Source organism: Streptomyces sp. NPDC001315 (genome assembly GCF_042896175.1).
Lineage (GTDB): Bacteria > Actinomycetota > Actinomycetes > Streptomycetales > Streptomycetaceae > Streptomyces.
The window spans coordinates 1-56981 of sequence record NZ_JBIAWZ010000031.1 but is presented as its reverse complement, the minus strand read 5'-3'; the positions used below and the strand labels follow the sequence as shown (position 1 = coordinate 56981).

At 68.0% G+C, this 56981-nt stretch carries 56 protein-coding genes and 1 pseudogene (1 of these 57 running past the window's edge); 9 read left to right on the top strand and 48 right to left on the bottom strand.

Features of this window, described 5'->3' with window-relative positions; genetic code table 11:
• The 15 genes from recQ to ACFY16_RS40150 all read right to left on the bottom strand — a co-directional run.
• On the bottom strand, nucleotides 1-1305 hold the 5' portion of the coding sequence (gene recQ / locus ACFY16_RS40220; RefSeq protein ID WP_390652197.1) for a DNA helicase RecQ. It extends 678 nt beyond the left edge of the window; the window shows 1305 of its 1983 coding nt (coding positions 1-1305); the start codon lies at nucleotides 1303-1305; its stop codon lies off the left edge, out of view.
• Nucleotides 1306-1567: 262 nt separating this feature from the next.
• Nucleotides 1568-3217 carry an NADH-quinone oxidoreductase subunit NuoN gene (gene nuoN / locus ACFY16_RS40215; protein ID WP_390652196.1) on the bottom strand — a complete coding sequence of 550 codons (1650 nt, stop codon included), beginning with the start codon at nucleotides 3215-3217 and terminating at the stop codon, nucleotides 1568-1570.
• A complete protein-coding gene (locus ACFY16_RS40210) occupies nucleotides 3214-4785 on the bottom strand; it encodes an NADH-quinone oxidoreductase subunit M (protein ID WP_390652195.1) in 1572 nt (523 codons plus the stop codon). Before ACFY16_RS40210 ends, nuoN begins: the two co-directional genes overlap by 4 nt.
• Before the next feature lie 5 nt (nucleotides 4786-4790).
• Nucleotides 4791-6755 carry an NADH-quinone oxidoreductase subunit L gene (gene nuoL / locus ACFY16_RS40205; RefSeq protein ID WP_390652194.1) on the bottom strand — a complete coding sequence of 655 codons (1965 nt, stop codon included), beginning with the start codon at nucleotides 6753-6755 and terminating at the stop codon, nucleotides 4791-4793.
• Between the two features lie 15 nt (nucleotides 6756-6770).
• Nucleotides 6771-7070, bottom strand: a complete 300-nt coding sequence (gene nuoK / locus ACFY16_RS40200) for an NADH-quinone oxidoreductase subunit NuoK (RefSeq protein ID WP_003974374.1) — start codon at nucleotides 7068-7070, stop codon at nucleotides 6771-6773.
• Nucleotides 7067-7909 carry an NADH-quinone oxidoreductase subunit J gene (locus ACFY16_RS40195; protein ID WP_390652193.1) on the bottom strand — a complete coding sequence of 281 codons (843 nt, stop codon included), beginning with the start codon at nucleotides 7907-7909 and terminating at the stop codon, nucleotides 7067-7069. The genes nuoK and ACFY16_RS40195 overlap by 4 nt, the downstream gene beginning before the upstream one ends.
• On the bottom strand, nucleotides 7906-8508 hold the full coding sequence (gene nuoI, locus ACFY16_RS40190) for an NADH-quinone oxidoreductase subunit NuoI (RefSeq protein ID WP_390652192.1): 603 nt from the start codon (nucleotides 8506-8508) through the stop codon (nucleotides 7906-7908). The genes ACFY16_RS40195 and nuoI overlap by 4 nt, the downstream gene beginning before the upstream one ends.
• Complete coding sequence (gene nuoH, locus ACFY16_RS40185; protein ID WP_390652191.1) at nucleotides 8501-9877, bottom strand: NADH-quinone oxidoreductase subunit NuoH; 1377 nt, start codon at nucleotides 9875-9877, stop codon at nucleotides 8501-8503. The genes nuoI and nuoH overlap by 8 nt, the downstream gene beginning before the upstream one ends.
• Entirely contained in the window at nucleotides 9874-12378 is a 2505-nt protein-coding gene (locus ACFY16_RS40180) for an NADH-quinone oxidoreductase subunit G (protein ID WP_390652190.1), read from the bottom strand. The genes nuoH and ACFY16_RS40180 overlap by 4 nt, the downstream gene beginning before the upstream one ends.
• Nucleotides 12375-13721, bottom strand: a complete 1347-nt coding sequence (nuoF, locus tag ACFY16_RS40175) for an NADH-quinone oxidoreductase subunit NuoF (protein ID WP_390652189.1) — start codon at nucleotides 13719-13721, stop codon at nucleotides 12375-12377. The genes ACFY16_RS40180 and nuoF overlap by 4 nt, the downstream gene beginning before the upstream one ends.
• Nucleotides 13721-14593 carry an NADH-quinone oxidoreductase subunit NuoE gene (gene nuoE, locus ACFY16_RS40170; RefSeq protein WP_390652188.1) on the bottom strand — a complete coding sequence of 291 codons (873 nt, stop codon included), beginning with the start codon at nucleotides 14591-14593 and terminating at the stop codon, nucleotides 13721-13723. The genes nuoF and nuoE overlap by 1 nt, the downstream gene beginning before the upstream one ends.
• Nucleotides 14590-15930 (bottom strand): NADH-quinone oxidoreductase subunit D, encoded by a 1341-nt coding sequence (locus ACFY16_RS40165; protein ID WP_390652187.1) that lies wholly within the window; start codon nucleotides 15928-15930, stop codon nucleotides 14590-14592. Before ACFY16_RS40165 ends, nuoE begins: the two co-directional genes overlap by 4 nt.
• The gene (locus tag ACFY16_RS40160; RefSeq protein WP_390652186.1) at nucleotides 15927-16679 is read right to left on the bottom strand and encodes an NADH-quinone oxidoreductase subunit C; all 753 of its coding nucleotides are present in this window, start codon (nucleotides 16677-16679) and stop codon (nucleotides 15927-15929) included. The genes ACFY16_RS40165 and ACFY16_RS40160 overlap by 4 nt, the downstream gene beginning before the upstream one ends.
• Complete coding sequence (locus ACFY16_RS40155) at nucleotides 16676-17230, bottom strand: NADH-quinone oxidoreductase subunit B family protein (RefSeq protein ID WP_003998928.1); 555 nt, start codon at nucleotides 17228-17230, stop codon at nucleotides 16676-16678. Before ACFY16_RS40155 ends, ACFY16_RS40160 begins: the two co-directional genes overlap by 4 nt.
• Nucleotides 17231-17243: 13 nt before the next feature.
• Nucleotides 17244-17603 carry an NADH-quinone oxidoreductase subunit A gene (locus tag ACFY16_RS40150; protein ID WP_007383963.1) on the bottom strand — a complete coding sequence of 120 codons (360 nt, stop codon included), beginning with the start codon at nucleotides 17601-17603 and terminating at the stop codon, nucleotides 17244-17246.
• Between the two features lie 746 nt (nucleotides 17604-18349).
• Between ACFY16_RS40150 and ACFY16_RS40145 the strand changes: the two genes are divergently transcribed.
• Nucleotides 18350-19162, top strand: a complete 813-nt coding sequence (locus ACFY16_RS40145) for a C40 family peptidase (protein ID WP_390652185.1) — start codon at nucleotides 18350-18352, stop codon at nucleotides 19160-19162.
• Between the two features lie 91 nt (nucleotides 19163-19253).
• On the opposite strand, the gene ACFY16_RS40140 is transcribed toward ACFY16_RS40145, so the two are convergent.
• Nucleotides 19254-19490, bottom strand: coding sequence for a hypothetical protein (locus tag ACFY16_RS40140; protein WP_390652184.1), 237 nt, complete (start codon nucleotides 19488-19490; stop codon nucleotides 19254-19256).
• Nucleotides 19491-19514: 24 nt separating this feature from the next.
• Between ACFY16_RS40140 and ACFY16_RS40135 the strand changes: the two genes are divergently transcribed.
• Complete coding sequence (locus ACFY16_RS40135; RefSeq protein ID WP_390652183.1) at nucleotides 19515-19649, top strand: hypothetical protein; 135 nt, start codon at nucleotides 19515-19517, stop codon at nucleotides 19647-19649.
• Nucleotides 19650-19657: 8 nt separating this feature from the next.
• Here the strand turns inward: ACFY16_RS40135 and ACFY16_RS40130 are convergent, their stop codons facing one another.
• Nucleotides 19658-20995: a geranylgeranyl reductase family protein gene (locus tag ACFY16_RS40130; RefSeq protein WP_390652182.1), complete on the bottom strand. Its 1338-nt coding sequence runs from the start codon at nucleotides 20993-20995 to the stop codon at nucleotides 19658-19660.
• Between the two features lie 47 nt (nucleotides 20996-21042).
• On the opposite strand from ACFY16_RS40130, the gene ACFY16_RS40125 reads away from it, so the two are divergent.
• Both ACFY16_RS40125 and ACFY16_RS40120 read left to right on the top strand, forming a co-directional pair.
• Nucleotides 21043-21549, top strand: coding sequence for a GNAT family N-acetyltransferase (locus tag ACFY16_RS40125; protein WP_390652181.1), 507 nt, complete (start codon nucleotides 21043-21045; stop codon nucleotides 21547-21549).
• Nucleotides 21550-21676: 127 nt separating this feature from the next.
• The gene (locus tag ACFY16_RS40120) at nucleotides 21677-22009 is read left to right on the top strand and encodes a PASTA domain-containing protein (protein ID WP_390652180.1); all 333 of its coding nucleotides are present in this window, start codon (nucleotides 21677-21679) and stop codon (nucleotides 22007-22009) included.
• Between the two features lie 21 nt (nucleotides 22010-22030).
• Here ACFY16_RS40120 and ACFY16_RS40115 read toward each other — a convergent pair whose 3' ends face one another.
• From ACFY16_RS40115 to ACFY16_RS40100, 4 genes are all read right to left on the bottom strand, one after another.
• Nucleotides 22031-22726, bottom strand: a complete 696-nt coding sequence (locus ACFY16_RS40115) for a demethylmenaquinone methyltransferase (protein WP_390652179.1) — start codon at nucleotides 22724-22726, stop codon at nucleotides 22031-22033.
• Between the two features lie 127 nt (nucleotides 22727-22853).
• Nucleotides 22854-24230 (bottom strand): acyltransferase, encoded by a 1377-nt coding sequence (locus tag ACFY16_RS40110; RefSeq protein ID WP_390652178.1) that lies wholly within the window; start codon nucleotides 24228-24230, stop codon nucleotides 22854-22856.
• Nucleotides 24230-26569, bottom strand: a complete 2340-nt coding sequence (locus ACFY16_RS40105) for a bifunctional polysaccharide deacetylase/glycosyltransferase family 2 protein (protein WP_390652177.1) — start codon at nucleotides 26567-26569, stop codon at nucleotides 24230-24232. Before ACFY16_RS40105 ends, ACFY16_RS40110 begins: the two co-directional genes overlap by 1 nt.
• A gap of 19 nt (nucleotides 26570-26588) precedes the next feature.
• Nucleotides 26589-26894: a hypothetical protein gene (locus ACFY16_RS40100; RefSeq protein WP_390652176.1), complete on the bottom strand. Its 306-nt coding sequence runs from the start codon at nucleotides 26892-26894 to the stop codon at nucleotides 26589-26591.
• A 392-nt stretch (nucleotides 26895-27286) separates the two neighbouring features.
• Here ACFY16_RS40100 and ACFY16_RS40095 point away from each other — a divergent pair, with 392 nt between their 5' ends.
• On the top strand, nucleotides 27287-28327 hold the full coding sequence (locus ACFY16_RS40095) for a chitinase (RefSeq protein ID WP_390652175.1): 1041 nt from the start codon (nucleotides 27287-27289) through the stop codon (nucleotides 28325-28327).
• A 22-nt stretch (nucleotides 28328-28349) separates the two neighbouring features.
• On the opposite strand, the gene ACFY16_RS40090 is transcribed toward ACFY16_RS40095, so the two are convergent.
• The 23 genes from ACFY16_RS40090 to ACFY16_RS39980 form a co-directional block, all read right to left on the bottom strand.
• The gene (locus tag ACFY16_RS40090; RefSeq protein ID WP_390652174.1) at nucleotides 28350-28991 is read right to left on the bottom strand and encodes a hypothetical protein; all 642 of its coding nucleotides are present in this window, start codon (nucleotides 28989-28991) and stop codon (nucleotides 28350-28352) included.
• 14 nt (nucleotides 28992-29005) lie between these two features.
• Nucleotides 29006-30217 (bottom strand): cyclic dehypoxanthinyl futalosine synthase, encoded by a 1212-nt coding sequence (mqnC, locus tag ACFY16_RS40085; protein ID WP_390652173.1) that lies wholly within the window; start codon nucleotides 30215-30217, stop codon nucleotides 29006-29008.
• 73 nt (nucleotides 30218-30290) lie between these two features.
• Complete coding sequence (locus ACFY16_RS40080; protein WP_390652172.1) at nucleotides 30291-31025, bottom strand: prepilin peptidase; 735 nt, start codon at nucleotides 31023-31025, stop codon at nucleotides 30291-30293.
• Nucleotides 31026-31031: 6 nt separating this feature from the next.
• Nucleotides 31032-33980, bottom strand: coding sequence for a BTAD domain-containing putative transcriptional regulator (locus ACFY16_RS40075; RefSeq protein ID WP_390652171.1), 2949 nt, complete (start codon nucleotides 33978-33980; stop codon nucleotides 31032-31034).
• Nucleotides 33981-34110: 130 nt separating this feature from the next.
• Nucleotides 34111-34572 (bottom strand): hypothetical protein, encoded by a 462-nt coding sequence (locus tag ACFY16_RS40070; RefSeq protein ID WP_390652170.1) that lies wholly within the window; start codon nucleotides 34570-34572, stop codon nucleotides 34111-34113.
• Between the two features lie 36 nt (nucleotides 34573-34608).
• Nucleotides 34609-35025, bottom strand: a complete 417-nt coding sequence (locus ACFY16_RS40065; protein WP_390652217.1) for a TadE/TadG family type IV pilus assembly protein — start codon at nucleotides 35023-35025, stop codon at nucleotides 34609-34611.
• Nucleotides 35026-35105: 80 nt separating this feature from the next.
• Nucleotides 35106-35543, bottom strand: coding sequence for a TadE/TadG family type IV pilus assembly protein (locus ACFY16_RS40060; protein ID WP_390652169.1), 438 nt, complete (start codon nucleotides 35541-35543; stop codon nucleotides 35106-35108).
• Nucleotides 35544-35963: a TadE family protein gene (locus ACFY16_RS40055; RefSeq protein WP_390652168.1), complete on the bottom strand. Its 420-nt coding sequence runs from the start codon at nucleotides 35961-35963 to the stop codon at nucleotides 35544-35546.
• 85 nt (nucleotides 35964-36048) lie between these two features.
• Nucleotides 36049-36300 carry a hypothetical protein gene (locus ACFY16_RS40050; protein WP_390652167.1) on the bottom strand — a complete coding sequence of 84 codons (252 nt, stop codon included), beginning with the start codon at nucleotides 36298-36300 and terminating at the stop codon, nucleotides 36049-36051.
• Between the two features lie 89 nt (nucleotides 36301-36389).
• The gene (locus tag ACFY16_RS40045) at nucleotides 36390-37310 is read right to left on the bottom strand and encodes a type II secretion system F family protein (RefSeq protein ID WP_390652166.1); all 921 of its coding nucleotides are present in this window, start codon (nucleotides 37308-37310) and stop codon (nucleotides 36390-36392) included.
• A complete protein-coding gene (locus ACFY16_RS40040; RefSeq protein WP_390652216.1) occupies nucleotides 37307-38305 on the bottom strand; it encodes a type II secretion system F family protein in 999 nt (332 codons plus the stop codon). Before ACFY16_RS40040 ends, ACFY16_RS40045 begins: the two co-directional genes overlap by 4 nt.
• A gap of 68 nt (nucleotides 38306-38373) precedes the next feature.
• Nucleotides 38374-39681 (bottom strand): CpaF family protein, encoded by a 1308-nt coding sequence (locus tag ACFY16_RS40035; protein WP_390652165.1) that lies wholly within the window; start codon nucleotides 39679-39681, stop codon nucleotides 38374-38376.
• Complete coding sequence (locus tag ACFY16_RS40030) at nucleotides 39678-40526, bottom strand: hypothetical protein (RefSeq protein WP_390652164.1); 849 nt, start codon at nucleotides 40524-40526, stop codon at nucleotides 39678-39680. The genes ACFY16_RS40035 and ACFY16_RS40030 overlap by 4 nt, the downstream gene beginning before the upstream one ends.
• 17 nt (nucleotides 40527-40543) lie before the next feature.
• Entirely contained in the window at nucleotides 40544-41260 is a 717-nt protein-coding gene (locus ACFY16_RS40025; protein ID WP_390652163.1) for a hypothetical protein, read from the bottom strand.
• 929 nt (nucleotides 41261-42189) lie between these two features.
• Nucleotides 42190-43140 carry a hypothetical protein gene (locus tag ACFY16_RS40020; RefSeq protein ID WP_390652162.1) on the bottom strand — a complete coding sequence of 317 codons (951 nt, stop codon included), beginning with the start codon at nucleotides 43138-43140 and terminating at the stop codon, nucleotides 42190-42192.
• Nucleotides 43141-43205: 65 nt separating this feature from the next.
• The gene (locus tag ACFY16_RS40015) at nucleotides 43206-43691 is read right to left on the bottom strand and encodes a hypothetical protein (protein ID WP_390652161.1); all 486 of its coding nucleotides are present in this window, start codon (nucleotides 43689-43691) and stop codon (nucleotides 43206-43208) included.
• 333 nt (nucleotides 43692-44024) lie between these two features.
• Nucleotides 44025-44564, bottom strand: a complete 540-nt coding sequence (locus ACFY16_RS40010) for a hypothetical protein (RefSeq protein ID WP_390652160.1) — start codon at nucleotides 44562-44564, stop codon at nucleotides 44025-44027.
• Nucleotides 44565-44631: 67 nt separating this feature from the next.
• Entirely contained in the window at nucleotides 44632-45882 is a 1251-nt protein-coding gene (locus ACFY16_RS40005) for a mucin-2 (RefSeq protein WP_390652159.1), read from the bottom strand.
• A 59-nt stretch (nucleotides 45883-45941) separates the two neighbouring features.
• Entirely contained in the window at nucleotides 45942-46751 is an 810-nt protein-coding gene (locus ACFY16_RS40000; protein WP_390652158.1) for a hypothetical protein, read from the bottom strand.
• A gap of 40 nt (nucleotides 46752-46791) precedes the next feature.
• A complete protein-coding gene (locus ACFY16_RS39995; protein WP_390652157.1) occupies nucleotides 46792-47373 on the bottom strand; it encodes a hypothetical protein in 582 nt (193 codons plus the stop codon).
• 450 nt (nucleotides 47374-47823) lie between these two features.
• A complete protein-coding gene (locus ACFY16_RS39990) occupies nucleotides 47824-48216 on the bottom strand; it encodes a hypothetical protein (protein ID WP_390652156.1) in 393 nt (130 codons plus the stop codon).
• Nucleotides 48213-48494: an Arc family DNA-binding protein gene (locus ACFY16_RS39985; protein ID WP_390652155.1), complete on the bottom strand. Its 282-nt coding sequence runs from the start codon at nucleotides 48492-48494 to the stop codon at nucleotides 48213-48215. The genes ACFY16_RS39990 and ACFY16_RS39985 overlap by 4 nt, the downstream gene beginning before the upstream one ends.
• A 64-nt stretch (nucleotides 48495-48558) precedes the next feature.
• Complete coding sequence (locus tag ACFY16_RS39980) at nucleotides 48559-48846, bottom strand: winged helix-turn-helix domain-containing protein (protein ID WP_390652154.1); 288 nt, start codon at nucleotides 48844-48846, stop codon at nucleotides 48559-48561.
• Nucleotides 48847-49008: 162 nt separating this feature from the next.
• Between ACFY16_RS39980 and ACFY16_RS39975 the strand changes: the two genes are divergently transcribed.
• From ACFY16_RS39975 to ACFY16_RS39965, 3 genes are all read left to right on the top strand, one after another.
• Nucleotides 49009-49305: a hypothetical protein gene (locus ACFY16_RS39975; RefSeq protein WP_390652153.1), complete on the top strand. Its 297-nt coding sequence runs from the start codon at nucleotides 49009-49011 to the stop codon at nucleotides 49303-49305.
• Between the two features lie 557 nt (nucleotides 49306-49862).
• On the top strand, nucleotides 49863-50516 hold the full coding sequence (locus ACFY16_RS39970; protein WP_390652152.1) for a hypothetical protein: 654 nt from the start codon (nucleotides 49863-49865) through the stop codon (nucleotides 50514-50516).
• A complete protein-coding gene (locus ACFY16_RS39965) occupies nucleotides 50462-51538 on the top strand; it encodes a hypothetical protein (protein ID WP_390652151.1) in 1077 nt (358 codons plus the stop codon). The genes ACFY16_RS39970 and ACFY16_RS39965 overlap by 55 nt, the downstream gene beginning before the upstream one ends.
• 39 nt (nucleotides 51539-51577) lie before the next feature.
• On the opposite strand, the gene ACFY16_RS39960 is transcribed toward ACFY16_RS39965, so the two are convergent.
• Nucleotides 51578-52123 (bottom strand): hypothetical protein, encoded by a 546-nt coding sequence (locus tag ACFY16_RS39960; protein ID WP_390652219.1) that lies wholly within the window; start codon nucleotides 52121-52123, stop codon nucleotides 51578-51580.
• On the opposite strand from ACFY16_RS39960, the pseudogene ACFY16_RS39955 reads away from it, so the two are divergent.
• Nucleotides 52035-52801, top strand: a pseudogene (locus ACFY16_RS39955) (transposase). The gene ACFY16_RS39960 and the pseudogene ACFY16_RS39955 overlap by 89 nt on opposite strands.
• A 735-nt stretch (nucleotides 52802-53536) precedes the next feature.
• On the opposite strand, the gene ACFY16_RS39950 reads toward ACFY16_RS39955, so the two are convergent.
• From ACFY16_RS39950 to ACFY16_RS39940, 3 genes are all read right to left on the bottom strand, one after another.
• Nucleotides 53537-53863: a hypothetical protein gene (locus tag ACFY16_RS39950; protein WP_390652150.1), complete on the bottom strand. Its 327-nt coding sequence runs from the start codon at nucleotides 53861-53863 to the stop codon at nucleotides 53537-53539.
• Nucleotides 53864-54337: 474 nt separating this feature from the next.
• Complete coding sequence (locus ACFY16_RS39945; RefSeq protein WP_390652149.1) at nucleotides 54338-54877, bottom strand: hypothetical protein; 540 nt, start codon at nucleotides 54875-54877, stop codon at nucleotides 54338-54340.
• A 35-nt stretch (nucleotides 54878-54912) separates the two neighbouring features.
• A complete protein-coding gene (locus ACFY16_RS39940; protein ID WP_390652148.1) occupies nucleotides 54913-56736 on the bottom strand; it encodes a hypothetical protein in 1824 nt (607 codons plus the stop codon).
• Nucleotides 56737-56981 lie beyond the last annotated feature (245 nt).

Below are 56981 nucleotides of genomic sequence, written 5' to 3'. Positions count from 1 at the left end.
CTGCAGCCGCACCACCGTCGACAGCACCTTCTGGGCCGCGACGGTACCGTCCCAGGTCTCGGGCGGGGTGAGACAGGTGTCGCAGTTGCCGCAGCCCGCCGGGTCCGGGTCCTGGCCGAAGTAGGCGAGGAGCTGCCCGCGGCGGCACTCGACGGTCTCGCACAGCGCCAGCATCGAGTCCAGGTGCGCGGCGGCCCTGCGACGGAACGCCTCATCGCCCTCGCCGGACTGGATCAGCTTGCGCTGCTGTATGACGTCGTTGAGTCCGTACGCCATCCAGGCGGTCGAAGGGAGTCCGTCGCGGCCGGCGCGGCCCGTCTCCTGGTAGTAGCCCTCGACCGACTTGGGCAGGTCGAGGTGGGCGACGAACCGCACGTCCGGCTTGTCGATACCCATCCCGAAGGCGATGGTCGCGACCACGACCAGCCCGTCCTCCCGCAGGAACCGCGACTGGTGTGCCGCGCGCGTGCCCGAGTCCAGGCCTGCGTGGTAGGGCACTGCCTCGACGCCGTTGCGGGACAGGAACTCCGCCGTCTTCTCGACCGAGTTGCGCGAGAGGCAGTACACGATGCCCGCGTCGCCCGCGTGCTCCTCGCGCAGGAAGCTCAGCAGCTGCTTCTTGGGGTCGGTCTTGGACACGACCCGGTACTGGATGTTGGGCCGGTCGAAGCTCGCCTCGAAGTGCCGGGCCGTCGGCATGTTCAGCCGCTGGGTGATCTCCCGGTGCGTCGCGCGCGTGGCCGTAGCCGTGAGCGCGATCCGCGGCACGTCCGGCCAGCGCTCGCCGAGCAGGGAGAGCGCCAGATAGTCGGGGCGGAAGTCGTGGCCCCACTGGGACACGCAGTGCGCCTCGTCGATCGCGAAGACGGCGATCTTGCCGCGGGAGAGCAGGTCCAGCGTGGAGTCGAGGCGGAGCCGCTCCGGCGCCAGATACAGCAGGTCGAGCTCGCCGGCGAGGAACTCGGCCTCGACCGTCCGCCGCTCGTCGAAGTCCTGTGTGGAGTTCATGAACCCCGCGCGCACCCCGAGCGCCCGCAGCGCGTCCACCTGGTCCTGCATCAGCGCGATGAGCGGGGAGACGACGATTCCCGTACCGGGTCTGACCAGGGCCGGGATCTGGTAGCACAGCGACTTGCCGCCGCCGGTCGGCATGAGGACGACGGCGTCCCCGCCGGCGACCACGTGCTCGATGACCGCTTCCTGCTCGCCGCGGAAGGCTCCGTATCCGAATACCCGGTGCAGCGTGGCCAGCGCCTCGCTGTCCGTCATTTCTGGCATCTCCCTGATCCCGCCCGTCCCGCCCATCGTCCTGTCCCCCGTACGTCTTCCTCGACCACTGCGTCCACGATAGGGGTCCGCACCGACAGCGCCGGAGTTATCCACAGGCTTGGGCGGAGCATCTGGGGTCCAGCCGCACGCTGTAGGCCTGGATCCACCGGACGAACCCGAGCGGCGGGCTCCTCCCCTGGAAGCCCCCGGTGGCATGCCCGGCGAATCCCGCCCCTGAGCACGCACGAGGGCCCCGATCCCCACGAAGAGACCAGGGCCCACGCGCAAACGCCGCAGGTCAGCGCACGAACATCCCCGCCTGGCTCGCCAGGTCCAGGAAGTACTGCGGCGCCACACCGAGGACCAGCGTCACCGCCACACCGACTCCGATCGCGGTCATCGTCAGGGGCGAGGGCACCGCGACGGTCGGGCCTTCGGGCCGGGGCTCGCTGAAGAACATCAGCACGATCACGCGGATGTAGAAGAACGCCGCGATCGCCGACGAGATCACACCGACCACGACCAGCGGGGCCGCTCCGCCCTCCGCCGCCGCCTTGAACACGGCGAACTTCCCCGCGAAACCGGAGGTCAGCGGAATGCCCGCGAAGGCCAGCAGGAACACCGCGAACACGGCCGCGACCAGCGGCGACCTGCGGCCGAGACCGGCCCACTTGGACAGGTGCGTCGCCTCACCGCCCGCATCACGCACCAACGTCACCACCGCGAACGCGCCGATCGTCACGAACGAGTACGCGCCCAGGTAGAACAGCACCGAGGACACGCCGTCGGGCGTGGTCGCGATGACACCCGCGAGGATGAACCCGGCGTGCGCGATCGACGAGTACGCGAGCAGCCGCTTGATGTCGGTCTGCGTGATCGCGACGATCGCACCGCCCAGCATCGTGATGACCGCGATGCCCCACATGACCGGCCGCCAGTCCCAGCGCAGACCCGGCAGCACGACGTACAGGACCCGCAGCAGCGCGCCGAAGGCCGCCACCTTGGTCGCCGCCGCCATGAATCCGGTCACGGGTGTCGGTGCGCCCTGGTACACGTCCGGCGTCCACATGTGGAACGGCACGGCGCCCACCTTGAACAGCAGGCCCATGACGAGGAGCGCGGTGCCGAGGAGCAGCAGCGCGTCGTTGCCCATGGTGCCGGCGAGCGCCGGGTCGACGTTCGTGATCGTGCCGTCGACGACCTGCGCGATGGTCGCGTACGACACCGAGCCCGCGTACCCGTACAGCAGCGCGATACCGAACAGCGTGAACGCGGAGGCGAACGCCCCGAGCAGGAAGTACTTGACCGCGGCCTCCTGCGACATGAGCCGCTTGCGGCGGGCCAGGGCGCACAGCAGGTACAGCGGCAGCGAGAAGACCTCCAGGGCCACGAACAGCGTCAGCAGGTCGTTGGCCGAGGGGAAGACCAGCATGCCGGCGACCGCGAAGAGCAGCAGCGGGAAGACCTCGGTGGTGGTGAACCCGGCCTTCACGGCGGCCATCTCGCTGTCACTGCCCGGCACGGACGCGGCCTGCGCCGCGAACGAGTCGACCCGGTTGCCGTGCGCCTCCGGGTCCAGGCGCCGCTCGGCGAAGGTGAACAGGCCGACCAGCCCGGTCAGCAGGATCGTGCCCTGCAGGAACAGGGACGGCCCGTCGACCGCGATCGCGCCCATCGCCGCGATGTGCGCCTTGGTGGTGCCGTAGCCGTTGGCCGCCAGAGCGACGACCGCGGCGAAGGCGGCGACGAGCGCGACAGCGGACACGAACACCTGTGCGTAGTAACGGGACTTTCGTGGCACGAACGCCTCGACCAGCACCCCGATGATCGCGGCGCCCACGACGATCAGAGTGGGCGACAATTGCCCGTATTCGATCTTCGGCGCGCCGATCTTCGAGATCGGATCGGCCGCGGTTGTCCACAGGCTGTGGACGGCTGTTGCGCTCACTTGGCCGCCTCCACCTCGGGCTGGGGGTCCTTCTTCTGTACGTCGGACATGGTCTGCTTGACCGCCGGGTTGATGATGTCCGTGACGGGCTTCGGGTAGACGCCCAGGAAGATCAGCAGAACGATCAGCGGGGCGACGACCACGAGTTCACGGATCCTGAGGTCCGGCATCGCCTCGACCTCCGCCTTCACCGGGCCCGTCATCGTCCTCTGGTAGAGGACGAGGGTGTAGAGCGCGGCGAGAACGATGCCGAAGGTGGCGATGATGCCGATCGCCGGGTAGCGCTCGAACGTGCCGACCAGCACCAGGAACTCACTGACGAACGGCGCCAGGCCGGGCAGGGAGAGGGTCGCCAGACCGCCGATCAGGAAGGTTCCGGCCAGTACCGGAGCGACCTTCTGCACACCGCCGTAGTCGGCGATGAGCCGCGAGCCGCGCCGGGAGATCAGGAAGCCGGCGACCAGCATCAGCGCGGCGGTCGAGATTCCGTGGTTGATCATGTAGAGCGTCGCGCCGGACTGGCCCTGGCTCGTCATCGCGAAGATGCCCATGATGATGAAGCCGAAGTGCGAGATCGACGCGTACGCCACCAGCCGCTTGATGTCGCGCTGTCCGACGGCGAGCAGCGCCCCGTAGACGATGCTGATCAGCGCCAGTACGAGGATGGCGGGTGTCGCCCACTTCGAGGCCTCCGGGAACAGTTGGAGACAGAAGCGGAGCATCGCGAAGGTGCCCACCTTGTCGACGACCGCCGTGATGAGGACGGCGACCGGGGCGGTGGCCTCGCCCATGGCGTTGGGCAGCCAGGTGTGCAGCGGCCACAGCGGGGCCTTCACCGCGAAGGCGAAGAAGAAGCCCAGGAACAGCCAGCGTTCGGTGCTGGTCGCCATGTCCAGCGAACCGTTGGCCCGGGCCTGCGCGATCTCCTGGAGACTGAAGTTCCCGGCGACCACGTAGAGGCCGATCACCGCGGCCAGCATGATCAGACCGCCGACCAGGTTGTAGAGGAGGAACTTCACCGCCGCGTACGACCGTTGCGTCGACGCCGTCTCCTCGCCGTGCTCGTGGGCACGGTCGCCGAAGCCGCCGATGAGGAAGTACATCGGGATGAGCATGGCTTCGAAGAAGATGTAGAAGAGGAAGACGTCGGTGGCCTCGAAGGAGATGATCACCATCGCCTCGACGCCCAGGATCAGGGCGAAGAAGCCCTGCGTCGGCCGCCAGCGGCGGCTTCCGGTCTCCAGTGGGTCGGCGTCGTGCCAGCCCGCGAGGATGATGAACGGGATCAGCAGGGCGGTCAGCGCGACGAGCGCCACGCCGATGCCGTCCACACCCAGCTCGTACCTCACCCCGAACTCCTTGATCCAGGCGTGGGACTCGGTGAGCTGGTAGCGGTCGCCGCCCGGATCGAAGCGAACCAGGACGACGATCGCCAGGACGAGCGTGGCGAGCGAGACGAGCAGCGCCAGCGCCTTGGCGGCGTTGCGCCGGGCGGCCGGTACGGCGGCCGTGGCGACCGCCCCGATGGCCGGGAGCGCGGCCGTCGCTGTCAGCAGAGGAAAGGACATCGGTATCAGACCGCCCTCATCAGCAGGGTCGCGGCGACGATAAGAGCCGCACCGCCGAACATCGAGACCGCGTACGACCGTGCGAAGCCGTTCTGCAGTCGCCGCAGCCGACCGGAGAGCCCGCCGACCGAGGCGGCCGTGCCATTGACGACGCCGTCGACCAGGGTGTGATCGACGTACACCAGGGAGCGCGTCAGGTGCTCCCCGCCACGTACGAGGACGACGTGGTTGAAGTCGTCCTGGAGCAGGTCGCGCCGGGCGGCCCGGGTGAGCAGCGACCCGCGCGGGGCGACGACCGGAACCGGGCGGCGCCCGTACTGGGCGTACGCGATCGCGACACCGACGACGAGCACGGCCATGGTGGCCAGGGTGACCGTCGTCGCGCTGACCGGCGAGTCGCCCTCGGCGTGCCCGGTGATGGGCTCCAGCCAGTGCAGGAAGCGGTCGCCGACGCTGAACAGGGCGCCCGCGAAGACCGATCCGAAGGCCAGCACGATCATGGGGATCGTCATGGACCTGGGCGACTCGTGAGGGTGCGGCTCGGCGTGGTCACCGTGGTGCTCGGCCGCGGGCTCCACGCTCGGTTCGGCCGGAGAGGCGGTGGGTTGGTTCCTCCAACGCTCCTCTCCGAAGAACGTCATCAGCATCACGCGCGTCATGTAGTACGCGGTGATGGCCGCGCCGAGCAGAGCCGCGCCACCGAGGATCCAGCCCTCGGTACCGCCCTTGGCGAAGGCCGCCTCGATGATCTTGTCCTTGGAGAAGAAGCCGGACAGGCCGGGGAAACCGATGATGGCGAGGTAGCCGAGCCCGAAGGTCACGAAGGTGACCGGCATGTACTTCCTGAGGCCGCCGTACTTCCTCATGTCGACCTCGTCGTTCATGCCGTGCATGACCGAACCGGCACCGAGGAACAGGCCGGCCTTGAAGAAGCCGTGGGTCACCAGGTGCATGATCGCGAAGACGTAGCCGATGGGGCCGAGGCCCGCGGCGAGAACCATGTAGCCGATCTGCGACATGGTGGAGCCGGCCAGCGCCTTCTTGATGTCGTCCTTCGCGCAACCGACGATCGCACCGAACAGGAGCGTGACGGCACCGACGACGGTGACGACGAGTTGTGCGTCGGGCGCGGCGTTGAAGATCGCTCCGGAGCGGACGATCAGGTAGACGCCCGCGGTCACCATCGTCGCGGCGTGGATGAGGGCCGAGACCGGGGTCGGGCCCTCCATCGCGTCCCCCAGCCAGGACTGCAGCGGCACCTGGGCGGACTTGCCGCAGGCGGCGAGCAGGAGCATCAGGGCGATGGCGGTGAGCTTGCCCTCGGTGGCGTCACCGACGAGGCCGGGCTCGTCGTGGGTGCCGAGCACCGGGCCGAAGGCGAAGGTCCCGAAGGTGGTGAACATCAGCATGATGGCGATCGACAGGCCCATGTCGCCGACGCGGTTGACCAGGAAGGCCTTCTTCGCCGCGGTGGCCGCGCTGGGCTTGTGCTGCCAGAACCCGATGAGGAGGTACGAGGCGAGACCGACGCCCTCCCAGCCGACGTACAGCAGCAGGTAGTTGTCGGCGAGGACGAGCAGCAGCATCGCCGCGAGGAACAGGTTCAGGTAACCGAAGAAGCGGCGGCGCCGCTCGTCGTGCTCCATGTACCCGACCGAGTACAGGTGGATCAGCGAGCCGACGCCCGTGATCAGCAGCACGAACGTCATCGACAGTTGGTCGAGTTGGAAGGCGACGTCTGCCTGGAAGCCCTCGACCGGGACCCAGCTGAACAGGTGCTGGGTCAGCGTCCGGTCCTCGGCACCCTTGCCGAGCAGGTCGGCGAAGAGGACGACACCGAGCACGAAGGAGACGGCCGCGAGGGCGGTGCCGATCCAGTGGCCGACGGCGTCGAGACGCCGGCCGCCGACCAGCAGGACGGCCGCTCCGAGCAGGGGCGCCGCGATCAGCAGCGCAATCAGGTTCTCCACGATTCTTCCGACCCCTTACAGCTTCATCAGGCTGGCGTCGTCGACCGAGGCCGAGTGGCGGGAACGGAACAGCGACACGATGATCGCGAGGCCCACCACGACCTCCGCGGCGGCGACGACCATCGTGAAGAAGGCGATGATCTGGCCGTCGAGATTGCCGTGCATCCGGGAGAAGGCGACGAACGCGAGGTTGCAGGCGTTCAGCATGAGCTCGATGCACATGAAGACCACGATGGCGTTGCGCCGGATCAGCACGCCGGTGGCGCCGATCGTGAACAACAGTGCCGCGAGATAGAGGTAGTTGACGGGATTCACTTCGACGCCTCCTCGGCCCGCTTGAAGGTCGTCGGCTCGATCCCGGTCCGCTCCAGGCGCTCCTCCGCGCGCTGTTCCAGCGCCCGCAGGTCGTTGAGCGCCTCAGCCGACACGTCACGGATCTGGCCGCGCTCGCGCAGCGTCTTGCTGACGGTGAGCTCGGACGGGGTGCCGTCGGGCAGCAGGCCGGCGATGTCCACCGCGTTGTGCCGGGCGTAGACGCCGGGCGCCGGCAGCGGCGGCACGTGCTTGCCTTCGCGCACGCGCTGCTCGGCCAGTTCGCGCTGTGTCTTCGCCCGCTCGGTGCGCTCGCGGTGGGTGAGCACCATGGCGCCGACGGCGGCCGTGATCAGCAGGGCGCCGGTGATTTCGAAGGCGAAGACGTACTTGGTGAAGATGAGCGCGGCCAGCCCCTCCACGTTGCCGTTCGCGTTGGCCTGACTCAGCCCGTTGAACTCGGTGAGGGAGGCGTTGCCGATGCCCGCGAACAGCAGGATGCCGAAGCCGAGACCGCTGACGAGGGCCAGCCAGCGCTGGCCCTTGATGGTCTCCTTCAGGGAGTCCGCCGCGGTGACGCCGACGAGCATCACCACGAACAGGAACAGCATCATGATCGCGCCGGTGTAGACGACGATCTGCACGATGCCCAGGAAGTAGGCGCCATTGGCGAGATAGAACACCGCCAAGACGATCATGGTCCCGGCGAGACAGAGCGCGCTGTGCACGGCCTTCTTCATGAAGACGGTGCACAGGGCGCCGATCACGGCGACCGTGCCGAGGACCCAGAACTGGAAGGCCTCTCCGGTGGAGGTGGAGTAGGCGGCGAGCTGCGCGCTCATGCCCGCACCTCCTGTTCCCCGGGCTGCTCGCCCTTGGAGACGGCGACCTGGCGCTCCGTGCCGGGCGCGGCCTCGGTGACCAGTCCCCGGTAGTAGTCCTGCTCGTCCATCCCCGGGTAGATGGCGTGCGGGCTGTCGACCATGCCCTCTTCCAGGCCGGCCAGCAGCTGTTCCTTGGTGTAGATGAGGTTGGCGCGGCTGGAGTCGGCCAGCTCGAACTCGTTGGTCATCGTCAGCGCGCGGGTGGGGCACGCCTCGATGCACAGACCGCACAGGATGCAGCGGGCGTAGTTGATCTGGTAGACGCGGCCGTACCGCTCGCCCGGCGAGTAGCGCTCCTCGTCCGTGTTGTCGGCGCCTTCGACGTAGATGGCGTCGGCGGGGCAGGCCCAGGCGCACAGCTCGCAGCCGACGCACTTCTCCAGGCCGTCCGGATGGCGGTTGAGCTGATGCCGTCCGTGGAAGCGGGGAGCGGTGGTCTTCTGCTGCTCCGGGTACTGCTCGGTCAGCCGCTTCTTGAACATGGCCTTGAAGGTCACGCCGAAGCCGGCCACGGGGTTCTGGAAACCGGGCTTGGTCTCCTTGGGCTCCTCAGCCATCGGACGCCTCCTTTCCATCACGAGATCCGCCGATCGATCCGTCACTCGCAGTATCGGATCCACCACTGACAATCAACTCCCGCTCGCGGCGCGGGCTGCGCCGAGGCACCGGCGGCAGCTCCTGCCCAGGCAGCGGCGGTACGGGGAATCCGCCGGCCATCGGGTCGAAGCCGACCGGTTGTTCGGCGGGCTGCTCGGCCTTGCCCGCCTTGTCGCGGAAGATGTCGGCGACGAAGGACAGCAGCAGGAGGACGAGGACACCGCCACCGACGTAGAGGGCGATGTCGGCGAAGTCGTAGTTCTCGTTCCGCAGGGTCCGCACGGTCGCGACGAGCATCAGCCAGACCACGGAGACCGGGATGAGGACCTTCCAGCCGAGCTTCATCAGCTGGTCGTAGCGGACGCGGGGAAGCGTGCCGCGCAGCCAGATGAAGAAGAACAGCAGCAACTGCACCTTCACCACGAACCAGAGCATCGGCCACCAGCCGTGGTTCGCGCCCTCCCAGAACGTGCTGACCGGCCACGGGGCCCGCCAGCCGCCCAGGAAGAGCGTGGTCGACACGGCCGAGACCGTCACCATGTTCACGTACTCGGCGAGCATGAACATCGCGAACTTGATCGACGAGTACTCGGTGTTGAAGCCGCCGACCAGGTCACCCTCGGACTCCGGCATGTCGAAGGGGGCACGGTTGGTCTCGCCGACCATCGTCACGATGTAGACCACGAAGGAGACCGGCAGCAGGATGATGTACCAGCGGTCGTGCTGCTGCTCGACGATCGTCGACGTCGACATCGACCCCGAGTAGAGGAACACCGACGCGAACGCGGCGCCCATCGCGATCTCGTACGAGATCATCTGCGCACAGGACCGCAGGCCACCGAGCAGCGGATAGGTGGATCCGGAACTCCAGCCCGCCAGCACGATCCCGTAGATGCCCACCGAGGCGACCGCGAGGATGTAGAGCATCGCGATCGGCAGGTCGGTGAGCTGCATCGTGGTGCGGTGGCCGAAGATCGAGATCTCGTTGCCGGCCGGGCCGAACGGGATCACCGCGATCGCCATGAAGGCCGGAATGGCCGCGACGATCGGCGCGAGGACGTAGACCACCTTGTCCGCGCGTTTGACGACGAGGTCTTCCTTGAGCATCAGCTTGATGCCGTCGGCGAGCGACTGAAGCATGCCCCAGGGGCCGTGCCGGTTGGGGCCGATGCGCAGCTGCATCCAGGCGACGACCTTGCGCTCCCAGACGATGGAGAACAGCACGGTCACCATCAGGAAGGCGAAGCAGAACACCGCCTTGACGACGACCAGCCACCAGGGGTCGCGGCCGAACATCGAGAGGTCTTCAGCGGCGAGGTACGGGCTCATGCCTCCACCTCCTTGGGGCCTTCGGCGACGACCGTCGCCGGGCCGATGCGGACGAGGGAGCCGGGCAGCGCCCCGGTGTCGGAGGCGACGCCGCCGCCGGTGGAGTTCAGTGGAAGCCAGACCACCCGGTCGGGCATCTCGGTGACCTCCAGTGGGAGTTCAACCGTTCCGGCGGTGCCGGTCACGGCCAGTACGTCGCCGTTCTTGACGCCGGCTTCGGCAGCAGTGGCGGCCGACACGCGCGCGTGTGCCGCGTGCCGCGTCCCGGCGAGCGCCTCGTCACCCTCCTGGAGGACGCCCTGGTCGAGCAGCAGGCGGTGCCCGGCGAGGACCGCCTCACCGGCGGCCGGACGCGGCAGCACACCCGCGGTCCCCAGGGGATCCGTGGCCCGCAGTCCGTCCCACGCGCCGAGCCGGTCCAGCTCCACGCGCGCGGTACGCAGGTCCGGCAGCCCCAGGTGTACGTCCATGGCGTCGGCGAGCATCTGGAGCACGCGCGCGTCGGTGGGTGCCAGACGGCGGGTGAGCTGATCGGGCTTGAGCGCGGCCTCGAAGAAGCGGACTCGGCCCTCCCAGTTGAGGAAGCTGCCCGCCTTCTCGGCGACCGCCGCGACCGGGAGTACGACGTCCGCGTGCTCGGTGACCTCGCTGGGCCGCAGCTCCAGCGACACCAGGAAGCCGACCGCCGAGAGTGCCTCACGCGCGCGTGCCGGGTCGGGCAGATCGGCGACCTCGACTCCCGCCACCACCAGTGCCTGGAGTTCACCGCGGGCGGCGGCCTCGACGATCTGTCCGGTGTCACGGCCGAAGCGGTGCGGGAGTTCGGCGACGCCCCAGGCGGCCGCGACCTCGTCACGCGCGCGCGGGTCGGTTGCCGGACGCCCGCCCGGCAGCAGTGTCGGCAGCGCACCCGCCTCGACCGCGCCGCGCTCTCCCGCCCTGCGCGGAATCCACACCAGCCGCGCGCCGGTCGCGGAGGCGGCCCGTACGGCCGCGGTCAGTCCGCCCGCCACACCGGCCAGCCGCTCTCCGACGGCGATCACAGCGCCCTCGGCGCGCAGTGCCTCGGCGGCGTTGACGCCACCCTCCTCCAGGCCGACGCCGCTCGCGAGCGCGTCCAGCCACTCGGTCTCGGTACCGGGAGCCGCCGGCAGCAGCGTGCCGCCCGCCTTCTCCAGACCGCGCGTGGCGTACGTCGCCAGCGAGAACACCTTCTGCCCGTGCTTGCGCCAGGCCTTGCGCAGCCTCAGGAAGACGCCGGGCGCCTCCTCCTCGGACTCGAACCCGACCAGCAGGACGGCGGGCGCGTTCTCCAAGGACGTGTACGTGACGCCCGTACCGTCGAGGTCACGGCCGCGTCCGGCGACCCGCGCGGCCAGGAAGTCGGCCTCCTCGCCACTGTGCACACGCGCGCGGAAGTCGATGTCGTTGGTGTCGAGCGCCACGCGCGCGAACTTGCTGTAGGCGTAGGCGTCCTCGATGGTGAGGCGGCCGCCGGCGAGGACGCCCGCCCTGGAGCGGGCGGCGGCGAGTCCCTGGGCCGCCGCTTCCAGCGCCTCCGGCCAGGACGCGGGTTCCAGAACACCGGCGGCGTTGCGCACCAGCGGCGTCTCGAGCCGGTCGCGTTGCTGGGCGTAGCGGAACGCGAACCGCCCCTTGTCGCAGATCCACTCCTCGTTGACCTCCGGGTCCGGGGCCGCGAGGCGCCGCATGACCTTGCCGCGCCGGTGATCGGTGCGCGTGGCGCAGCCACCGGAGCAGTGCTCGCACACGGAGTGCGAGGAGACGAGGTCGAAGGGGCGGGAGCGGAAGCGATACGCCGCCGAGGTCAGCGCGCCGACCGGGCAGATCTGGATGGTGTTCCCGGAGAAGTACGACTCGAAGGGGTCGCCCTCACCGGTGCCGACCTGCTGGAGCGCGCCCCGCTCGATCAGCTCGATCATCGGGTCGCCCGCGACCTGGTTGGAGAAGCGGGTGCAGCGGGCGCACAGCACGCACCGCTCACGGTCGAGCAGCACCTGCGTGGAGATCGGGACGGGCTTCTCGTACGTCCGCTTCCTGCCCTCGAAGCGGGACTCGGCGTTGCCGTGCGACATGGCCTGGTTCTGCAGCGGGCACTCGCCGCCCTTGTCGCAGACGGGGCAGTCCAGCGGGTGGTTGATGAGGAGCAGCTCCATCACACCGTGCTGGGCCTTCTCGGCGGCCGGCGAGGTGAGGTGGGTCTTCACCACCATCCCGTCCGTGCACGTGATCGTGCAGGACGCCATCGGCTTGCGCTGGCCCTCGACCTCGACGATGCACTGGCGGCAGGCGCCGGCCGGATCGAGGAGGGGGTGGTCGCAGAAGCGGGGGATCTCGATGCCGAGCTGTTCGGCGGCCCGGATGACCAGGGTGCCCTTGGGCACGCTGATCTCGACGCCGTCGATGGTCAGCGAGACGAGGTCTTCCGGCGGGACCGTCGCCTCTCCCCCTCCGGAGGGAGCGCTGGTGGTCACAGTCATGCGTTCACCTCCGTGCGGTCGGCCCAGGCCGTCGACTTGGCCGGGTCGAAGGGGCAGCCGCGGCCCGTGATGTGCTGCTCGTACTCCTCGCGGAAGTACTTGAGTGAGGAGAAGATCGGCGAGGCGGCGCCGTCGCCGAGGGCGCAGAAGGACTTGCCGTTGATGTTGTCGGCGATGTCGTTGAGCTTGTCGAGGTCGGACATGACGCCCTTGCCGGCCTCGATGTCGCGCAGCAACTGCACGAGCCAGTACGTGCCTTCGCGGCAGGGCGTGCACTTGCCGCAGGACTCGTGGGCGTAGAACTCGGTCCAGCGCGTGACGGCGCGGACGACACAGGTCGTCTCGTCGAAGCACTGCAGAGCTTTCGTGCCGAGCATGGAACCCGCGGCGCCCACTCCTTCGTAATCAAGAGGGACGTCGAGGTGTTCGTCGGTGAACATCGGCGTCGAGGAGCCACCCGGCGTCCAGAACTTGAGGCGATGGCCCGGGCGCATCCCGCCGCTCATCTCGAGGAGCTGACGCAGCGTGATGCCGAGCGGCGCCTCGTACTGGCCGGGGCTGGCGACGTGGCCGCTGAGCGAGTAGAGCGTGAAGCCCGGGGACTTCTCGCTGCCCATCGACCTGAACCATTCCTTGCCCTTTTGCAGAATCGCGGGAACTGACGCGATCGACTCGACGTTGTTCACAACAGTTGGACACGCATAGAGACCCGCGATCGCAGGGAAGGGGGGACGGAGCCGCGGTTGACCACGGCGGCCTTCGAGCGAGTCGAGCAGTGCGGTCTCCTCACCGCAGATGTACGCGCCCGCGCCCGCGTGCACGGTGAGTTCGAGGTCGAGTCCGCTGCCCAGGATGTTCTCGCCGAGGTAGCCCGACGCGTAGGCCTCGCGCACGGCCTCGTGCAACCGCCGCAGCACTGGGACGACTTCACCACGCAGATAGATGAAGGCATGCGACGACCTGATGGCGTAACACGCGATCACAATGCCCTCGATGAGGCTGTGCGGGTTCGCGAAGAGGAGCGGGATGTCCTTGCAGGTTCCGGGCTCCGACTCGTCGGCGTTGACAACTAGATAGTGCGGTTTTCCATCACCCTGGGGAATGAACTGCCACTTCATTCCCGTCGGGAATCCCGCGCCGCCGCGCCCACGCAGACCGGAGTCCTTGACGTACGCGATCAGGTCGTCCGGCGACATGGCGAGCGCCTTGCGGAGTCCCTCGTATCCTTCGTGCCTTCGGTAGACGTCCAGCGTCCAGGACCTGTCCTCGTCCCAGAAGGCCGACAGCACGGGTGCGAGCAGCTTCTCGGGGCTGGTGTCTTTCAGCTCGGGTGCCAAGGTCATCACTCCCCCTCCTCAGCGGTAGGCCCTGCCGGATGGGCCGGGTCGGAGGCCGACGTGTCCTGCGGCGCGTCGTGCGAGCTCAGGTGTTCGGCGGGCGAGGGCTCGTGCACGACCCTGTCCTGCGGCTCCTCGTGCGGACCGCCGTCACGCGGATGAACCACGCGTGCGGGTGCGGCCTCTCCCCTGGCCAGGCGGAGGCCCACCAGCGACGCGGGTCCCGCGCTGCCACCGGCCTCGACGGCCCCGTCCCGCTCGTCGGGGAAGCCGGCCAGGATCCGGGCGGTCTCCTTGAAGGTGCACAGCGGCGCCCCGCGCGTGGGCTCGACCGGTCGTCCCGCGCGCAGGTCGTCGACGAGACGCTTGGCGCTGCCCGGGGTCTGGTTGTCGAAGAACTCCCAGTTGACCATCACGACCGGCGCGAAGTCGCAGGCCGCGTTGCACTCGATGTGCTCCAGGGTGACCTTGCCGTCGTCGGTGGTCTCGCCGTTGCCGACGCCCAGGTGCTCCTGGAGGGTCTCGAAGATCGCGTCGCCGCCCATCACCGCGCACAGGGTGTTGGTGCAGACACCCACCTGGTAGTCACCGCTCGGCCTGCGCCGGTACATCGTGTAGAAGGTCGCGACCGCGGTGACCTCGGCGGTGGTCAGGTCCAGCATGTCCGCGCAGAACTGCATCCCGGTGCGCGTGACGTGTCCCTCCTGCGACTGCACGAGATGCAGCAACGGCAGGAGGGCCGACCGGGAGTCCGGGTAGCGCGCGATGATCTCGTGCGCGTCGGCCTCGAGCCGGGCTCGGACGTCGTCCGGGTAGCCGGGCGCGGGCAGTTCGGGCATGCCCAGGCTGACGCCCCGCTCCGAAGAACTGGTGGTCACCGGTCGACGCCTCCCATCACGGGGTCGATGGACGCGACGGCGACGATGACGTCGGCGACCTGGCCGCCCTCGCACATCGCCGCCATGGCCTGCAGGTTGGTGAAGGACGGGTCACGGAAGTGGACCCGGTAGGGGCGGGTGCCGCCGTCGGACACGGCGTGCACCCCGAGTTCGCCCTTGGGCGACTCGACGGCCGCGTACGCCTGTCCCGGCGGTACGCGGAAACCCTCGGTGACCAGCTTGAAGTGGTGGATCAGGGCCTCCATGGAGGTGCCCATGATCTTCTTGATGTGGTCCAGGGAGTTGCCGAGGCCGTCCGGCCCCAGGGCGAGCTGGGCGGGCCAGGCGATCTTCTTGTCGGCGACCATGACCGGGCCGGGCTGCAGCCGGTCCAGGCACTGCTCGACGATCGCGAGCGACTGGCGCATCTCCTCCAGACGAACGAGGAAGCGGCCGTAGGCGTCGCAGGAGTCGGCGGTCGGGATCTCGAAGTCGTACGTCTCGTAGTCGCAGTACGGCTGCGTCTTGCGCAGGTCGTGCGGCAGGCCGGTGGAGCGCAGGATCGGGCCGGTGGCGCCGAGGGCCATGCAGCCGGCCAGGTCGAGATAGCCGATGTCCTGCATGCGGGCCTTGAAGATGGGGTTCCCGGTGGCGAGCTTGTCGTACTCCGGGAGGTTCTTCTTCATCTTCTTCACGAACTCGCGGATCTGGTCCACCGCGCCGGGCGGCAGGTCCTGGGCGAGTCCGCCGGGGCGGATGTACGCGTGGTTCATCCGCAGGCCCGTGATGAGCTCGTAGATGTCGAGAATCATTTCACGATCACGGAATCCGTAGATCATGATCGTCGTGGCGCCGAGCTCCATGCCGCCGGTGGCGATGCACACCAGGTGGGAGGACATCCGGTTCAGCTCCATCAGGAGCACCCGGATGATCTTGGCCCGCTCGGTGATCTGGTCCTCGATACCGAGGAGCTTCTCGACGGCGAGGCAGTAGGCGGTCTCGTTGAAGAAGGACGTCAGGTAGTCCATGCGCGTGACGAAGGTGGTGCCCTGCGTCCACGTGCGGAACTCGAGGTTCTTCTCGATGCCGGTGTGCAGATAGCCGATGCCGCAGCGGGCCTCGGTGACCGTCTCGCCCTCGATCTCCAGGATCAGGCGAAGCACTCCATGGGTGGACGGGTGCTGGGGACCCATGTTGACGACGATGCGTTCGTCGTCGGCCCGGGCCGCGGACTGGACGACCTCGTCCCAGTCGCCACCGGTGACCGTATATACGGTGCCTTCCGTGGTCTCCCGCGCCGAGGCGGCGGACGCGGCGGCTGCTGGCTGCGTGCTCACGAGTACGACCTCCGCTGGTCCGGAGCCGGGATCTGGGCGCCCTTGTACTCGACGGGGATGCCGCCGAGGGGGTAGTCCTTGCGCTGCGGGTGGCCCTGCCAGTCGTCCGGCATCATGATCCGGGTCAGGGCCGGGTGACCGTCGAAGACGATCCCGAAGAAGTCGTAGGTCTCCCGCTCGTGCCAGTCGTTGGTCGGGTAGACGGAGACCAGGGACGGGATGTGCGGGTCGCTGTCCGGGGCGCTGACTTCGAGGCGGATCAACCGGTTGTGGGTGATCGAGCGCAGGTGGTAGACGGCGTGCAGCTCGCGGCCCTTGTCGCTCAGGTAGTGGACTCCACTGACGCCGGTACAGAGTTCGAAGCGCAGGGCCGGGTCGTCGCGCAGGGTGCGGGCGACGCGGACCAGGTGCTCGCGCTCGATGTGAAAGGTGACTTCGTCGCGGTCGACGACCGTCTTCTCGATCGCGTTCCCGGCGAGGAGACCCTGCTCCTCCAGCGCGCCCTCGAGTTCGTCGGCGACCTCGTCGAACCAGCCGCCGTAGGGACGGCTCGCCGGTCCCGGGAGCCGGACCGAGCGGACCAGACCGCCGTAGCCGGAGGTGTCGCCGCCGTTGTCGGCGCCGAACATGCCGCGCTGGACGCGGATCTCCTCACCGCCCTCACCGCGCTGGCCGGGGAGGTTGTCGGCGGCGAGGTCCTTCTCGGGGTTGACCCCGCCCGCGCCGCCGTTGCCGTTCACGTCGCTCATCGCAGCAGCCCCTTCATCTCGATCGTGGGCAGGGCCTTGAGCGCCGCTTCCTCCGCCTCGCGAGCCGCCTCCTCCGCGTTCACGCCGAGCTTGGAGGTCTGGATCTTCTGGTGGAGCTTGAGGATCGCGTCCATCAGCATCTCGGGCCGCGGTGGGCAGCCCGGCAGATAGATGTCGACGGGGACGATGTGGTCGACGCCCTGGACGATCGCGTAGTTGTTGAACATGCCGCCGGAGGAGGCGCAGACGCCCATGGAGATCACCCACTTGGGGTTCGGCATCTGGTCGTAGACCTGCCGCAGCACCGGCGCCATCTTCTGGCTCACCCGGCCGGCGACGATCATCAGGTCCGCCTGGCGCGGAGAGCCCCGGAAGACCTCCATGCCGAAGCGCGCCAGGTCGTAGCGGCCGGCACCGGTGGTCATCATCTCGATGGCACAGCAGGCCAGGCCGAACGTGGCGGGGAAGACGGACGCCTTGCGTACCCAGCCCGCGGCCTGCTCGACGGTGGTCAGCAGGAAACCGCTCGGCAGCTTTTCTTCGAGTCCCATGTCCTTTGGCCCCTCAGTCCCATTCCAGGCCGCCGCGCCGCCACACATACGCGTAGGCGACGAAGACGGTGAGCACGAAGAGCAGCATCTCCACGAGCCCGAACACACCCAGGGCGTCGAAGGTGACGGCCCACGGGTAGAGGAAGACGATCTCGATGTCGAAGACGATGAAGAGCATCGCCGTCAGGTAGTACTTGATGGGGAAGCGCCCGCCGCCGGCCGGCGTGGGGGTCGGCTCGATGCCGCACTCGTAGGCCTCGAGCTTGGCGCGGTTGTACCGCTTCGGACCGATCAGCGTGGCCATGACCACGGAGAAGATCGCAAAGCCTGCCCCGAGGGCTCCCAGTACGAGGATGGGCGCATACGCGTTCACCGCTCCTCGCTCCTCTCAGTCGGCACTGACTGGTGGCGGTTGCGTCAGGCCCGCAACACCCGCCCCACGAGTCCCACGAACCCCGCTCGTTCCGGCGAAGATCGCGAACATGTGAAGCAGGTCACAAGCCCAACCGCCTCGCATCTTATGCCCGCCGGTCTGTGATCTGCGACACGGGGTATTACACAAGCTTTGTGATCTCCACCACCTGACGAAGGATCATGAAGTCGGATTAGCGGTGATCTTCATACAAGAAGCGTCCGAGCAGTCACCATAGGTGACATTTTTCCTGTCGATGCAGGTCGAGAAGGGCGTCTCAATATCAAGAGACTTCCCTTGCATGCAAATTGGCGTTGAACTTGATCTCTTGATAGAGGCCCGCATTCACACACGGGAGGGAGGAGTGCGCTCAGGTGTGGACGCGTGCACGCGTTCACGAACTCACCCGGAGGTGATCCCCGCGCGGGACGCAGCCTTCCTGGTAACCGTTCCGTGACCTCCGCCACATCCATGAGAGGCGTCTAAGAACCGGGGTTGGCCAACGGTCTAAACCGATGGTAGGTCGAGGGCAATTCGGACGTAACAGCGAAAGCCCATGATCACAGGCTTGATCACCTGCGTCCGCAATGTCCGTTACGGCGTCAATAAGGAGTGACACGCCCGGCATTGAGGGGCTCGATTGAACAATTGTGGCGCAGCACACGTTTCTTGAAGGTATGGAGGAGCCCCTGATACCGCTTGTACCCATGTCCCACACCGCTCTCATACGCAGCCACCGGAAGCCCCGCCGCAGCGCGTCGACAATCGCGATGCGGGCCGGAGTCGCCGGTGGCGTCCTCAGCACCCTGGCAGTCGCCGGGGCGTCCGGCTCGGCGAACGCCGCCGAGCCGGTGACGCAGACCCTCGAACTGCCCACCCTGACCGCCGACCTGGCCGCCCAGGTCGCGCAGTCCGCCGATGCCACGCAGCAGACCGCCGCGAACTACGAGCTGCAGGCCGAGCGTGACGCGGCCGCCGCAAAGGCCGCGAAGCAGGCCAAGGCGGACCTCGCTGAGGCGAAGCAGAAGGCGGAGGCCAAGAAGAAGGCCGCCGAGGCTGCCCGCAAGGCCGCTGCGGAGCGCGCTTCGCGCAACGCCGAGCGGACCACGCTCACCGCATCCGCGAGCGTCTCCACGAGCACGAGTACGAGCACGTCCACGGCGACCGGTTCCGCCGCGGCTGTCATCGCCTTCGTGAAGGCCCAGATCGGTGACGCCTACGTCTCCGGCGGCACCGGCCCCAACTCCTGGGACTGCTCCGGCATGGTGCAGGCCGCCTTCAAGCAGGTCGGCATCAGCCTGCCGCGCGTCTCCCAGGACCAGTCGGTCGCCGGCACCCAGGTCTCGCTGAGCAACCTGCAGCCGGGCGACATCCTCTACTGGGGCAACGCGGGCAACGCGTACCACGTGGCGGTGTACGTCGGAGACGGTATGTTCGTCGGCGCACAGAACCCCTCCACGGGCGTCGTGGAGAAGCCCCTGTCGTACGACCCGCCGACCGGCGCGGTGCGAGTGCTCTGAGCCGCGCGCTCCGAGCCGTACGCAGTGAAGGGCCGCCGCCGCTCGGGGGCAGCGGCCCTTCCGCCGTACCCACACTCCGTGCGGGCTCGGCTCAGCCGAGGTCGAAGGTGTTGGACAGGCCCAGCCGGTAGCGCACCTCGTCGACGCGTTTGAGCGGCTCCGTCTCGGGCGGGCGGTACAGCTCCAGCACCTCACACCGCACGGCGCCCGAATTGTCCGCCTCCAGCAGCGCGTTGACGGCCCGCCGCGCGGACTCGTGGGCGCCCTCCATGGTCGCCAGGTCCACGTCCGTACGGACGTGGTCGCCGACGAGGAAGAAGTTCGGCACCTTCGTGCGGGCGGACGGGCGGTTGTGGAGCGTGCCCGTCGGGTGGACGAGGAGCTGCGGCGGGTGGCGGACCGGCGTGACGAGGTGTTCGCCCGCCGGGCCGCCAAGACCGAGGCTCTGAAGAGCCGGGGCAGGGCCTCGATGCCACCGCCGCCCTGAAAGCCAGGTCAGGCCTTCGGTGCCACCTTGCTCAGGCCGTTGATGATGCGGTCCATCGCGTCGCCGCCCGTCGGATCGGTGAGGTTGGCGAGAAGCTTGAGGGTGAACTTCATCAGGACCGGGTGGGTCAGGCCTCGCTGGGCCGCGATCTTCATGACCTTCGGGTTGCCGATGAGCTTCACGAAGGCGCGGCCCAGCGTGTAGTAGCCGCCGTAGGTGTCCTTGAGGACGCGCGGGTAGCGCTGGAGGGCCAGTTCACGGCCGGCCGGCGTCGAGCGGGCGTGGGCCTGCACGATGACGTCGGCGGCGATCTGGCCGGACTCCATGGCGTAGGCGATGCCCTCGCCGTTGAAGGGGTTCACCAGGCCGCCCGCGTCGCCGACGAGGAGCAGGCCCTTCGTGTAGTGGGGCTGGCGGTTGAAGGCCATGGGGAGGGCCGCGCCGCGGATCGGGCCGGTCATGTTGTCCGGGGTGTAGCCCCAGTCCTCGGGCATGGACGCGCACCAGGCCTTCAGGACCTCGCGCCAGTCGAGTTCCTTGAAGGAGTCCGAGGTGTTGAGCACGCCCAGGCCGACGTTGGACGTGCCGTCGCCCATGCCGAAGATCCAGCCGTAGCCGGGCAGCAGACGGTCCTCGCCCGGGCCGCGCCGGTCCCACAGCTCCAGCCAGGACTCCAGGTAGTCGTCCTCGTGGCGCGGCGAGGTGAAGTACGTGCGCACCGCGACACCCATCGGGCGGTCCTCGCGGCGGTGCAGGCCCATCGCCAGCGACAGCCGGGTGGAGTTGCCGTCGGCGGCCACCACCAGCGGGGCGCGGAAGGTGACTTCCCGCTTCTCCTCGCCGAGCTTGGCCGTCACACCGGTGATGCGGCCGGTGCGGTCGTCGACGACCGGGCCGGAGACGTTGCAGCGCTCGTACAGGCGCGCGCCCGCCTTCTGGGCCTGGCGGGCGAGCTGCTCGTCGAAGTCGTCGCGCTTGCGGACGAGACCGTAGTCGGGGAAGGAGGCGAGATCCGGCCAGTCCAGCTGGAGGCGGACGCCTCCGCCGATGATCCTCAGCCCCTTGTTGCGGAGCCAGCCGGCCTCCTCGGAGATGTCGATGCCCATCGCGACGAGCTGCTTGACGGCGCGCGGGGTGAGCCCGTCGCCGCAGACCTTCTCGCGCGGGAACTCGGTCTTCTCCAGCAGGAGTACGTCAAGGCCGGCGCGGGCCAGGTGGTAAGCGGTGGTGGAGCCGGCTGGCCCCGCGCCCACGACGATCACATCGGCGCTGTTGTCGGAGAGGGGCTCGGTCACGGCGGGTTCTCCCCAAGGTTCGAAATATGCGTGCCGACCGGCACTGGACATGGGCAGTCTATTCAGCAGAATTGATCACCCGGCTGAAGGGCTGCCCCGTGAACCGAGCTCTGCCTGTAGTACGGCTGCGTGTCCCCACCGATGAGGACGCCGTCGCCTGGCACCGGGTCTTCGACGACCCGGACGTCATGGAGTTCCATGGCGGCAGGTCCGCGGAGTTGTACGTCTACGAGGAGCTCACGGCCCGTCAGCGTCGGCACGACGCCGAGCGCGGCTTCTGTCTGTGGACGATGCTGGACGAGTCCGACCGGGTCATCGGTTTCACGGGTGCGCAGCCGTGGCCGCGGGACTGGGGGCCGAAGGGCGAGATCGAGATCGGCTGGCGGCTCGGGCGGGAGTACTGGGGCAAGGGGTACGCGACCGCGGCCGCGCTGATCACGCTGGAGCGGGTGCGTGCGGCGGGGGTGCCGAGCGTGGTGGCGATGGTCCTCGCTCAGAACGCCCGGTCGATCGCGGTCACGCAGCGGCTGGGCATGAGCCTCGCCGAGGTGTTCACGGTCCCGTCGTCGAATCTGGAAGGGCACTGCTACCGGATCGAGCTGTGACGCCGACGACCCCGGTGAGCAAAGGTGATCGGTAACCGAAAGTAACCATCAGCTACAGAAAGACACCTGACGCTTCCGGACCGCACCCCGGGCGGTTACCCTTCCAGTACCGCTGGGGGTGACATCTGTGCCTATAACACCCAAGACGCCCGAAGTGCGTGTGCCCAAGCTCGTCGGCCTGATGGCCCTGGACGCGCGTGAGGCCGCCGAGGCCCACGGCGTGCTGTTGGCCGCACCCGACCGGCCCGAATTCCACCGCGCCGTCGTCGACTACGTCGTACGCCAGTACCCCCCACCCGGCGTCGAGGTGCCGCGCGGAGCGGTCGTCACCGTGTGGTTCGACCTGGGTGAGGGAGAGGGCGGTGGAGGCGTGCGCGAGCCGCGTATCCCGAACCCCACCGGGGGCGGGTTGCAGCGCGAGCTGGGCGAACCCGGGGACGCCTTCGAGGCGACCAGGTAGCAGGCAGGGCAAAGGCGGCTGTCAGGCCTGCTTGAAGCCCCGGTGCAGGGCGACGATCCCGCCGCTCAGGTTCCGCCATGCCACCTTCGACCAGCCGGCCTTGCGCAGACGCTCGGCGAGTGCGGGCTGGTCGGGCCAGTCACGGATGGACTCGGCGAGGTAGACGTACGCGTCGGGGTTGGAGGAGACCGCGCGGGCGACCGGCGGCAGGGCGCGCATCAGGTACTCGGTGTAGACGGTCCGGAAGGGCGCCCAGGTCGGGTGGGAGAACTCGCAGATCACGACCCGGCCGCCGGGCTTGGTCACCCGGTACATCTCGTGCAGCGCGGCGTCGGTGTCCTGCACGTTGCGCAGCCCGAAGGAGATCGTGACGGCGTCGAAGGTGTCGTCCTTGAAGGGCAGCTTCGTCGCGTCGCCCGCCGTGAGGGGCAGCCAGGCGTTGCGCTGCTTGCCGACCTGGAGCATGCCGAGGGAGAAGTCGCAGGGGACGACGTACGCGCCGGCGCGGGCGAAGGGCAGGGACGAGGTCGCCGTACCGGCGGCCAGGTCCAGGACCTTTTGCGCGGGCCGGGCGTCCACCGCCTTCGCGACCTCCTTGCGCCATCGCCGGTCCTGGCCGAGGGACAGCACGTCGTTGGTGAGGTCGTACCGTTCCGCCACGTTGTCGAACATCGAGGCGACTTCGTGCGGCTGCTTGTCCAGGGATGCGCGGGTCACTCGTCCATTGTGGCAGTACGGGCCGGACGCAACCGCGCCCGGCCCACCAACCGCCGTGTCACGGCGGCAGCCTCGACCGCGCCACGGCGGCAGCCGCGGCCGTTTCACCGCGGCGACCTCGGCCGTGTCACGGCAGCAGCCGCGGCCTCTTCTTCGCCGCCACATCCTCGACCCACCCGCACAGCAGCACGAACGCCGCGATCAGGACCCAGCCGATACCGAACATGAACCACTGGCTCTCCAGCGGCAGCCACTTCTCGAACGCGGGTACGTTCCAGAACTGGTCGATCAGCGGGACGGCGAGGATCAGCGCGATCTCGTGCCACAGGTAGATCGTCACCGCGCGGGCGTTGAAGACCGTCACGATCCGGTCCAGCCGCCGGAAGCGGGCGAGGCCGGCGAAGTCGACCTCGAAGCGCGCCTTGAAGTACATCAGCAGCGCCACGAACCCCGCCGACCAGAAGGCCTGCGCGAGCGGGATCTCGTCCAGGTCGTAGGTGCCGAACTCGGCCTGGTGCGAGAAGGCGTACCAGCCGCCGAAGCCGATCGCGGCGAGCGAGAGCACGACGACCGCGGCAGGCCGCAACCGCTGGAGCACGCCGTCGCGGTGCGCGAAGCCGAGGATCCAGCAGAACAGGTACGTCGCCAGGTCCCACAGGGCGCTGCCGAAGCGACCGTCCGGCGGCGTCCAGACGAGCTGGAAGACCGCGATCGGGGCGAGCGAGGCCAGCAGGACCGGCACCGGGGCGAGCCGGAACACCTTCAGCATCAGCGGGGAGAGCAGGACGAACCAGAGATACGTCCGCAGGTACCAGAGGATCTCCCAGGCCTGTATGCCCCACGTATTGCCCGGCGGGTCGCCCAGCGGCACGATCCAGTAGACGATCTGCCAGCCCGGCATCCAGTCGTGGATCAGCATCGCGAGGACCACGAAGAGGCCCCAGTACCAGAACGGCGGCAGCAGCCGGCGCAGCCGGCTCTTCACCACCTTGAGCGCGGGGCGCTCCAGGGACTTCGCCATCAGGGTGCCGGCCAGGCCGAACATGATCCCCATCGAGGGGAAGACCATGCCGGCCCAGGCCCAGCCGAAGGTGTGGTACGTGACGACACGGACGAGAGCCACGGCCCGGAGGGTGTCGAAGTAGCGGTCGCGTCCGGCCGGCTTGGGCGGCGGGGGCACCTCTTCCGCGACGACAGGAGCCTCGGCTTCCGCAAACGACCCCTGTTCCGGCTCCGGCTCCACCGCAGGCAGCGTCGCCGTCGCTTCGGCCGCGGGCTGCTGCCCCTGCCCGTGCTCCGCGTACTGCTGGGGATACGGCTGCACGTACGGCTGCTGATCCTGAGCGCCGTACCCGTACCCGTACCCGTACCCGTACCCGTACCCGTACCCGTACTCCTGCCCCTGCCCATACACGGGCTGCGGCTGCGGCCGTGGCTGTTGTCCGTAGCCGTACCCCTGCTGCGGATACGCCTGCTGCGGCTGCTGTTCCGCCTCCCAGCTCATCAGCTCACCCCCGCCGGGGTGCCGACCTCGCCGGTGCGCTTGAGCTTCTGCCAGCGCAGGCGGCCACCGGTGAGGGCGGTGATGCAGGAGTGGATGAGGACGAGGTACATCATCTGGCGGTAGGCCAGCTGCTGCAGCGGCATCATCAGCAGGTAGCGGTACTTCTCGCGGTCGAGGCGGAACGCGTACGCCGCGCACGCCAGCTGGATCGCCAGCACCGCCAGCCACGCCAGCAGGGCCGCCTGGAAGTCGACGAAGATCATCGAGTAGACGGTGAACACGTCGATGAGCGGAGCGAAGACCGGCGTGATGATCTGGAAGATGACCACCAGGGGCATGCCGACCCGGCCGAAGCGGCCCGACGGACCCTTGTCCGTCAGGGACTTGCGGTGCTTCCACAGCGCCTGCATGGTGCCGTACGACCAGCGGTAGCGCTGGGACCACAGCTGCTTGAGCGAACCGGGCGCTTCCGTCCAGGCCTTGGCGTGCTCCTGGTACACGACCCGCCAGCCCCCGCGGTGCATGGCGATGGTGATGTCGGTGTCCTCGGCGAGGGTGTCCTCGCTCATGCCGCCGACCTCGAGCACGGCGTCCCGGCGGAACGCGCCGATCGCACCGGGGATGGTGGGCATGCAGCGCAGCAGGTCGTACATGCGGCGGTCGAGGTTGAAGCCCATCACGTACTCGATGTGCTGCCAGGCCCCGATGATCGTGTCGCGGTTGCCGACCTTGGCGTTGCCGGCGACCGCGCCGACCTCGGGGTCGGCGAACGGCTGCACCAGCTGGTGCACGGCGTCCGGCTCGAAGACGGTGTCGCCGTCCATCATCACGACGATGTCGTACCTGGCGCTGCGCACACCGTTGTTGAGGGCGGCAGGCTTGCCCGCGTTCTCCTGACGGATGACGCGAACGTTCGTCATGCCGAGCGACTCGGCCGCACTGCGCGCGATCTCGGACGTGCCGTCCGTGGAGCCGTCGTCGACGACGATGATCTCGATCGGATGGGTGCTCCGCGCCAGCGACTCGAGGGTGTTGGCGATGCACTCCTTCTCGTTGTACGCCGGCACGACCACGCTCACCGGCCGGGTGACGGTGGGGCCCCAGCTGAAGCGGCGTTTGTTGCGCTGTCTGTAGTGGCGGCGGGCGAGGATCAGCATCATTCCGAAGCGGCTCATGACGGCGATGCCCACGACCATGAGTCCGACCGCGAGCGCCGGCACCGTCCACTCGGCGACGGCGACCGCCGCGATCAGGGCCTTGCCCTCGTAGAGGGTGGCGCCGGTGGCCTCCCGGTGGGCGGCCTGGAGACGCGAGACGGTGCTGGTGGTGCGGCCGTTGCCGTTCGGCAGGGTCCCGCCGGGCTGCTCACCGGTCACGCCGGCCTCGGTGACGCCCGCCGCCTGCTGCTGATCCGCACCCGCACCCGAGCCCGAGCCGGCCGCCGTGCCTTGGCCGGCCGCGTTGTCCTGCTGCATGACGCCGCTGATGGTGGTGAAGGTGTAGCCCTTCGCCTTCATCTTCTTGATGTACTGCGGCAGCGCCTTGATCGTCTGCAAGCGCTCGCCGCCCGCGTCGTGGAACAGGACCGACGCACCGTCCGTGCCGCTCGGCGTGGCCCACTTGACGATGTTCGAGACGCCCGGCCTCTTCCAGTCGTCGCTGTCGGTGTCGACGAAGACGCTGGTGTAGCCGTCCGCGCCGAGCCTCTTGTAGACGGGCCAGCTGTAGTTGTCGATGGCGTCCGTCTCGGAGGAGTACGGCGCGCGGAACAGCGTGGTCGTGATGCCGGCCGCCCCCGCCAGTGCGAGCTGCGTCTGCTCCATTTCCCGGTCGACGCGGGCGTCGCTCTGGTACGAAAGGTCGACATGCGTGAAGGTGTGGATGCCGACCTCGTTGCCCTGCTCGACCATCGTCTTCACGATGCTCGGATAGCGCGAGACCATCGAGCCGACCAGGAAGAACGTGCCGGGCACGTCGTTCTCCTGGAGGATCTTCAGGACCTGAGGCGTCCAGGTGGGGTTCGGGCCGTCGTCGAAGGTGAGGGCGATCGTCTTGTCCGGCACGGAGACGCTCGTGGCCTGCCCGCCCCGGAAGGTGAGGATCGGGCCGCCGTTGAGGATCTTGTCGGGGACCTTGCTCGCACTGGCCCCGTCGCGTACCCGCTGGTCACCGCCCACCTCGGCGCGCAGATAGCCGTCGAGCAGCATCACGCAGGTCAGGGCCAGCAGGAGCAACAGAGCGAGGATGACACGCGGTTTCTGCAACGCCGCGGCTCTGCCCGCCGCCCGCTCGATGCGGGTGGGGGCGCGCCGTCGGCCGCGGGAGGAAGTCGTCGTCATGAGGGTGGCTGCGTTCCGGTCAGTTGGCGGCCGCGACGGCGGACGCGGAGGGGGTCGGGGTGACGGCGCCCGAGGGCAGCGCCGACGGGGTGCCGCTGGGTCGGCCGACCTGGTTGCCGACGCCGCCGTTCGGCCGGAAGCCACCGGGGCCCTGGCCGCTCTGCGCGTTGCCGCCGAACGGCAGCAGCGAGGACGGGTTCAGTGAGGTGCCCCAGCCCATGAAGGCGGCGCCGAGCACACCCGCATACGCGAGACAGACGACGCCGAGGAGGAGGCCGATCCGACGCAGCAGCTTTGACCTGCGTCCTGAGTTGTCAACGAACACGGGCCCCTCGGCGGAGGCGTTGCCGCGTTTGCGACGGCGACCACGGTCGGCGCCACGACTTTCGATGGCAGTCTCTGAATGCATTCCACGGATATTAGGGAGCCTTTATGTGCCGACCTCTCTGCCTTACTTGTGAGGCGGCTATGAGGAACACGCCAACCTGTCATTTCTCTAAGAGAACCCCGAAATGCCTGCGCGAGCCGACACCGAGGAGGGCGGCCGAAATACCACCTTTAGCCGGGCGATTTGCCCTGTTGCGCCTGACTTCCCCATGGAGCAGCTGTGCGCCTCCTATCCATGAACGGCCACAGCCTGGTGTGAGAGATTTCCGCTCGCTAATCACGCTTTGTTTCCATCCTGAGACAGAAATCACGAGAGCGGGTGTATACGCAATGAGGAGTTTCCTGAGGCCGGCAGCCGGGCTGACCTGCCTGTTTGCCCTGGCCACGGCAGGGTGCTCCGCGGGGTCCGACGGCACGCCGGACGCGGCACCCGCAGCCCCCGAACAGACCAGCGCCTCCCCTTCGGAGAGCGCCTCGGAGAGTGCCTCGCCGGGTACGTCGTACGAGCCGTACGTCAGCGCCACGGAGGCGAACGACAACGACTCCGCCGGCTCACCGACGACGTACAACCTGGCCTTCGTGATCTCGGACGGCAGCAGCTGTACGCCGAAGTGGAACGGCACCGAGGCCATCGGCGACTCCGCCGTGAAGTCCCGGATCTCGCAGCTGACCAAGTCCGGCGCCCGTGTGCGCGTCTCCTTCGGCGGGGCCTCCGGCAAGGAGTTGGCGTCGGTCTGTGACAGCGCCTCGGAGCTGGCGGACGCCTACGGCGAGGCGCTGGACGCGGCGGGGGCCACCCAGGCCGATTTCGACATCGAGGGCACCCGGCTGACCGACTCCGACTCGGTCGCCCTGCGCTCCGAGGCGATCGCCCAGCTGCAGCAGGACCGTCCCGACCTCGAGGTCTCCTTCACCCTCCCGGTCATGCCCAGCGGCCTCGACTCCGACAGCGTGGCCCTGTTGGAGTCCGCCAACAAGTACGACGTGCAGGTCTCGGTCGTGAACATCATGACGATGAACTACGGGGAGTCGTACACCGCCGACATGGGCGACTACGCGCTCACCTCGGCCAAGGCCACCCACACGCAGCTGAAGGACGTCTTCGGGCTGTCGGACGAGACCGCCTGGCGGGGCATGGCCCTCACCTCGATGATCGGCGTGAACGACATCGACAACGAGACCTTCTCGCTCTCGGACGCGGCCCAGGTGCGGACGTTCGCCGAGGAGAACGAGATCGCCTGGGTGTCCATGTGGTCCACCTTCCGCGACCAGCAGTGTGAGGACGACGAGGCGTCACAGGACGACGCGGCGACCAACTGCAGTGGGGTGGAGCAGAGTTCGGGAGCGTTCGCGAAGGCGTTCACCGGCTGAGCCACTCCCGCAGGGCGGTGCCCTACCGGCGCCGGTGCACCAGACGTCCGGCGACGACCGTAGCCACGCAGGTCGCGGCTCCGCGATCGAGGAGCGTCACCTCGTCCGGGACGTCGAAGACGGCGAACGTCGCGACACCGGTGGACGGAAGCGGCCCTACGACCGCCTCCATCAGACTCCTGGCGGAAGCCAACGGGTCCAGGGACGGCGGGCCGACGGGAGGTGCGAGGCGCGGCTCGGTGGTCATCCCCGCCCGGCGCACCGCGTCCAGCACCGCGGGCCGCCCCAACTGCCCCGCCACGGCGACCGTCCCGTGCGCCAGCATCCGCTGCACCCCCCGCCGCGCGCTCGCACCCCAGCGGGCGTCGGTCATGCCGAGCGCGGCGAGGGCCTCGCCGGTGAGCGGCTCGATGCCCAGCTCGTCGGCCTCGCGCGGGTCGGGATGGTAGGCGTGCGCCAGCAGTTCGGGCCCGTACGGGTTCAGCAGCCCCGGCGTGAGCAGCCCCGGCCAGCGCCGGACCCGGGCCGTCGGACTCGCGGCCGCCAGCTCCTCGTACGGGCCGACGGCCGCGATCGCCCGGCCGTCGACGAGCACCGCGCCGCCCGGCAGCGAAGGCCGCCGGTCCCCCGTGACCAGGAGATCGGCGGCATGAATCGTCAACACGTCTGACGTCTACGTCAGTTGGAGGCGAGAAGCTTCAGCTCCGGATGCGCCGTCCCGCCCTCGATCGCCGTGGACGAGATGTGCGACATGACGCGCTCGTCGACGGGGTCGTTCGCCGGGTCGTCGTGCACGACGATGTGCTCGTACGTCGTGGTCCGCTGGGCCGGGACCCGCCCCGCCTTCCGGATCAGGTCGATGATCTCGAGGCGGTTGGAGCGGTGCTTGGCGCCGGCGGAGGAGACGACGTTCTCCTCCAGCATGATCGAACCGAGGTCGTCGGCGCCGTAGTGCAGGGACAGTTGGCCGACCTCCTTGCCGGTGGTCAGCCACGAGCCCTGGATGTGGGCGACGTTGTCCATGAACAGCCGCGCGATGGCGATCATCCGCAGGTACTCGAAGAGCGTGGCCTGGGTGCGGCCCTTCAGGTGGTTGTTCTCGGGCTGGTAGGTGTACGGGATGAAGGCGCGGAAGCCGCCCGTACGGTCCTGGACGTCGCGGATCATCCGCAGGTGCTCGATGCGCTCGGCGTTGGTCTCGCCGGTGCCCATCAGCATGGTGGACGTGGACTCGACGCCCAGCCGGTGCGCGGTCTCCATGATCTCCAGCCAGCGCTCGCCGCTCTCCTTCAGCGGGGCGATGGCCTTGCGCGGCCGCTCGGGGAGCAGTTCGGCGCCGGCGCCGGCGAAGGAGTCGAGGCCCGCCTCGTGGATCCGGGTGATGGCCTCCTCGACCGACACCTTCGAGATCCGGGCCATGTGCTCGACCTCGCTCGCCCCCAGGCTGTGGATGACGAGCTGCGGGAACTCCTTCTTGATGGCGGCGAAGTGCTTCTCGTAGTACTCGACGCCGTAGTCCGGGTGGTGGCCGCCCTGGAACATGATCTGGGTGCCGCCCAGTTCGACGGTCTCGGCGCAGCGGCGCAGGATGTCGTCGAGGTCGCGGGTCCAGCCCTTGGCGGTGTCCTTGGGGGCCGCGTAGAAGGCGCAGAACTTGCACGCCGTGACGCACACGTTCGTGTAGTTGATGTTGCGCTCGATGATGTACGTCGCGATGTGCTCGGTGCCGGCGTACCGGCGGCGGCGTACGGCGTCGGCGGCGGCGCCCAGCGCGTGCAGCGGAGCGTCGCGGTAGAGGACGAGCGCCTCCTCCGGTGTGATGCGTCCGCCCGCTGCGGCACGGTCGAGCACGGCTGTGACATCAAACGTGAGGTCGGCCTTCTCGGTCACCGGTGGCGTCCCTTTCGTCAAGGGTTGTGGACGGACCGAACCAGCCTACGCCAGGCGTTTCGCCATGCCGACTTCAGGCTGTGTACGCGCCGATCAGCAGCCCCGCGAAGGCCCCCGCGATCAGGAACGGCCCGAACGCGATGGACGTCTTGCGCCCGGCGCCCCGCGCGACGACGAGGACGCCGCCGTACACGGCCCCGAACAGGAATCCGGCGAAGGTGCCGAGCAGCACCGTCGGCCAGCCGTACCAGCCGAGGACGGCGCCCGTGCCGAGGGCCAGCTTCACGTCGCCGAAGCCCATGCCGCTCGGGTTGATGAGGAACAGCACGAAGTAGCCGCCACCGAGGGCCAGGGCGCCGTACAGCGCGGTGAGCCAGTCGCCGGCGTGTTCGGGCGCGAGGGCGGCCAGGCCCAGCAGGGCGAGGGCGGCGGCGGCGAGCGGGAGGGTCAGGGCGTCGGGCAGCCGCTGCACCCGGAAGTCGACGACCGCCAGCAGTACGCCGACGGGCGCGAGCAGCAGCCAGACGACGAGCTCGGGCCGGGTACCGGTGGCGGCGGCGAGGGCGGCGCAGACGAGGGCGGTGGAGAGGGAGAGGAGGAGGGTGCTGGGGCCGTACGAGGACGCCTCGCGCGCACACTCACCGCACCGCGCCCGTCCCACCCAGCCGTGAATGGGATGGCCGCCCGGGCATTCCTTCCGCCACGCCTCCCCCGACGGTACGGAGAAGCGGTGGGCGGCCCGGGGCAGGAGCGTCCCCGCCGCCGCGCCCCACAGGGCGGCGACGAGGACCAGCAGGGCGGTGCTCATCCCCGCTCATCCCACCGCGGCGACGCCGTCGCGCCAGGTCGGCAACAGCTCGTCGAGCAGCGCCTCCGTACGCGGCGGCAGGCCACGCGCCCCGCTGCGGCCGATGAGGTCGGCGGCCAGGGTCGTCAGCCGGTCCGTGTCGCCGGTGGCGTGGGTGGCGCGCAGCAGTTCGTGCCACAGCCGCTCGTCGGCAGCGGCGGTCCGCACGGCCGCGTTCAGCGCCTCGATGGCCTTCTCCGCGCGGCCCTTCTCCAGGTGGAACTCGGACAGCGCGAGCCCGATGTCGGCGACGAGCAGCGGCAGCTGGGCGTCGATGATCTCGTGGGTGAGCCAGCGGTAGCGGCCCTCGGCACGGTCGGCGAGCAGCGGACCGCGCACCAGCACCAGCGCGTCGGTGAGCAGCCGGCCGCGTACGGCCCGGCTGTCGACACCCTTGCCCTGCGTGGCCTCGTGGTAGAGGGAGCGCAGCACGTCCAGGTCGGAGACGACGGACTTGGCGAGGGTGAGCCGCCCGGTCGCGTCGGCGGTGAGCCGGGGCGAGCCGTCCGGGTCGGTGCCGAGCCAGGCGCGCAGCCGGTCGATCAGCGCGTCACGCACGTCGTCGGTGACACCGCGCGGCCACAGCGCGGACGACAGCACGCGCGGGTGTACACCCTCGCGGTGCAGGAGCAGCAGGGCCAGCGCCTCGTGGAGCAGTGCGCTGCGCTCGCCGTCGGGGGCCTCCAGGCCGATGATCTCGTACGAGCCCACGAGGCGCGCGTACACCGCGGGCCGCCCCTGCTCGCTGATGTCGACGAGGAACGGCGGGGTGGTCGTCGGCCCGTCCGGGCCGTGTTCGGGGTCGGCCTGCACGAACAGCTCGACGACGGCACGCTGCTGGGCGACCGGCAGCAACTGGGCCGCCAGCTCCAGTCCGAGCAGCGGGGCGCGCAGTGTGCCCTCGCTGGTGATCTCCATCTCCCAGGCGGCGCCGGGCAGTTGGCCGGTCTCGGTGCCGACGAGGTAGCCGATGCCGAGACGGCTGGCGTCGGCGGCGAGTTCGGCGAGCTTGACGGCGTCCTCGGCGGACGGCTGGGCGGCGAGCAGCACGAGGTGCGGGGCCCAACGGGTGTGCTGGGCCGGGCCCGTACGCCCGGTGAGGACGGAGTCGTGGCCGGCGGCGCCCAGCGCTCCGCGCCGCTGCCGCGTCTCGGCCTCCATGGTCTCGACGAGCGCCTCGATGCCGTCGAGGTGCCGCAGCCGGTTGGGCGCGAGCGGCGTGAGGTCCTCCCCGAACCCGACGAGCGTGATCGTCATGCGGTCCGACCAGCCGTTGGTGGCCAGTTCGGCGGCGACGGACGCGAACACGGCCGCCCGGTCGGCCTCACGGCCGCTGAGCGAGACGATGCCGGGCACGGCCTCCAGGTTGAGCAGCAGGCGCGAGTCGTCCATGGTGCCGAGGCTGACGAGGCCGGGGTAGGGGGCGGCCGTGTCGAGGTCGCCGTACCGCTCGGCGTCGCTGCGGGCCAGCACCCAGAACGTCTGGTCCTGCCCGAGCTGCCACGGCGCGGGCGGCTTGCCTGCGGGCTGGGCGAGCTGGAGGTGCAGGTCGCCGTTGCTGAGCCAGGCCGCGTACACGGTGGGCAGGGCCCGCGACTCACCGGCGAGGGAGGCGGCGAGGCCGCGCAGGGACCGGTCGAGGAGCCGTACGCCCTCGGGGTCGGCGCCGACGAGCAGCGCGTCCTGGACGTCCAGGGCGTCGCCGGTCGGGGTCGGCGGCTCCATGCCGCGGCGCCCGCCGAGGGTCCCGATCGCCGACTGCCACAGCGCCTGCCGGCGTCGGCGGCCGAGGGCGCCGAGGAGACCGGCGGCGAGCAGGGGCGCGCCGAGCAGGGCCTCGGGAAGCCCGAAGGAGTGGCTGCCGGACTCGGAAGAGGAGGAGGCGGCCTGCTGGTGCTGCTGGTGTTGCTGGTGGCCGCCGTCGGTGGCGGGCCGCTGCTGGGGCAGCGACACCTGGGCGGCACCGGCCCCCTGCTGGTGCCCACCGCCCTGGGCGTGGTCCCCGGACTTCGAGTAGTCGTGGATCTGCTGCTGGACCTCGGGAGAGACCGTGGCGGAGGCCTCCGGCATCTCGACGAGGTCGCCGCCCCGCGCGTCCCCGGGCATCTCCATGATCCAGCCGGGCCGAATCAGGCTCGCCTCGGACAGCCGCGAACCGTCCGGCTGCACACGGTCCTTGTTGAGCTGGTAGATCTCCTTGTACCGGCGCCCGTCACCGAGGTGCCGCTGGGCGATCTCCCACAGGGAGTCGTGGTGGCGCCCCTCGGGAGGCTGGATCCGGTAGTACTTCGTGTCACCGTGCTTGGCCGTGCCGCTGTCGGCGTCGGCCTGGGCGTGGGACGCCTGCTCGGCGAGGGCGGCCGCGGTGGACGCGGCCTGCTCCTGCTGCTGCGCGAACAGTCCGGGCGTCGCCTGCGCGGCGGCCACGGTCCCCTTCTGGTTGCCCTCGATGCTGTGCCCGAGCTGCGAGAGCCCCGGCGTGAGGCTGGCGGCCGTGGCGCCGACGAGCAGCAGCGCGGCGACGAGCTGCCGCGCGAGCAGCTGGCTGGGCCCGGACCCGGGCACCCGCCCCGGCACGCCCACACCCGACACCGCCGCCTTCACCTCGACGAGGACGCACGCGGTGAACTGCGCCCAGGCGAGCCAGACGACGACGGTCAGGATGTTCAGGAACGTCGTGACCGTGATCTCCTGCTGCAACCAGTCGAGGCTCGGCGCCCCGCTGGGCAGCGGCCACCCGACCGTCACCGCCAACGCCCCCGGCACGCCGACGACCAGCGCGAGCAGGGCGACGAAGGCGAAGAACGCCTTCACGAAGTCCCCGAACGTACGCCGCCGCAGCCGCACCGGCTGCGGAGTACGGTTCCGCGGGCCCGTCGGGCTTCCCGTCGAGCTTGAAGTGCTGCGTCGCGCCATGGCGGGTGTCCTGGTGTCCTGGGTCGTGTGGGGAGGGAGTGGGTCGGGGGGCGGGTTTTACGTACGGAGAGCTGAGGAGATCTTATGGACTCCGACTGACACCCGGTAAGGGATGCGGTGGCCATCGCGGTCACCCGACTCCGAGGGCCGAGCCGAGCGCGGTCAGGAACGCCGACCGGTCCCGGGTCGGGACCGTCAGGGCCTCGCCGCGCCGGGTGGTGATCACCACGCTGTCCATGCCCATGGGAACGGACCAGCCGCCACCCACCAGGCGGGGGTTGCCGTGGCCGGGGAACGGAGCGTGCGGGGCGAGCGGGGCGAGCACGGTCGTGGGGTCGAGCTCGGCGAGGGGAATCCGTTCACGGCCGACCCGCAGCGTCCGACCGTCGATCTGGATGCGGTTGTAGAGGTACTTCGACAGCGGAACCGCGTTGAACGGCACCCAGATCAGCACGAGGAACATCGCCGACAGACCGAGCCACAGACCGAGGTCGTCGGGCAGGCTGCCCACCCCCATCCAGGCGATGCCGGCGACGTAGAGGACCGTGGTGACGGTCATCCAGGTCTTGGGGATCTTCTCTTCGTACCGCATGGGGGGATTCCGTCTCTCTGCTTGTCTTCGGGCCGGTCAGCCGACCTCGTTCTCCGCCACTGCCTGCCCGTGGACCACCACGTTCCCGCCGTAGAACATGCCGGTGAACACCGGCGAGTACGTCAACTGGATCTCGACCTGCACCTGTTGGGCGTCGGCCGCCACGCAGTGGCTCGCGGCGATGTCCACGCCCGTCATGTCCATTTCGCGAGCGAAGGTCTTCACCCGGTTGTTGCAGTTCTGGTAGTTGATCGGCGCGGGCCCGTTCTCGTTGTCGTAGAGGGCCTCGCGGTCGATGTCCTGGGCGGCGAACCGGGCCGCCTGTTCCGCGATGTCGGCGGCGCGTTCCCGCTTGGAGATGGACATGCCGCCGTCGATCACGAAGGCCGAGAGGGAGAGGAAGACCAGCGCGAAGATGATGACCGCGCCGGCGCCGGAACCCCGGTCGTCCAGACGCGAGCGGCGGGTGACCCACCAGGACCGCTCGCTCCATCCGAACCGTCCCGACCGCCCCGCGCGAAGTACGAGTTCTCTCACGCCGTCCTCCGGAACGGGTCCAGCGGTGAGCTGAAGCTCGCCGACAGCGTCGTCGGGACGTCCAGGCCCAGCATCGCCAGGCCGCGCACCTCGCAGCTCACCTCGACCGTGAAGATGGTGTCGGGCTCGAAGCCCGCACTCGTCTGGGTCACCGACACCGGGCCGGAGCAGACGTCCGCCAGGTCGGCCTCGGCCGCCTTGCGGGCCTCGGCGATCGCCGTCCCGTGGTCCTTCTGGATCGAACCCGCGCGCGCCGCGTCCCGGGCCGCGCCGTCGAGCGCGCCACGCCCGTCGACGAGCTGGCCGAAGGCCACCAGCACCAGGATGAACAGGATCATCACGGGGGCGAGGATCACGACCTCGACGGTGGACAGACCGCGGTCGCCGCCCTGCCGCGTGTCCTGCGTGAGGCGTTCGATCAGGGAGGAGTCCATCTAGTTCTCCCCTTCCCGCACGAACCGCTCCACCGGCCCCGACGACTGCGCGTGCACCGTCAGGTCCAGCCCGGGGAACACCGTCGGCACCCGGGCCGTGATCTCCACGCCCACCGTGTTCCGCTCCGGCTGAAGCATCGTCACGTTCGGCGAGAGCACGAGCTTGGGGCCGAGCTGCCTGATGTACGTGTCGACCACGTCACCTGCCTCGCCCCGCCAGGCGCCCGGCTGCTGGTCGGCGGTGGCGCGGGCCTTGCGGGCGCCGGCCTGGGCGGCCGCCTGGGCCACATGGTCGGCGAAGAAGTACAGCGCGAACTGTACCGTTGCGAAGATCATGAAGAAGAGGACGGGCGTGAGCAGCACGAACTCGATCGCCGTCATGCCGGAGTCGCCGCGGGTGGATGCCGCGTCACGCGCCATGTCCACCCTGCGGCGTATCCATCTGCCTACGCCCACCAGCACCCCGTATCCCCGTATCCCCGTACTCCGAACCTCGTACGTTCGATCAGCAGGTGCCGCTCGCGCTCGCGCCCTTGATGCAGTCGCCGACCTTGTTGGCGCCGTCGCTGAGCGCGGCGTTGATGATCGCGGCCACCACGCCGACGATCGCCACCACGACGGCGGAGATGATGACCCACTCGACCGCGGAGGCACCGCGGTCCAGTTCGCCGGAGCGAGCGCGCTCGACGCGGGCCTGCAGGAAGGTGACCAGGAAGTCCACCGCGGGAATGCCGGTGTGGAAAGTGCCTCGGTTCATGGGAGTGTTCATGGGAGTTGTCCTCTCAACTCAGCTGGGACGTCTGGCAGTCATACGGAACGTAGGACGAATCGAACGAGTCGAGCGGTTCACACCTGGAACACCCGCATCGCCGCAGGGAAGATCAGGAACACCAGGAAGCCGGCGCACAGCAGCAGCTGGGCCACCAGCATCGACTGCGACTTCTCGCCCGCGCTGCCCTCGATCTCGGCGAGTTCACGGTGCCGCATGGTCTCGGCGCGGGAGGCGAGCGACTCGCGCACCTTCGCTCCGTCGTCGGCGACCAGGGCGAGGGAGGCGGAGAGGTCCTTGAGCTCCTCCACGCCGAGGTCCTCGCCCAGTTGACCGAGCGCCTGCCACTGGCTGATGCCGGTGATGCGGGCGTCGGCGAGGGCGTTGCGGATGCGGTGCGTCGCCCAGCCGTCGGAGACCTCCGCCGCGGCCATCAGCGCCTCGGGCAGACCCCGGCCACCGGCCAGGCTCATCGACACCAGGTCGAGGTAGGCGCCGATCACGCGCCGCAGGTCGCGCCGCTTCTCGGCGGCGTCCCGCCGCACCTCCAGGTCGGGCAGGAAGAAGAACAGGGCCCCGAACATCAGCGCCAGCCAGACCGGGATGACCGGGCTGCGGCCGAAGCCCAGCGTCCAGACGATCGCGAACAGGAAGGGCCCGAAGAACAGACCCGCCACCCCCAGCAGGACCTTCGTCGCCAGGAACTTCTCCCAGCTGCGGTCCAGCACGGCGAGGTCCGCGCGCAGCGAGCGCTGCTCCCACCCCTGCTGGAGGTAGAACTCGGAGACACGGACACCGATTTCGGCCCGCAGCGAGCCGAGGCGTCCGGTGTCATTGGTCTGGCGGGCCGACTCGTACGCCGACCCGCGCGCCCGCATCGCGTCGATCCGCGCGACCTGCGCGACGGCACTCCGCTTGGACGGCATCAGAGCGCGTACGAGGGCGTAGATGCCCAGGCCGAGGACCGCGCCGACCATGATCGGCATCGTCAGGCTCACCGGCGTACCCCCTCTTCCGACTGGAACGGCTGGGCCTGACCCGGATGAGCCTGGCCCGGATGCGCCTGACCCGGCTGGCCCTGACCCGGTTGGGCCGGCATCCGGGGCCGTACGAACTGCACCGCCGACTCGTCGCGCACCAGGAAGCGTTCGGGCGTCTCGATGGTGGACAGCTTGCGCAGCCACCAGAAGCCGAGCGCGAACAGGCCGCAGACCACGGCGAGGACCAGCTGGCCGACCGCGGTGCCGTACGGCTCCACGAAGTCACGGTTGAAGATGGACAGTCCGAGGACGAAGGCGATCGAGACCGCGACCACGATCTGCACGGAGCGCCGCGTCGACGCTCGCTGGGCCATCACGCGCTGACGCATGTCGACCTCCTCGCGCGCCGACTTGGCCAGGGCGCCGAGGACCTGGCGCAGACCCGGGCCGCGCAGCCGCGCGTTGAGGATCAGTGCCGCGACGATGATGTCGGCGGACGCGTCGTCGATCTCGTCGGCGAGGATCTGGAGCGCGTCGGGCAGCGGCGTACGGGAGCGCAGCCGGTCGACCAGGGCGTCCAGGTGGGGCCGCAGTACCGGAGCTGCCGCGCGCGCCGAGGCCGGGATGGCCTGCTCCAGGCCGACCGCGCCCGCGATGGTGTCGCGCAGCGACTCCGTCCAGGAGGCGAGGGCCTCCACACGGCGCATGGCGGTCTTCTCCTCCCCGGCGCCGCCGAAGAGGCGGTCCCAGAAGAAGACGAGCACGCCGGCCGCGATACCGGCCACCGCCCAGCGGGTCAGCAGCAGCACGACGAGGCCGACGATGGCGGCGAGCGAGCCGCGCTGTCCGGCGAACCGGATCAGTTCGTTCGCGCGCTCGCTGGCCTTCTGCTTCTCGTGTTCGGGCTTGGCGGGCAGTCCGCGGATCGCGACCATGAGCAGCGCGAGTCCGCCGCCGACGGCGACACCGGCGCCGATCGAGTACAGGACGGTGGTGGAGAACAGTCCGCCCATGGAGCCGAGCGAGCCGAGAGCCGAGTAGGTCGTCGTCTCGGCCATAGGGGTCACAGTGGTCATCGCGCTCACCCCCAGCTTCCGTGGGGCTGGTAGCCGTAGGCGATCAGTTCCTCCAGGCAGGCTATGGGGGCGTGCGGCACGACCCGGCCGTCGGGCGCCTCGGCGAACACCTCGCTGGACAGCACCCGTCCGTCGACGCCGTTGACCTCGCGCACGGAGGTGACCACGCGCTGGAGTCGGCCGCCGCTGTGGTAGTTGTTGCGCCGCTGGATGAAGACGACGAAGTTCACCGCGCCGGCGATCAGCATCTGGCTGGCCTCGATGGGCAGCCGCTCGGACGCCTGGAGGGCGTACGTCGAGATGCGGTTGAAGACCTCGTGGGAGCTGTTGGCGTGGATCGTGGACAGCGAGCCGTCGTTGCCCTGCGACATCGCGTTGAGCATCGTCACGATCTCGTCGCCGAGCACCTCACCGACGATGACGCGGGAGGGGTTCATACGCAGCGACCGGCGCACGAGCTCCGCCATGGAGATGGAGCCCTGCCCCTCGGAGTTGGGCAGCCGCTCCTCGAACGCCACCACGTTGGGGTGGAGTTCGGGAAAGGTGTCGAGCCCGAGCTCCAGGGCGCGCTCCACGGTGATGAGGCGCTCGTTCGGCGGGATCTCGTTGGCGAGGGCGCGAAGGAGTGTCGTCTTACCGGCGTTCGTCGCTCCCGCGATCATGATGTTCTTGCGGGCGCGCACCGCGCAGGCGAGGAAGTGCCCGAGCTCCGGCGCGATGGTGCCGTTGCCGACGAGGTCGGAGATGAACACCTTGCCCATGCGGGCGCGACGGATGGAGAGCGCCGGGCGCCGGGTCACGTCCATGACGGCCGACAGACGCGAACCGTCCGGCAGCCGCAGGTCGAGCTGGGGGTTCGCGGAGTCGAAGGGACGGGACGACAGACCCGAGTACGCGCCGAGCACCTGGATGAGCTCGATGAGCTCCTCGTCGGTCTCGGCCACGGGATCGCCCTTGACCTCGCGTCCGTCCGCATACCCGACGAAGACCTGGTCGCTGCCGTTGATGTCGATGTTCTCGACCTCGGGGTTGTCCAGGAGCGGCTGGAGCCGTCCGACACCGAACAGCGCGGCGTGCACGGCGGCCGCGTACTGCTCCTCGGTCTCGGCGTCCAGCGGCGTACGGCCCGCGTTGATCTCGGTACGGGCGTAGTCCTCGAGGATCTGGGCTATGACCGCGCGCGCGTACTGCCGTTCGTCCTCGCTGGACATCGGCGTGACGCCGGAGACCTGGTCGAGGCGGCGCTGTTCGGCGATACGGTCGCCGGCGTCCTGCCGGAACCGCTTGACCAACTGGTGGTCGACAGCGGTCATCGGCCGGCTCCCGCATGACCGGTGACCGGCCCCTGCTGCGGTACGGCCCAGGCGGCGCCGTACTGCTGGTAGAGGTCGGCGGCGACCTTGCGGGCCGAGCGGATCAGCAGCGACTTGTCGAGACGGCCGCGCTTACGGCCCGCCAACTGCTCGGCGCCGGCGGGGTCGTCGGCGATGGTTCCGACCACCCGGGCGCCGGTCTGGGCGTGCACGAGCATGTCGTTGACCTGGTTGACCAGCTTGCCCGCGGTGCCCGGGTCGGCGACGAGGACGACACCGATCACCGGGTTGCCCAGGCTCGCGGCGCCGCGCGGGCCACCGTGCAGCTTGGCCGACAGGGCGGCGGCACGGTCGCGGACGCGGGCGATGGCCTCGGGCTCGGTACGGGAGATCAGCAGCACCAGCGCGGCGTGCGGGAACAGCTCCACGGCCGGGGTGTCGCCGCTGATGCGGCCGCAGTCGGCGATGACGTCGGCGGGCGCGTTCGGGGAGTCGGCGAGCGAGGCGAAGGCGTGCCCGAGGGTCGGCCACAGCCCGGCGAGACCGGCGGCCTGCTCGGCGTTCCCGAGCCCGACGACGACTTCGAGCCCGCCGCTCAACGGCTGTACGTGGTCCCAGAGTTGGTCCGGCACGAGGCCGCGGCGAGCGGTCGCCGCGATCGACAGCATGCCGATGTTCGGGTTGAGCTGTCCGCCGTGCGCGGCGGCACTGCGGTACACGAGGTCGCCGCCCGCCGGGTCGGTCTCGGCCAGCAGGGAGCGCCGCGGCCAGACCGCCGCGAGGGCGACGGCCGCGGTGGTGACGCCGGGGGAACCCTTGTCGGCGGCCAGAGCGATGAGAGCCATGGGTTCGAAAGCCGCCTTTAGTTACTGGGGACGAGGACGAGGGCGACTTCGCCGTTGGACGCGGCCTGGGCCAGCTCGGCGGCCTTGTCGCTGTCGACGATCAGCGTGACGGGCAGGTTGGTGCTGCTGACCAGTTCGTCGCCCTTCTTCTGGTCGCCCGCATAGCTGACCTGCGCCTTGTCGACGAGCAGGGTGTTGTTGCCCGTGGACGAACCGCTCTCGCCGGAGCTGGAACCGGTGCTGCTGCCGACGCGGTACGCGGCCACGACGTCACCGTTCTCGAGGCCGGTCGGGTACTGACCCTCCTTGAGGGAGAGGCCGACGGTCGCCTTACCGGCTTCGAGCTTGCTCCCGCCGCCGAACATCTCACCCACGGCGACGACCCCGGCGGGGATGGTGCTGACGGCCTTCAGCTTCTTCAGCTGGTTCAGCTGGGACCACGGCACGTAGTGGATGCCGGCGTCCTCGGCGACCAGGACGGACGTCGTATTGGCCGTGCTCACCTGCCCGCCGGCCGGAATCTCCGCCGTGATCTTCACGACCTCGATCCGGTCCCCGGCCTGCAGCACGAGCGTGGTCGCGCCCAGCGCACCGACCAGGATGAGCAGCACCGCAAGCGCGGCCAACGCGGGCTTGCGCTCGCGAGGCGGCGTGGGAAGCCGGTCACCGACCGACGGCTGAGCCGGCCCCGCGGAACGACCCGCGCCCGCCCCCGTACGCTCCTGGATCTTCACGCAACCGCTCCCCGTACACCCAAGAAATCGTCTGCCAATTTCTTTGCATTCATTGCAAATCCGGACACTCCCCCTGTCGTCCCGTATGCGGGACGCGCCGGACATTGGGCCCGAGCCGGGCAATTGGCCGACGCGGAGGCGAGTGTCAAGCGATCGAACGGTATCAGCCGCACATAGGCCCCTCAAGGCGAGCGGAGACCCGTGAAGCACGCCACACCCGCCGTTATCCAACTGCAACTGGCGGCTAAGGCAGCCCAGTTGGCCACAGCCCCCGAGTGGGCCCCTTCCGGTGTGCGGCCGCGAATCTGTTGCCGCTCTGTCATCTTGCCCACCTCGACTCACCACAGACCCTTCGTCACCTACCGGCCATGAGGCCTGCACGACTTGCTCACGAAGGGACGGATCGCGCATGGGTCGCCCGCATGCCGTGATCTTTGCTCGCCGCGAGGACGAGGGACAGCGGATGACGGGCACGAGGGGCGGCTGTTGCGATGGATGGGCCGAGTCCACCGCCGAAGTCACGGTCGACAAGCAGGCCTGCGCGCCGTCGGCGTACCCGATGAACCAACTCCCCCTCGGCACACCGCAGGCCGACCTCAGGCGCGTCCTCTCAAAGGGCAACCTGAGCGATGCGGCTGCCGGCATCACGCTGACCACGTGTGCGGCCGGGAAGGCCGAGTCGGCCCGCGGCCGGCCGGCAGAAGGCAGTGGACTCAGAGCGCGGGCCCCCGCCCGGGAGGGGCCTGTTTCCACGGTCACCGCAATGGGTGAACCGCACGCATATGCCAGACGGTCCGAGGCCGCCGAGGACCTGTTCACGGAGGGACCGGCCCGACTCCAACCGGGACAAGGGCAGTGACAGGGACTCGGCAGCCACACGGACGTGCCTCCTCGCCGAAGGCGATGAGGCCACGGATGGTTGGCCCCTCCTAGCGATTGACCGCCTGGATCTCCTTGACCGTCACATCCTGCTCGACCGTCGACAGCCCGTCCGGCAGCCCCGGCTGCCGCGCGGGACCGTCCGGGTCGGCCGAGTCGGTCCAGGTCACCTTCCAGGTGATCGACGCCTTGAAGGGGTAGGTGCCGTCGCCGGAGGAGCGGCGGTACGTGACGTTGCAGCCCGCGTCCTTGCTGTCGACGGTGTAGCCGCCGTCGCCCTTGACCAGGTCGTACGTGCACGTCTGCGGGTCGGCGTCGGCGGTGCCGGCGTCGACCTTGAGCGCCACAGGGGTCGCCACGGTCGTCGCGGCCATCTGGACGCCCTGGTAGTTGATGCTGGCCGTCGTCCACACCCGGTCGAAGTCGCCCTCGAACGTCACCCGCGTACCGAGGTTCACGATGAGCCGGTCCGCATTCGGACTCAGCACCACCGGCGGCTTGGGCAACTTCGTGGAGTTGTAGGCAAGTTCGGAGAGGATCTCCGGCGTCAGCTTGTTCGGGTCCGGCTGGGGATCGACCGGCGGGACCCAGATCTCCCAGTTGTCCGTGGTGACCGGGCAAGCCTCGGTGTAGGTGTCGTCACGGAACTTCACCTGCCACCACAGACCGTCGTCGCCCTTGTGGTACTTCTCCCCGTCCCGCTTCTTTGCGTAGCTCGCCGCGGGCTCACCGGCGCCGTCGTACGCGGACTTGATGAACTTCTCGTACTCCTCCGACGTGTACATCGGCTCGTACCAGCACACCGGGGGCTTCCAGTTGGCGTTGGAGGAGGTGGCGGTGGTGCTGGAGCCGCCCGAGCCGGTCTTGCTCTGGTGGATCTGGATGTGGGCACCGATGGTGCCGTTGCCGGAGTTGGCACCGGAGTCGGTGTCGGTGTTGTCGGTGTTCCCCGTGCTGCCGCCACCGCCACGGGTGTCGTCCGCGTACGCCGGGAAACTCATCCCCAGCGCCATGACGAGCCCGATGGCTGCGGCCGTCCGCAGAACCGGACGAACGGCCCCTGTTCCTATCCCTGCACGCACGAGGCGTCCCCCTTCTTCCAGCTCTGCCGCGTCACCTGCCAGTCGCCGGCCGTGTCCTTCGACGCCTGAAGCGTGTACAGGACGTAGCTGTTGTCGCTCGGCGAGGTGCGCAGCACCTTCTTCGACTTGATCTCCTTGCTGAATGCCTTGCTCTGGTCCTCGCAGTAGGTGACGGCCGCCGTCTTGCCGTTCGCGACGTCCGTGACCTTGAAGTCGTAGTACCGGTAGTCACCCGTGAGGGTCAGCCCGTCCTTCTTGAAGTCCGCGACCTGCCCGGTCCAGTAGGTGAGGGCCGACCCGGCGAAGTAGCGGTTCAGGTTGGCGGCCTGGCTCTTCCCCTGCGCGAAGGCCTCGATGTTGGCCTGCGCGGAGTACGCCGTGTCCCGCAGAATCGCGTCCTTCGTCGCGTCGCCGGTCGAGCTCCGGTCCACGGAGACCGTGAGGCCGGACGGAAGGTCGAAGGTCGGCACATTCTTCTCAGCCGAAGCGGAAGCGGACGGCGAGGCGGAACTGCTTTCCTCCGACCCGGCCCCCTTGATCTTGTCGTTGGCGGAGCCGTTGCCCGAATCGCTGCTGCAACCAGTCGCAGAGAAGGCGACGGCAGCAAGAAGGCCGGCCGTGGCCGCCCTCTGTCGCGTGGTCAGCATGACGTTCGTCCCCCGAGGTAGATGATCTGCGTGCCATGGGATGTTCCCACGATGGGCGTGTGCGGGGCCAAGTGCCCCATGGGACTGATGCGACTCTGTGAACTTCGTGAAGCCGCCTTCACAGCAAAGGCACTTGATGCATCCGCCGCAGGACGGCTAATCGCCCAGCCGGTCCATGAGCCTCCCCGGCGCCGAGATCAGCGCCCCTCGTAGCGACAGGTTGCGCGTGTACACGCCCTCGAACAGGACGGCGAGGCTGATGTCCACGGAGTCCACGGCTCCATGCGCCGTTCCGGAAATACTCCTAGGGTCCGTCCAACTGGAACGGGCCATGACGATCCGGGACTCTGGTCGCTCCAGCACGTGGTGCCGCCGGTTCCCCTCCTCCCGGTACCGGTACTCCCGCCCCACGGCCCAGATCCTGAGCGCCCGACCGCCCCTGCTCGTCCGGAGGGTCTTCCGGGAGAAGGCCGCGTCCTGCCCAGCGACACTCAGCCGCCCCCGGGCGAGACGGGGCCGCCCGCCGTACGGCAGCCCCGTGAAGGCGGACACCGGGATGTTCTCGCCGGTCACCATCGCACCCTTGCGGCTGCTCCGATCAGCAACAGAAACGGCCTCAAGGGCGGGAACGACAAGCTCCACCGGACCCAGCCGACCGACGTCACCTCGCCAGAAGGACACCTGGTGCTGATTCATTGACGTCACTGTGTTCGTGAACCGTTGAAGCTCGAACGTAAACCCGTTCATGTACCTTTCACCCGCTCTAGTCGAAGAGTCCGCCGATGGCATTGCCGATGCTCTTCGCACCGTCCGCCAGCTTGCTGGCCCCCTCACCGATCTTCTTACCGGCCCATGCTCCGGCGTCGGCGACTTTCCCCGGGAACTTCTTGACCGTGTCCCAGTTGTCGACGATGGTGGCGACCCCGTAGACGGCGCCGGTGACCACGGCCGCGCCGATTGTCACCGGGTTGGGTGCGATCATGGCTGCGGTCAGCGAGGCGTTGAAGGCGACGCCGGACACCTTCGCGACGTATCCGGCCTTGTCCCGCTTGAACGCGTCGACAGGATTGCCCTCCTGATAGACATCGAACGCGCCGATGCCCGTGGCCACGATGCTGCCGCCGATACCGGCCGCGCGCCAGAAACCGGCCGTGCGCATCGCCGCTCCGGCTCCAGAGGCGAAGGCACCCGCGCGGCCCGCCCCGGCCGCCTTGCTCAGCGCAGAGGCGTTCTTCCCTACCTTGAGCAGGTTCGCTTCCCAGGCGAACTGCTTTCCGGCAAGAGCAGCAAGACTGTCTTTTCCGGTAAGTACGTTGAGAATCGGAGCGGGGGTGCGTGCACCGATCCTGGCGCCGATGCGGGCGATGCTGCCGGGAATGTAGGACGGCGGCCGCCCCTTGAGGATCTGCGCGAGGGTCGTGCCGGGCGCCTTCAGGAACTTGACCTCACCAGGGGTCTTAAGGCTCTTGAAGTACTTGACCAGGCCGAGGGTGCCCGCGGCAGTCATCTTGAAGGCACCCGGGACGGTCGAGGCGAGGGCAGTCAAGTTGATGTAGTCGCCGACCACCTCGCCGAGGTTTTCATCGCCGCTCACCTTGGCGACGGCATCCCCCGGAATGCGCTGCAACCAGTCCTGGTATGTCTCACCCGGCTTGCGCTTCAGCCAACCGGCGTCGAACTTGTCGCCGTTCGCGACGGAGGCATTGGCTATCAGCATGGCCTCGGGTGAGAGGGTGGCACCCTTAAGCTCCTCCGGCTTGAACCCCGCGTACAGCGCTGCGGCCTTTGGATCGCCCTGCTCGGCATAGAGAACGGCTGCCCGCCGCCGCAGGTCGACAGCCGTGTCATCGGCCCAGTTCCTCATCGGCTTCAAAGAGCTCAGCTTGCCACCCACGCCGAGGCGGGAGGCCCGGGTGAACGCCTCGTCCAGCTTGTCCCGCAGGTTGCCTCTCCCGTCGAGCAGCTTGGCGAGGTGCTCGAGGTCCGACGGATTGGCCATGCGCTTGTCGCTCATTTTTCCCCGTGATCGTGTGCTGCACTGAGAGCAATGACTGTTACTCGAAGGCGAAGGCCTCAGGACGCCTGGGACTGCGTGGAGGCGAGCTGCTCCCCGTCCGGAAGCAGATCGGTGATCAACTGCCAGAGCTCCTTCGCCGAGGTGCGCCGCACCCGCAGCTCGCTGCTCGCATCCACCTGGCCCTCGGCAATGGGCTCGGCCGGCAGCTCACGCAGCCAATAGCCCTCGAGCCCGCAGTCCCATACCGCGAGTGCCGAGACTGCGAGTTCACTCCCGCTCGCTTCCGCCCCCTGCCAGGCCACGGTGATCCGCCACATGCAGTTCAGATGGGCCAGCACCTCGGCCAGCCGCACGGGCGCTCCGGCCGTCTCGGCCACGGCCTCCGGCTCCTCGAACTGCCCTGCCTCCATACGTGCAATCACGTCGTCGAGGGTGCCCATGGTCGAGGCGATGACCTCGCCGGAGTCGACCTCGGCGGTGAAGTCCCGGTGCAGGTCCACCATCCGGGCCAGGGCCCAGACAAGCGTCTCCGGCTCCGCGGGGACGTACTCCGACTCGGCCTCGCCGGGCCAGTTCTCGTGCGTGAAGATGAAGTCGTCGCCGACGACGGCACCGCTGCTCGTGACGCCCTGCGGGCCGGTCATCTCGACGCGGGCGATGACCCGCGGCTCCATCAGCGTGGAGACGAGCGGGTAGAGATCGGCCGAGATCTTGCCCTCGGCGTCGAGGACGCCCGCCTCCGTCAACTCGCCGTACGCCTGAGCCAGCTCGTCCGGGATCCGGCCTTCCTCCACCAGCAGTCCCAGCACGCTGACGTGGGAATCGGACAGCCGCAGCCGGCGCCGAGCCGCATCTATCGAAGGCATTCTGTCGTGTCCCCCTGAAATCCAGAGATCGTTGAACCGGTCAGAGATCGTTGAACCGATTGAGGAAACGCCCGGGCAGCGACACCAGCGCGCCGGACATGGAGAGATTGCGCGTGTACACGGCCTCGAGAACGAGCGCGAGACTGATGTCGAGGGCGTCGGCTTCACCGATACAAGTCCCGGTGATGGTCCGCGGATTGGTCCAGCTCGACCGCTTCACCCGCACCCCGGCACCGGGCCGGACCAGCTCGTGACTGCGCTTGTTGCCCAGCTGCGCATAGGTGTACGTACGCCCTTTGACCCTCATCCGAAGGGCGCGACCCTTCCGCCCGGGCCACCACACATTCCGGCTGAGCTCCGCGGGATCCCAGTCGACCCGCAGTTCGCCCCTGGCGAGCAACGGACGCCGCAGGTAACGCAACCCGAGATACGTGGTGAGCGGGAAACTCTCCCCGCTCACGGCCACCTCGCAGTACTCGGCCGGATAGTCGCTGTGCTCGGTGGGGAAGGCCAGCTCGATACGACCGAGCCCCTCAACCTGCCCCACCCACGAGAAGACCTCACCCCGAGGCCCTTTGGCGGACGCCGCCGCACGCTGAAGCTCGAAGGAAACTCCGCTCATACGCCCGACGCCTCTCGTTTCTCTCCGCACCCCCGAAGCAGCCGAAAGGGACTTACCGGAAAAGACCCCCGCACCTCGGGCAAGCAACCGCAGCGCAGACCACCCGCCCCGCATCAAGCCACAGTAAAGCCACAGTAATCAATACGCATAGCGCACCCCACGCGGCCCCCTCACGACCTGCGCGCGAAGCCCGCCTGACAGGCAGTTGGCGTCATGCAGCGTCACGTCAGCCCTCGTCGACGGCAACCTGAAGGAACTCCGCCGCGTACGAACCTGGACTGGCACAAGGACTGCCAAGCCTCGGCAAGCCGAAGGTCAGGAGCGCCTCCTCTTGAGCTGGTGTTCGCGGAGTGGGCCGATCTCGGACAGGCGCCGCCGCCCAGCACAGAAGCGAGCTGACCCGGTCACCACGAACGGCCTTGCTGGGGCGCAGCCGAAGTCGCTCTCCTGTCAGGAATTCAGGTCCATGACTCCGACACCAAGACCGTCGTACAACTCTGGCTCGACCGTTGCGACGAGCGCCCCCACGGGAAGCATCTGGTTCGGCCGGGCGGCATGCACCGCCGCCGCGGCACCGAACGGGACGCCGTCGCGGCACAGTTCGGCTACGGTCACGGCCATCGTGTAGTCGTCGTCGATCAGGTGCATCACGTCGACCAGCACGCCGGCGTGCTCGACGATCCCCCCACGCTCACGCTCCGCCTCCAGGAGACACAGGATGGGCACCCAGAGCCGAACGTCACCGCTGGCCGCAGCCGCGTGAATGAGACCGGAGACCTGCTTGTTGCCTCCCATCGCAAGGAGGGTCGGGGAATCGAGGACATAGTGTTCGACCTCGTTCAACGGGACGACTCCGCATCTGCCAGAGCAGCACGGCGAGCAGCCGCGGCCTCACTCATCTTGCGCCGCATCTCGGCGGACTCCTCGTCCGTGACGTAATGCCCGAACCGCTCGGCAAGCAGAGCACGGGTGCGATCGGCCCGCGCCTTGATCTGCTCAGGAGTCAGAGTCTGAGCAGCTATTTCCTGCATGAGGGCCCGAAGGCTGGTACCGCGCGCCTCAGCCACGGCGGCAAGCTGGTCACGGACTTCAGAGGGCACGCGGATCATGACGTCAGACACGCACCGAGTATACGTGACGTATACGCTTCCCGGCTCCCGTCCGCGAACCCGTTGCCAGCGGAGCCTAGGTGTCGTCGCGATCTACAGGCTCGCCAGTTTCGGGATAGGCAACGAAGGTGCCCTTCGCGGGGAGCGTGACCACGAGACCGCGTTCGCGGAGTTCGCGGGTGGCGCGGCGGGCAGTCAGATGCGCGACTCCGTACTCGGCGGCAAGATCACGCTCACCCGGCAGTCGAGCACCAGGCCGGAGCTCCCCTTTGGCGATCCGTTCAGCGATGTGATCGGCCATCTGCATGTAGACATACGCGATCTTGTTGGGGTCGATCGGCGACTGTCCGGGATCTGGCGTCATATCGAACAACGTACGACGCCACTCGGCTCCACATACCAACGGAGCGCGCCTAACCGCTATACACCTCCCAGCATCACCCTGTAGCGTGCCTGCCTAAGTGAAGACCCCGGCGACGGAGGCAACCGTCCCGGGGCGCGGCCAACGCTAGTTAGGAGCGTCAACATGCTGGACCTTACTCTCCGCGCCCTCGCCTGGGTGCTGAGCATCTGCACCCCACGCCCAGGCGGCCGACACCGCCTCGGCGCACTCCCACCCCTCCGCTTCATCCCCACGCCACCACCCCGCTTCACCGAGCTCCTCGACGGCGACGCATCACACCTCGTGCGCCCCTACGTCCTGGACCCCGCCGAACTCCGCCGCCAACGCGAACGCCGCCGAGCCGCCCGCCTGGCGACTCTCGGCATCGACGTAGGACCGAAACGGATCCACGGCGTACGAGTACCGGCGACCCCCCGATGACGCGCCCCGCCGTGCGGATGTGCGCCCGCTGCCAACGCACCACGGACGAACCAGTCCTGGTTCACGAGGTCCACGCCGCGACGGGCCCCGGCTTTAACGTGTACGCATGCCCGGAGTGCGCCACCTATTACCCGCCTCTGACGGACGTACTCGAGCTCCTGGCAACAGCCCCCCGCCAGTCCCGCCTCACCCTCCACGTCTACAAGATCGACACCGAGGGCACCGTGACCGAAGATCGAGGCAGGGTCGAAATCCTGGCCGGCGGGCGCGCTGAGCCGTTGCCGTGGACGTCGGCGTATCCGCCGTGCGCGTGCCAGAGGTGCAAAGCGCAGCGATAACGAAACGGAATCCCGCAACGAGGACGGCCACGGACGCAACCAGCCAAGCGTCCGTGGCGGTCACCTCCTGGGGCACGATCAGGCCACAGCGCACGTCAACAAGAGCCCCATACGCCCCTAATTGCCCTCACTCGTAGGGAAGTTCGCGCTGGCGAAACCGGGAACCCCACAGATACCGTCTGTGCCACTGACTGAACTTCTGTATCACGGGGAGCCCATGTGAAGCGCCGCCCTTTGCCCGTTGCTGCCGCGCTCGCCGCGACCGCAGCCCTGCTGCTGACGGCCTGCGGCAGCAGCGACGGCGATTCGAAAGCCAACGACAAGATCGAGGGCGCCGACTCCGGCGACACCGCATCCGCCTCGCCGAACGCATCGGCAACGAGCTCGGTGCAACGCCCCAACGTCACCCTGCCCTCGGACTTGCAAGATACGTTCGAAGACTGGAAGACGGGTGATTCCTCCAAGGACGCACTGCTGGCCGATGTCCAGGGCGCTCAGACCGCGACCGACTTCGCGATCACCCAGGGCAGCACCAAAGAATCGGCTTTGTCCTTCTACTACCAAGGTGACGCGCTGGTCACCACGTCGGAGTGGGTCCAGACCTTCATCGACAAGGGCCTGAGCATCACCGGCAAGATCAGGTACTTCGCGCCCCGGGTGACACTGTCCAGCGACACGTCCGGGTCTGTTCGCTACTGCTCCGATGAGAGCCAGGCTTTCAGCAAGACCCGCAAAACCAACAAGACCAACAAGACTGCGGTGACGGACGATTCGTACGTCCTTTACAACGTCAAGGTCGAGAAGAACAAGCAGGGCGTGTGGCAGACGACGGATGGGCTGTCAGACAGGGGGAACAAGGCGTGCACTCCGTGAGGCTTCGCCTTGCCGCAACGCTCGGCACGACCGTCGTGCTGGCTACTACGTCACTGATACTTCCGACCACAGCTGTCGCCACCATCACTGACGACTCCCAGTACGAAGACGACACCGGCGCCGGCTCCCACAACCAGGAGATCAGCTCCCAAGTCAGTTTCGACCTGTCGAAGAACGGGAGCGGAAAGTCCACCGGCACGGTCACGGCCGTGGGTAACTGGACTCCACCTGCATGCTGGTACGAGCCGAAGTACACGCCCGAAGCCAAAGAGCAGCAGTACAAGGATCTCGTCAACACCCCACTCTTCTCTGGGAAGAAGGAGGCTCAGGAGGGATTCGAGAACCGATTCATCAAGGGCCATCCTTATACCGACTTCAACAAGGAGAAGAGCGGCGAGGGGATGTTCTGGACCTCGGCCCGAGATGACAGCCGTATCGGCGACGATGCAATCTGGGCCTGCGACAAGGCCGACTTCTGGGTTGACAACGGCGAAACTCCGGACGTGGAGAACGCCATTGATGCGGAAACACTGGCCGGACTCGCCTACAGCCGGATCCAGGTCCCCGACACCAAGGTCACCCTCGCTCCTGAGCAGAGTACGAAGGTCAACCTCCCCACCTGGGCCTGGCTCGACGCGACGGACTTCCACGAGGTGTCCGTGACCGCCTCCCTCGATGTCGCCGGCTGGAACCTCTCAGCCACGACGACCGCCAAGCCCGTCTCCCTGAAGCTGGAGCCCGGTACCGCCGACGCGACCACCTACCCCGCGAACGGCGAATGCACGATCAACGCCGACGGCTCCATCGGCGAGCCGTACGCCGCAGGCAAGGCCGCCAAAACTCCGCCCTGTGGTGTCACCTACCTTCGCTCTTCCGGCGGCGGAGCCTACAAACTGAAGGCCACCGTCACCTGGGAGATTACTTGGAAGGGCTCCAACGGCGAGGCAGGAAAACTCCCCAATGGCGTCTTCGGAACGACCCAGGACATCACGGTCCAGGAGATCCAAGCAGTCAACCGCTAAGGGCTGTCCCGTAAGTTCTGGCCGTCTGCGGTCCCATGGTCAGCCGAAGATGAGCTCAATGTCTTTGTCCAGGCAGAACTTCATGACGGTGACCAACTGGCGGGTGTCGTCGATGCGTCGTTGGAGAACGGGGTCACTGCCATCGTGTTGCAGCTGGTCGATGACCGCTTCCAGCCGGGGCAGCATGGCCGCACATTGAGCGGGCGTGAGGTCCGGACCGTCGTCATCTGGATGATCCAGGAGTGGTGCCAGAGTCGTTGAGACGCTGCTCCACGGGCGGTCTCCGCCGAAGCCGTACATCTCGGAAAGGGTGAACCCCTCGGCCTGGGCCAGCCACTCCCTGAACATGTTGAAGCCGGTGTAGGACCAGGAGATGTCCGGACTGGTCACATCGTCGTCTCCGGGGAAGAGCGCGAGTCCCATCCTGTCCTCCTTGCTCGTCCGGTGCTCAGGATCGGTCGTGGGGAGTGTGTCGGCAACTGAAATGATCTGCCACATGGTTGGTGTGATCACGGCGTCACAGTCGTCCTGGATAGCCCCGTTCACCGGGCTGAGTCCGCGCTGCTTCGGCAAGTTGGTGACCATGCTGCGTCGTGACGGGGCTGACGCGGCCCGCAGGGGCCGGCCGTGGAGCTGTCGTTGGAGGACCGGGTGCTGCTGATCGCAGCGTACTGGCGCACGAACTTGACGATGCGCCAACTCGCCCCGCTCTTCGGCGTCTCGAAGTCCGCGGCTGACCGCATCATCGACCACCTCGGGCCCCTGCTCGCGCTCCAGCCCCGGAAGCGGTTCCGCAAGGACACCGTGCTCATTGTGGACGGCACTCTGGTGCCCACTCGCGACCACTCGGTGGCCGAACAGTCGAAGAACTATCGCTACTCCACCAACCATCAGGTCGTCATCGATGCTGACAGCCGCCTGGTCGTCGTGGTCGGTCGGCCGCTTCCCGGCAACCGCAATGACTGCAAGGCATGGGAGGAATCCGGGTGCAAGTCCGCCGTCGGCAACACGATGACGATCGCCGATGGTGGCTACCCGGGAACCGGCCTGGTCATGCCCCACCGGCGTCGCAAGGGCGAAGAACTACCTGCCTGGAAGCAGGCACACAACAAGTCCCACAAACAGGTACGCGCCCGCGTTGAGCACACCTTCGCCCGGATGAAGAGCTGGAAGATCCGGCGCGATTGCCGTCTCAAGGGCGACGGAGTCCATCACGCCATGCTCGGCATCGCTCGCCTGCACAACCTCGCCCTCGCCGGATAGGCGAGCGGACCGCACCGCGACCGACCCCACTCCCGGCGAGTCAAAGTTCATTTACGGGACAGCCTTTAGGAACGACGCCGACACCCCGCAGCCTCCGCACCGTCCCTTCCCGGCTGCACACCCCCGGGCCGCGTGGAATACCCTCTCCGGCGTCCCGCTCGGCCTGGCTCTCGTGTGTGCCGGGTACGCCGCACTTGAAATGGGGCCATGCGTTCGTGCGGGACGTAGCGAGCACCTGACGAGCTCGCTCGATCATCTGTTGGGCTCGCTGAGGGGCGTGAACGAGTACGGGGACAACAACCCGGCGCCCGAGCACAGCCACCACACCGCCGTCGCGCTGCCCCTCACGACTGCCGCCGTACTGACCTCCGCGGCACTGATCGCATTCGTCACCGTCGCGGCGGCGCGCCGCCAGAGGGCGCCCTCACCTTCGCCCCCCAGTCACCGCACCCGCCACCCGGCCCAGCCGAATGTGGTGACCTGTAACGGTCGAGGTCAGTTCCCCATCTGGCAGGGACCGTTCGCCGACGAGTCCACGGCCACCGCCCAGCAGAATCCTCCCGCCGAGCCAGAACGCGTCCCGCGACCCCGACGGGCATTGTGGCTGGCCGGAGAAGAGCGAGGGAAGCTTTCAAGCGCGGTAGGCGGCGATCGGCACCCACCAGGACCAACCAACAGTATGTGCAGGCCGCGATAGCACTGCTGATCGCAGCACACCGGCCTCGGAGAGTGTGGTCAGCCCAGCCGCCCGGCTAGAAATCGACGCTCGGTGTCCGCTTCTGCCTGGGTGACTTCCTTCGGGTGCGAAGCGCGCTGCCTCTGCACCTCGGCCAGGAAGTCATGCGCCTGCTTGGACAGGTCCGCATTGGCTCCGTGCAGATCGCTCCCCCAGGCCCGGGCATTGGGACCGACCCAGACGTCGCCCTTGCCGGCGGCCATCTGCCTGTCGGCGGTCTTGAGCGCATCGGCCACGGTAGCGATGTCCTTGGACACCTCTTGGTAGAGCTTGTCCAACTCCTGCCATACGGGGCTTGGAACCTTCTTTTCAGCCTGGTCAGTCATCGCTACCTCCCACAGGGGCCATACCGTCGATGCTCTTGGTTCGCTGAACCGGCGCCTCATTCGCAGACTGCACCTATGGCTTATCGAATGCCGTGGGGACCGGAGATGCCGATGCCTGAGAGCTTTTATAATTGTCCGATACGTTGGCGTAGTCACCTGTGAGCGCACCCGCAGCCTTGCCCACCTTCACGCATTCACTCCGCTCCTGCACTCGACCGAAATTCCATCGACTGGTGACGGTATGAGCTCAACGCTGATGACATTCCCAGTTGCCGAACGGTGAAATCCACTGAAGGAACTCAAGCCCCAGGGCATGGCCAACAGGAAAGCGGCCGGGGCCATCGCCGACGCATCATCAGCCACCCACCAGGTTCTTGGTCGTCATAGCGACCTTGCGCAAAGTCGTGACCCCATAACACCGGCGACCTTATTTTCTACCGCCGGATCCTTGTGCCATGAAGTGCATACGCCACGTTAGACACCCGGCTTGGGGAACGTCGTAGGAATGGGAGCCGCGTCCTTCTTCGAACTCTCATAGACGTCCGTTTTCGGGCCGTAGCTGTCCACCAGTCTATCCGTTATCGAACCCACATCCACGCACTTGCTCTGTACCTCGAATGCCACTGTCGCGGTGTCGCCAGAAAATTCAGGCGGCAACAACTCCGCCTTAATGCCGCCCTTTGTCGCGGAACGGTGAAGCCCCTGTGACAGATGCCAGCCGACGCGCGAGAAGCGTGCGGCCACTGCTGATGTGAGTTGCTCCTCCGTTTCTTTACTTCCCTTACTGTCCCGGGAATCGAGTATGGTCCTGACGGTATAGCGCACCAATTTTTGGTCGTTCTTTTCGCATCGCGCGAATGACCCGTCGGCACCCGTCGTGAACGCCGCGTCGTCAATCGAGCTATAGAGTTGCCAATAGGTCTCGGCAACTGACCGCCGGGTTTCGTTGGCTATTTTCTTACCATCCGCTTCACTCGGCCTGTTGCTGCCACTTGAGCAGGCACTGATGGTCACCGCAAGAAGGACAACGGTTAGCAGCCATCGCCGCATCACGATGCACCTGCCAAATCCTGACCGTCGTGGCGACCGAGATCACGTGTAGTGAATCCGTCGTCCCCGGCGATCGACTGCCCTACTGCAGGGTCTTTCAGCCAGGCGTTATAGGCCACCCTCTGAGCCGCCTGCTGATCAGCCGACCCAGACAATTCTAGTAGCCCTCGCGAGTTAAGAAACTCAGGACAGTTGTACTCTTTAGCGTATTCCGCCGCGTCCCCGGTCCAAGTAATTCCGTCAGGGGTGGTAACCGGCTTGAACCTCCCACCCTCCACGACATATTTGTTCGCTGCTTCCCTCTGCCAGTCGTGAGCCCAGGTGACATCCTTGGGCGGAGCAGGTTTAGGGGCATCGCCATCCGGCCAGAACGCGTCCGTAGTAAGGTGAATCACATCCTTGACAACGGTCACCGTGACAGTCTTGGCAGCGCCCTGTGGATCTAGAGCGACGTCGATCACGGTGTCTGCTGCCGTATTGGCCTGCTCTTGAAACTTACTCTTCCATTCGTCTGCTCCTTCCTTTTGGTCGTGCACCATTTGCTGGTAAACATTGTCCGCCTCCTGGCTGAAAAATCCCTCAATTACCCCGGATGCGTGCGTCGCTACCGGATTTTTCGGGTTATCACTGGACAACGCATCAGCCTGCTGCGCAGCATAGACCAGCAATTTTGCACCTGCATCTGCATTTTGCATTGCCTCGCCGGTGAAGGCCTGCCACTCTTCCGAAGTGACAGTGACATGTCCCTTGCCCAGGTCCATGTCTGTGAAACCGGGGTCGGTCAATGAGGCCTGAAGGTCCGGGAAGTAGTGGGAGATATCCTTGGCAAAAACAGCCTGCACCTCTGAATGGGTATGCTCCCCGTCGTGGCTGGCGTAATACTGAATGAGCTTCTTGGTGTTGTCCGCGGCTACGTTTTCATCCGCGCCCATCCCGTTCAGCGTCCCCGCCGCAATTACCCCGGCAAACGCCTTCGCCTGGTAGTCCGGAAGTCCGCCGTGGTGGTCGGAGTCATCCTTCATCCAGGCCGGAATGACGTCCATGTTGTCGTGCAGGAATTTGGTGGAGGCCGCAGGGTCGGTGCCCATGGCCTCCCAGACCTGCTTGCCGTACATGTAGTTGGCTGGCGCAAGGCACTGTTTGCCGAGGTTTGCTACGACGTCCGTCGGAAAGTCGGCGTAGGCCAGGAGTCCGGACAGGTGCTGCAGGTCCTCGTTCCCGTGGTCGTCCTTGAACGACGTTCCGTTCCGCATGGCGGTGGCGACCGCCGTCGCCAGAATGCGTGTTCCGGCTTCGGGGTTCTCGGGGTTGTACATCATAGGGCCGTCCTGCAGCCGGTAGAGCGCCGTGTCGCCGAGTTCGTCCATCGCGGCCTTGCAGTAGTCCGGGTCGGTCTGGTTGGCCTCGAGTTTCTTCATGTACTCGTCGAGATCCATGTCCCCGTCCTTGTAGGCCTTCGCGTCCTTCTTTGCGGCCTTCTGGGCTTCGGACTGGGTCTTGAACCTGCCGATGTCGCCGGCGCCGGCGGAGACCATGCCGCCGCCGAGACCGATCTCCTTGTTCCGCCTCTCCTCATCCATGGCCAGGCTGTGTCGGCGGCGGAGCATAGGGAGTTGATCGTGCGCCCAGCTGAGGTGCTTGGTCATCTTCGTCAGGCGAGAGGTGTCCATCTGAAGTCGCCGCACCTGGCTCATCCAGCTGTTGATGCGTGGCTGGCCCGCCGCACCACCATCGCCGGAATTGGTGTTGATCACCTTGATCAAATCACCAAGTCTGTCCGGGTTGATGCCGCGGAAGTCTCCGCCGCCGTCGTCCGGGCGCATGCACTTCCCCCTAGGTCGGTGTTCAAGCGCGTGAAGTTGTTGGGTGATGCCGCAGCCGTGACGCTGTGCGACGTCAGACTTACAGACGCTATCTGTCGTGCGCATGGTTTCGCCAGTGCGAACGGTCTTTTCGTCAGCCAAGGAGTGGGGCTAGGGCCTGTTCTGAGTTGAGATCACGGATCGGTCATTCCCGCTTCGGGAGGGTGCTGGATGCGGTAGACCGGTTGCGTGACTCGTGGTGATCT

Bases quoted from the DNA above. Each gene is read 5' to 3' on its own strand.
- ACFY16_RS40030 (WP_390652164.1), bottom strand. From the start codon at position 40,526: ATGGCTCTCATCGCTCTGGCCGCCGACAAGGGTTCCCCCGGCGTCACC.
- ACFY16_RS40210 (WP_390652195.1), bottom strand. From the start codon at position 4,785: ATGTCCTTTCCTCTGCTGACAGCGACGGCCGCGCTCCCGGCCATCGGG.
- ACFY16_RS40160 (WP_390652186.1), bottom strand. From the start codon at position 16,679: ATGAGCGACGTGAACGGCAACGGCGGCGCGGGCGGGGTCAACCCCGAG.
- ACFY16_RS40050 (WP_390652167.1), bottom strand. From the start codon at position 36,300: ATGAACCGAGGCACTTTCCACACCGGCATTCCCGCGGTGGACTTCCTG.
- nuoF (WP_390652189.1), bottom strand. From the start codon at position 13,721: ATGACCTTGGCACCCGAGCTGAAAGACACCAGCCCCGAGAAGCTGCTC.
- ACFY16_RS40060 (WP_390652169.1), bottom strand. From the start codon at position 35,543: ATGGACTCCTCCCTGATCGAACGCCTCACGCAGGACACGCGGCAGGGC.
- ACFY16_RS40070 (WP_390652170.1), bottom strand. From the start codon at position 34,572: ATGCGGTACGAAGAGAAGATCCCCAAGACCTGGATGACCGTCACCACG.
- ACFY16_RS40195 (WP_390652193.1), bottom strand. From the start codon at position 7,909: ATGAGCGCGCAGCTCGCCGCCTACTCCACCTCCACCGGAGAGGCCTTC.
- nuoI (WP_390652192.1), bottom strand. From the start codon at position 8,508: ATGGCTGAGGAGCCCAAGGAGACCAAGCCCGGTTTCCAGAACCCCGTG.
- ACFY16_RS40035 (WP_390652165.1), bottom strand. From the start codon at position 39,681: ATGACCGCTGTCGACCACCAGTTGGTCAAGCGGTTCCGGCAGGACGCC.
- ACFY16_RS40040 (WP_390652216.1), bottom strand. From the start codon at position 38,305: ATGGGCGGACTGTTCTCCACCACCGTCCTGTACTCGATCGGCGCCGGT.
- ACFY16_RS39960 (WP_390652219.1), bottom strand. From the start codon at position 52,123: ATGGTCACCAACTTGCCGAAGCAGCGCGGACTCAGCCCGGTGAACGGG.
- ACFY16_RS40020 (WP_390652162.1), bottom strand. From the start codon at position 43,140: ATGAGTTTCCCGGCGTACGCGGACGACACCCGTGGCGGTGGCGGCAGC.
- ACFY16_RS40145 (WP_390652185.1), top strand. From the start codon at position 18,350: ATGTCCCACACCGCTCTCATACGCAGCCACCGGAAGCCCCGCCGCAGC.
- ACFY16_RS40110 (WP_390652178.1), bottom strand. From the start codon at position 24,230: ATGAGCTGGGAGGCGGAACAGCAGCCGCAGCAGGCGTATCCGCAGCAG.
- ACFY16_RS40055 (WP_390652168.1), bottom strand. From the start codon at position 35,963: ATGGCGCGTGACGCGGCATCCACCCGCGGCGACTCCGGCATGACGGCG.
- ACFY16_RS39995 (WP_390652157.1), bottom strand. From the start codon at position 47,373: ATGAGCGGAGTTTCCTTCGAGCTTCAGCGTGCGGCGGCGTCCGCCAAA.
- ACFY16_RS40180 (WP_390652190.1), bottom strand. From the start codon at position 12,378: ATGACTGTGACCACCAGCGCTCCCTCCGGAGGGGGAGAGGCGACGGTC.
- ACFY16_RS39975 (WP_390652153.1), top strand. From the start codon at position 49,009: ATGCTGGACCTTACTCTCCGCGCCCTCGCCTGGGTGCTGAGCATCTGC.
- ACFY16_RS40010 (WP_390652160.1), bottom strand. From the start codon at position 44,564: ATGAATCAGCACCAGGTGTCCTTCTGGCGAGGTGACGTCGGTCGGCTG.
- ACFY16_RS39980 (WP_390652154.1), bottom strand. From the start codon at position 48,846: ATGACGCCAGATCCCGGACAGTCGCCGATCGACCCCAACAAGATCGCG.
- ACFY16_RS40075 (WP_390652171.1), bottom strand. From the start codon at position 33,980: ATGGCGCGACGCAGCACTTCAAGCTCGACGGGAAGCCCGACGGGCCCG.
- ACFY16_RS40105 (WP_390652177.1), bottom strand. From the start codon at position 26,569: ATGACGACGACTTCCTCCCGCGGCCGACGGCGCGCCCCCACCCGCATC.
- ACFY16_RS39950 (WP_390652150.1), bottom strand. From the start codon at position 53,863: ATGACTGACCAGGCTGAAAAGAAGGTTCCAAGCCCCGTATGGCAGGAG.
- nuoH (WP_390652191.1), bottom strand. From the start codon at position 9,877: ATGAGCCCGTACCTCGCCGCTGAAGACCTCTCGATGTTCGGCCGCGAC.
- ACFY16_RS40095 (WP_390652175.1), top strand. From the start codon at position 27,287: ATGAGGAGTTTCCTGAGGCCGGCAGCCGGGCTGACCTGCCTGTTTGCC.
- ACFY16_RS39940 (WP_390652148.1), bottom strand. From the start codon at position 56,736: ATGCGCCCGGACGACGGCGGCGGAGACTTCCGCGGCATCAACCCGGAC.
- ACFY16_RS40080 (WP_390652172.1), bottom strand. From the start codon at position 31,025: ATGAGCACCGCCCTGCTGGTCCTCGTCGCCGCCCTGTGGGGCGCGGCG.
- ACFY16_RS40005 (WP_390652159.1), bottom strand. From the start codon at position 45,882: ATGAGCGACAAGCGCATGGCCAATCCGTCGGACCTCGAGCACCTCGCC.
- ACFY16_RS40000 (WP_390652158.1), bottom strand. From the start codon at position 46,751: ATGCCTTCGATAGATGCGGCTCGGCGCCGGCTGCGGCTGTCCGATTCC.
- ACFY16_RS40130 (WP_390652182.1), bottom strand. From the start codon at position 20,995: ATGTCCAGTGCCGGTCGGCACGCATATTTCGAACCTTGGGGAGAACCC.
- ACFY16_RS40155 (WP_003998928.1), bottom strand. From the start codon at position 17,230: ATGGGACTCGAAGAAAAGCTGCCGAGCGGTTTCCTGCTGACCACCGTC.